Here is a 57,671-nt window from a genome sequence, read left to right as displayed (position 1 = left end):
GTGATTTCCGAAATCAACGTGACGCCGCTCGTTGACGTCATGCTGGTGCTTTTGATCATCTTCATGGTCGCGGCACCGATGATGACCGTCGGTGTGCCGATCGACCTGCCGGAAACGCAGGCCAAGGCGCTGAATTCCGAGACGCAGCCCATCACCATTTCCGTCAAGAATGACGGCGAGGTGTTCCTGCAGGAAACACCGATCCCGGCCGCGGAGATCGCCGCCAAACTCGAGGCGATCGCCACCACCGGCTATAACGAACGTATCTTCGTGCGCGGCGACGCGACCGCGCCTTACGGCGTCATCGCCGACGTCATGGCCCGTATCCAGGGCGCAGGCTTCAAGAATATCGGCCTCGTGACGCAGCAGAAGAAGGACCAATAGCGCGCAAAATGAAGGCCAGTGTCATCACATCTGCTGTTTTGCACGGCCTGGTGCTCACCTGGGCGATGGTGTCGCTCGGTGCCCCGGAATCCTTCAAGGTAGAGGATTTCGAGGCGATGCCGGTCGATCTCGTGCCGGTGGAATCCATCACCCAGATGCAGCAAGGCGACAAGAAGGCTCCGAAGAAGGAGACTTCCGCGCCGGTGCCGACAACGCGGCCGCCGATCCCGCAGCCCGCCGAAAATGCCGGCGACAACAATGTCGACCTGAAGACGCCTCCGGTCCCGAACGCCAAGCCGAGCAACACCGAAGCGGCGGCGGCGAATTCGAGCGAAAAGCCACTGCCGACGATCGATCCCAAGCCGAACGACGTCAAGGAAGTCAACAAGGAAGAGACCGAGGTCGAGCAGCCGAAGGAGGTTGCGTCGATTCCGCCGCCGAAGCCGGTCGAGGTAACGCCGCCGAAGCCGGAGGAGAAGCCGCCGGAAGAGCAGGCCAAGCCGGAGGAGCCGCCGAAGCCGGACGCCGAGGCGCTGCCGGACAAGGTACCGACACCGGTCGTTAAGCCGCAGGTAAAGCCGCCGGAGCCCCAAAAAGCTGTCGAGAAGCCGCCTGAGAAGCCTGCGGACGAACCCAAGGCTGCCGAAAAACCGACGGACAAGAAGAAGGCCGACAAGAAGCAGGAAGTGGCGAAATCGGCCTCGACGATGAAGAGCGATTTCAATGCCGATGAGATTTCGGCTCTGCTGAACAAGACCGATCCTTCCGCCGGTGGCGCCAAGCGCTCGACGCAGGAGGCCTCGCTGGGGAACAAGAAGAGCAACAGCGGAACCAAACTCAGCCAGAGCGAGGAGGATGCTGTAAAGGGCCAGATTTCCAGCAACTGGAGTGTTGTTTCAGGGCTAGCAGGTGCTAGCGAAGTGCAGCTTAAGGTTCGTTTTCAACTCGATCAAGCTGGGAATGTGGTTGGCGATCCAGAGGTCATTGCGACAGGTGGGCCGGATTCGACACGTCAAGCTCTTAAGAGCAGCGTTTATCGCGCTGTCATGAAATCATCTCCTCTCAAGAACTTGCCGGCAGATAAGTATGAAGGCGAGAACGGCTGGAACGAAATGCTTCTTACCTTCGACGCAAGCGATTTTGGAATCTAGATGCTGAGCTTATGCCATTTTTGCGCGCAATTATCCATGCGGCCCCTTACACGATGTTTCCAAAAGACAAATACGATGCCTGGAAGGAAGTCATTTTGAACTTCGACGCCAGCCAACTGAACCTATAAAGTGCTGAAAGGCTTGTTTGATATGGTCAAGTGTTCCCTCATCCGCGCTCTGATGGTCATTGCAGGCCTGATTGGGGTCGCAGCCTTTACGACGCCGGCGAACGCTCTTGTCGAGCTCAATATCAACAAGGGTAATATCCAGCCGCTGCCGATCGCGGTGACGGACTTCCTGCAAGGTGATATGGGCGCGCAGGTCTCGCAGGTCATTGCTGCCGACCTGCAGCGATCCGGTCTGTTTGCACCGATAAATAAGACGGCCTTCATCGAGAAGATCTCCAATCCGGACGCTGCACCGCGCTTCGAAGACTGGAAGGTCATCAATGCYCAGGCTTTGGTGACTGGCCGCGTTACCCAGGAGGCTGATGGCCGCCTTCGCGCCGAATTCCGCCTCTGGGATACCTTTGCCGGACAGCAGATGTCTGGTCAGCAATTCTATACGCAGCCGGAGAACTGGCGGCGCGTCGCGCATATCATCGCCGATGCGATCTACAAGCAGATCACCGGCGAAGAGGGCTATTTCGATACCCGTGTCGTCTTCGTCTCCGAATCCGGCACCAAGCAGCAGCGCAAGCGCCAGCTGGCGATCATGGATCAGGACGGCTTTAACGTACGCATGCTGACCGATGGCAGCGATCTCGTGCTGACGCCGCGCTTCTCTCCGAGCCGGCAGGAAGTCACCTACATGTCCTTTGCCAACCAGCAGCCGCGGGTCTATCTGCTGCAGCTCGAAACCGGGCAGCGCGAGGTCGTCGGCAATTTTCCTGGAATGACCTTCTCGCCGCGCTTCTCGCCGGATGGTCAGAAGGTGATCATGAGCCTGCAGCAGGATGCCAATTCCAACATCTATACGATGGACCTGCGCTCGCGCACGACGACCCGGTTGACCTCGACGGCGGCGATCGACACGTCGCCCTCCTATTCGCCTGACGGCGCACGCGTCAGTTTCGAAAGCGACCGCGGCGGAAAGCCGCAGATCTACGTGATGAACGCCGATGGCTCGGGCCAGACCCGTATTTCCTTCGGCGACGGCTCCTATTCGACGCCGGTCTGGTCGCCGCGCGGCGATCTCATCGCCTTCACCAAACAGGCCGGCGGCAAGTTCTCGATCGGTGTGATGAAGCCGGATGGTTCGGGCGAGCGCATCCTGACGACCGGCTTCCACAATGAGGGCCCGACCTGGGCGCCGAACGGCCGCGTCCTGATGTTCTTCCGCCAGGCGGCGGGGTCGGGCGGTCCGCAGCTCTATTCGATCGATCTGACCGGTTACAACGAACAGCTCGTGAAGACGCCGACCTATGGCTCCGACCCGGCCTGGTCGCCGCTTATGGAGTAGGCGATGCGCTGCTGCCTTCTTGTCGCCCCAAAGTCATGGAACCGAGCGACCAAGGGACAAAGTAGCAAATCGTTAACCATAATCTTTGAGGGGCGGTTAACCGAGTGCGGTTACTGTCCGGAAACCCTGATGAAATCGCAAGGAGACCGGCCATGAGCCGAATTCATACCCCGGCAATGAGCCGCATGCAGAATTTCGCCCGCAACCCCGTCATGATCGCGCTTCTCGCCGGTCTCGCGCTCGCAAGCTGCGCCAAGAAGCCGCCGAACAGCGCCGGCGATCTCGGCCTCGGCACCGGTGCTGGCGGCGCTGCAACGCCGGGCTCGGCCCAGGACTTCACGGTCAATGTCGGCGACCGCATCTTCTTTGACACCGACTCCTCGTCGATCCGCGCCGATGCCTCGCAGACGCTCGACCGTCAGGCCCAGTGGCTCGGCCGTTACCCGAATTACCAGATCACCGTCGAAGGCCATGCCGACGAACGCGGCACGCGCGAATACAACCTCGCGCTCGGCGCCCGCCGTGCCGCTGCTGCCAAGGACTATCTCGCTTCGCGCGGCGTCCCGGCGCAGCGCCTGAAGACGATCTCCTACGGCAAGGAACGTCCGGTCGCCGTCTGCGACGATATTTCCTGCTGGTCGCAGAACCGCCGCGCGGTTACCGTGCTTGGCGGCGCCGGCATGTAATTGCCGAGCAACATTCGCTTTTTCGAAAGGCGGTCCCGCGTGGGGCCGCCTTTTCTTTTTGACCACACTTTGGCCAGACTCCGTTGCTTTTTGAAAGCAATTGGAAAAATCTCCTGTTCGTGCCATCGAGGTGCGAAGAATCACTGGGACAGGACGATACATATGAAGAAACTTGTCGTGGCAGGCATGCTGTGCCTCGCGGCTGTGACCGGAAGCGAACGGGCGGCCTATTCCGCCTCGTTCTTCGGGCTACATCTCGGCGGCCGATCCGCGGAAAACCAGGCGGCGCCGCCTGTTGTCAAGGTGCAGAGCGGCGACGCGGAGGTCCGCGTGCAGCAGCTCGAAGAGCAGCTGCGGCAGTTGAACGGCCGGATCGAGGAGATGAGCTTTCAGCTTCTGCAGATGCAGGAGACGATCCGCAAGCAGCAGGAAGACAATGAATTCCGCTTCCAGCAGCTCGAAAAGACGGGTGCCGGCGGTGCCGCCAAGGCACCTGTCAAGAAGAGCGAGACCGATGCCGCTCCAGCAGCCTCCGGCGGTGACGATATTGCCAAGGTGATCCAAGCACCGCAGGGAGCCGAAACGGCTCCCTCCACCAGCGTGCCGGAGAATAGCGGTCTCGGCCAACCACCGAAGGAGCTCGGCTCGATCGATTTCGATCAGAACGGCAATCCGATCGGCGGAAGCGTTGACGAAAATGCCACCATCGGTTCCGGTCCGATTCCCGCTGCCAACAGCAAAACGCCGCAGCAGACCGCCTCGCTCGGTAGCGAGGCCGACCAGTACAAGGCCGCTTATGGCCACGTGCTGTCCGGTGATTACAGCACGGCCGAACAGGAATTCACGCAGTACATCACCCACTACCCGAGCAGCGCGCGGGCGGCGGACGCCAATTTCTGGCTCGGCGAAGCACTCTATTCGCAGGGCAAGTACAATGAGGCGGCCAAGACCTTCCTCAATGCGCACCAGAAATACGGTACATCGGAAAAGGCGCCGGAAATGCTGCTGAAGCTCGGCATGTCGCTTGCCGCCCTCGACAATACCGAGACGGCCTGCGCGACGCTGCGCGAAGTCTCGAAGCGTTATCCGAAGGCCTCGCGCGCCGTCATAAGCAAGGTTGCGAGCGAACAGAAGCGCCTCGCCTGCTAAGGGCTTCCGGAATGTCTCCGGAAACCGCACCGCCTCAACAGGCGATCCTCCAGTTTCTTTTGTCGCTTCAAAGCCCTGCGCGCATTCTCGTCGCGATATCAGGCGGCAGCGATTCCACCGGCCTGCTTCTTCTCCTCGATGAAGCCGTGAAGGCCGCACCCCATCTCAAGATGTCCCTTTGCGCTGCGACCGTCGATCATGCGTTGCGCGCCGGCTCGGCAGACGAGGCGCGTGAAGTCGCAGCCCTCTGCACATCACTCGGCATTCCCCACACCAACATGATCTGGGAGGGCGACAAGCCGAAAACCGGCATCATGGCGGCTGCCCGCGAGGCACGCTATGGCCTGCTGGCAACCGCCGCCGAAAGTTTCGAAGCCGATCTCATCGTCACTGGCCATACGTTCGACGACCAGCGCGAAACACTGCAGATGCGTGGGATGCGAACGGAGCAGATTTCGACCGGCATTGCGGATGCGGTGCTCTTCAACCGGCGCTTCTGGATTTTACGGCCGCTTCTCTTTTCCAGCCGGGCAGATATCCGCGCTTTCCTCAAAGAGCGGGGCGTGCCGTGGATCGATGATCCGAGCAACGAAGATGTGACCTACGAGCGCGTGCGGACACGCCGGAAGCTTTCGGCCGATGCAGGTGCGGAGAGGAATATCCGCGCGGCTTGGGAAGCGCGGCTGGCTCTTTCGGCTAGGGGAGCAGAATGGCTGGATCGTCATTTCACGCTTCACGGCGGTCTGCTCGGACAGGTGACGCCTGACGGGCTGCGGCAGGATCGGGCAGTCCTCGATTATGCACTCGGCCGTCTGACAGCCGTTTTCGGTGGGCAGCCGTTTGCGCCGGGGAGGGCGCATATGGCGCATATCCTTGCATCTGCCACCGGCAGTGAACCGGGACGGATGACCGTTGGCAGGGTGGTGTTCGATCTCAGGCGTGACGGGCYTTATTTGGGGCGCGAGAGCCGGGGGATATTGCCGCTGGTGTTGCAGCCGGGAGAGGCCGGGGTTTGGGATGGAAGGTTTTATGCGCGCAATGGGTCGGCCGCATCAATTGAGATCCAGGCGCCCAAGGACTCGGGCGCGCAAGACACTTCACGCTTTATTGAGTCAATCACCGCGCAGACGCGCGGTGGCTGGATTCCTGTGACCAGCACAGGAATGAGGGAGTGTATGCAGCGCCTTCCCAAGGGCGCTTGGAAGCGCGCCGTCGCCTCCGCGCCGGTTTTATCTGCCGAAGGAAACCTTTTATCTGAGGAATCCGCCCGCATGGTCGAACTGACACCCTATTTCGCACCCTTCGACCGCTTTTTGACACGATTTGACTTCATCTTCGCCAATAGGCTTTCGGCCGTTTTCGCGACGGCGCCCTATGCGAGGCTGCCTTTAAGAAGTATTGACGGAAAAACCATCTGACCTGGGGTGTCGCCTTGGCAATCGCGCGGCGCAACCCTATGTTAGAAACGAATAAGACGGTCGCCATGAGGCGGCTGTTCCATGCTGGGGAGTTCAATGAACCCTAACTTACGTAATTTCGCCTTGTGGGCGATCATCGCGCTTCTGCTGATCGCCCTTTTCAGTATGTTCCAGACGGCGCCGGCACAGACGGGCTCCCGCGAAATCCCTTATTCGCAGTTTCTGCGTGAGGTCGATGCGGGCCGCGTGAAGGACGTCGTGGTCACGGGCAACCGTCTCTCCGGAAGCTATGTTGAAAATGGCACCGCCTTCCAGACCTATTCGCCTGTGATCGACGACAGTCTGCTCGATCGCCTGCAGTCGAAGAATGTCCTGGTTTCCGCCCGTCCTGAAACGGATGGCTCTTCGGGTTTCCTCAGCTATCTCGGCACACTTTTGCCGATGCTTCTGATTCTCGGCGTCTGGCTGTTCTTCATGCGGCAGATGCAAGGCGGCTCACGCGGCGCGATGGGCTTCGGCAAGTCCAAAGCCAAGCTTCTGACTGAAGCGCATGGCCGCGTGACTTTCGAAGACGTCGCCGGTGTCGACGAGGCCAAGCAGGATCTCGAGGAAATCGTCGAATTCCTGCGTGATCCGCAGAAGTTCCAGCGTCTCGGCGGCAAGATTCCGCGCGGCGTGCTGCTCGTCGGTCCTCCGGGTACCGGCAAGACGCTGCTCGCCCGCTCGGTCGCCGGCGAAGCCAATGTGCCCTTCTTCACCATTTCGGGCTCCGATTTCGTCGAAATGTTCGTCGGCGTCGGTGCAAGCCGCGTGCGCGATATGTTCGAGCAGGCCAAGAAGAATGCGCCCTGCATCATCTTCATCGACGAAATCGATGCTGTCGGCCGCCATCGCGGCGCCGGTCTCGGCGGCGGTAATGACGAACGCGAGCAGACGCTGAACCAGCTGCTGGTCGAAATGGACGGCTTCGAGGCGAATGAGGGCGTGATCCTGATCGCTGCGACCAACCGCCCCGACGTGCTCGATCCGGCGCTGCTGCGTCCCGGCCGTTTCGACCGTCAGGTCGTGGTGCCGAACCCCGACATCGTCGGCCGCGAGCGTATTCTCAAGGTGCATGCCCGCAACGTTCCGCTGGCGCCGAATGTCGATCTCAAGATCCTCGCCCGCGGTACGCCCGGTTTTTCCGGCGCCGACCTGATGAACCTCGTCAACGAAGCCGCCCTCATGGCCGCCCGCCGCAACAAGCGCGTCGTCACCATGCAGGAATTCGAGGACGCCAAGGACAAGATCATGATGGGCGCCGAGCGCCGTTCCTCGGCGATGACCGAGGCGGAAAAGAAGCTCACCGCTTACCATGAGGCCGGACACGCCATGACCGCGCTCAATGTCGCCGTCGCCGATCCGCTGCACAAGGCGACTATCATTCCGCGCGGCCGTGCGCTCGGCATGGTCATGCAGCTTCCCGAGGGCGACCGCTACTCGATGAGCTACAAGTGGATGGTCTCACGCCTCTGCATCATGATGGGCGGCCGCGTTGCCGAAGAGCTCACCTTCGGCAAGGAGAACATTACCTCCGGTGCCTCCTCCGACATCGAGCAGGCCACGAAGCTTGCCCGCGCCATGGTCACGCAGTGGGGCTTTTCCGATCAGCTCGGTCAGGTCGCCTATGGCGAGAACCAGCAGGAAGTCTTCCTCGGCCACTCGGTTTCGCAGTCGAAGAATGTTTCCGAAGCAACCGCGCAGAAGATCGACAATGAAGTGCGCCGCCTGATCGACGAAGCCTATACGCAGGCCCGCACGATCCTGACGGAAAAGYACGACGAATTCGTCGTGCTTGCCGAAGGTCTGCTCGAGTACGAGACGCTGACCGGCGAAGAGATCAAGGCGCTGATCCGCGGCGAAAAGCCTTCCCGCGATCTCGGCGATGATTCGCCGCCGAGCCGCGGCTCGGCTGTTCCGAAGGCCGGCGCACGGCCTGCCACGAAGGGCGACGAGCCCGAAGGCGGCCTCGAACCGCAGCCGCATTGAACAGCGGCACTGCCTTGAACAAGGCCGGATTTCCGACGTCGGAGATCCGGCCTTTTCCATTGGTAACGGGATATAATCATTTTTCTTGCTAATTTACGTGCTGATCGCCGCATTTTGTGGCATTCCGCTGAATTGAGGCAAGCATGAATCACGCTCCTGGATTGACGACATTCCACTGAAGCCGGATTTGCTTGGAACGGTGCGCTGCCTTGAATGGCGCGCGGAAAGCACAGGAGTGCAGATGAAAAGACGCTATTTCGGTACGGACGGCATTCGCGGCCAATCCAACGTCTTCCCGATGACGCCGGATCTCGCCATGCGGGTCGGCATTGCCGCCGGTACGATCTTCCGTCGCGGCAACCATCGCCACCGCGTCGTCATCGGCAAGGATACGCGCCTTTCCGGTTATATGCTGGAGAATGCCATGGTCGCGGGCTTCACGGCCGCGGGCCTCGATGCCTTTATTCTCGGCCCGATCCCGACACCAGCTGTTGCCATGCTGACGCGCTCGCTGCGCGCCGATCTCGGCGTGATGATCTCGGCGTCGCACAATCCTTACGAGGATAACGGCATCAAGCTCTTTGGTCCCGATGGCTACAAGCTTTCGGACGACATTGAGGCCGAGATCGAGGATCTGCTCGAAAAGGACCTGAATGCGCAGCTTGCCAAATCCGACGATATCGGCCGCGCCAAGCGCGTCGACGGCGTGCATGACCGCTATATCGAACATGCCAAGCGCACGCTGCCGCGCGACGTGACACTGCAAGGCCTGAGGATCGCGATCGATTGCGCCAATGGCGCCGCCTACAAGGTGGCACCGGCCGTGCTCTGGGAACTCGGCGCCGAGGTGGTCACCATCGGTAACGAGCCGAACGGCACCAACATCAATCTCAATTGCGGCTCCACTAGCCCCGTCGCGCTGCAGAAGAAGGTCGACGAGGTACGCGCCGATATCGGCATCGCGCTCGATGGCGACGCGGACCGCGTCATCATCGTCGACGAAAACGGTTCGATCGTCGACGGCGACCAACTGATGGCCGTCATCGCCGAGAGCTGGGCCGAGAGCCAGCAGCTGCGCGGCAACGGCATCGTCGCCACCGTGATGTCCAATCTCGGCCTCGAGCGCTTTCTCGATGAGCGCGGCATGGCGCTTGCCCGCACGCGGGTCGGCGACCGCTACGTCGTCGAGCATATGCGCCAGCATAATTACAATGTCGGCGGCGAGCAGTCGGGCCATATCGTGCTTTCGGATTACGGCACGACCGGCGACGGTCTCGTCGCGGCCCTGCAAATCCTGGCCGCGGTCAAACGCACCGGACGGACCGTCAGCGAGGTCTGCCGTCGCTTCGAGCCGGTGCCGCAGCTCCTGCGCAATGTCCGCATCAGCGGCGGCAAGCCGCTGGAGGATATCCAGGTGCAGAAGGCGATCGCCGATGCCGAAGCCGAGCTTGCCAGGAACGGCCGCCTCGTCATCCGCCCCTCGGGCACCGAGCCGCTGATCCGCGTCATGGCCGAAGGCGACGACCGCGCCCAGATCGAGCGCATCGTCAACGAGCTGATCGGCACGATCTCGAATGTCCGGACTGCCGCCTGATTTTTTCGGGACGAAATGTCAAAAGCCGGTACGCAAGTGCCGGCTTTTTCGTTATTGGCGCMTTCGGTTCGAAGATCCACTCCGGATCGACTTCCCGCCGGAACCGTTTCCGCGCCCTTCCGAAGACAACATGTCAGTGACTTGCCAGCTTGGCTTCCGGTAGGGAGCAAGCCTCGCAGCCGCGGCATGTCGGGGCGCAGTGGGCACTGAGACGGCATCCACGGAAATTTGCCGATGTCTTGGTGACGGCGCTGTCAACCTCCACATGCGGATGCTACACGGCGGCGTTTGCATTCAAAGGAAATATTATGAAAAAATTGGTGCGCCTGCTGCTGACGATCGCTCTCGCATTCGTCGTCTTTACCGGTTTCCGCTGGTATCGCTACATCACCAACACCGACAGCCCTTACGACGAAATTGGCATCACGCTCAACAATGCCATGCCAGGCCCGATTAATGCCTGGGGCTGTGCCAAGCTCAAAACGAACTTTGGCACCTCCTTGCCGCCATACGGCTGCGCCGCCGAAAACGCGACACAATGGAAGTAACGACAGGATTCGCCGAGTGGAGCCGACCGACTTGATGGCGAAGGAAACCAACTTAGCGATTTGGCGGGGCGGGGTTCTTGGCGTTGCGGCTGGCAATCTTCGGCAAGTCCGGAGCTGCCAGCCTTTGGCCGAGTTTCACCATATCGAGGAACTTGCCCGCCAATCTGTCTCTTAACGTTTCTTCTCATTTATAGTTAAGCAGCTTTTAACGTTTCCAATTCATTATCCATACGAAGCGTACCAGATTGGCGGCGATTCAGCCTGCCGACGCAACGGGATTTTGGAGTGGGATCCATGAAAAGAAGCTTGTCCGGCATCTTCGCCGCATTGTTGATCGCGACAAATGCCTATTCCGCGGACCTGGCCCCTGCCGAGCCTATCCCGGAGCAGCCGCCTGAGGTGACGGTCACCGAAGCGACCGGCTGGTACCTGCGCGGCGATGTCGGTTATGCCTTCACCGATCTGCGCGGCGCCCGCTATTTCCAGGGCAGCAACGCCACGGAGGTCGATTTCGACGACGCCGATCTGGATGATACATGGACTGTCGGCGGTGGTGTCGGTTACCAGATCAACAGCTATCTGCGCACCGATCTGACTTTCGACTATCTCACCCAGGCGGATTTCAAGGGCTCGACGGTCGGGCAGTGCGGCTTTCCGCTGGTGGACTGCACCTCGAGCGACCGCTCTTCGCTGACAGCCTATACGCTGCTCGCCAACGCCTATGTCGATCTCGGCACCTACGGCTACGTCACGCCTTATGTCGGCGCCGGTATCGGCGGTTCCTACGTAAAGTGGAAGAACCTCAGCAACGTCGCCTGCGCCGATGACGGCAGCTTCTGCGACGACGAGGTCACCCACGGCGGCAAGGGTAACTGGCGCTTCACCTACGCCCTCATGGCCGGCGCTTCGATCGACGTGACCTGCAACATCAAAGCCGATGTCGGCTACCGTTACCTGCATATCGATGGCGGCAACATGTTCGGCTATGCCGACAATGGCGGCCCGGGCCGCGACAAGGGTCTGAGCGCCCACGAAGCTCGCGTCGGCGCCCGCTATCTCTTCGGCGGCTGCGCTCAGGCAAGCTACGAACCGCCGCCGGAAATCCCGCTGCAGCAGCCTGTCTACAAGTAAGTCCGATCCCCTAACATCTGAAAGCCGCCCCGACCGGGCGGCTTTTTCGTATTGCGGCCGTCCCGCCCTGCGTCAAAATATGTTCCGCCCGCGACACTTCGATCTTGACTATGACGCGCCGGATCCATACACACGGCGGCGGGACACCCTTCCCCAACGAAGGGCTTTCTATCTGAGAGGATAGCATCATGGCGAAGACCGCAAAGCCGGACATCCGTCCGCACAATACCCATTTTTCTTCTGGCCCCTGCTCGAAGCGCCCCGGTTGGTCGCTCGAAGCCCTTTCCGACGCGGCCCTTGGCCGTTCGCACCGCGCGAAGGTCGGCAAGGCCAAGCTCAAGCAGGCCATCGACCTTACCCGTGAAATTCTCGAAGTGCCGGCGGATTACCGCATCGGCATTGTCCCGGCGTCCGACACCGGCGCCGTCGAAATGGCGCTCTGGTCGCTGCTCGGCGAACGCGGCGTCGATATGCTCGCCTGGGAAAGCTTCGGCGCCGGCTGGGTCACCGATGTCGTCAAGCAACTGAAGCTCAAGGATGTGCGCAAGCTCGAAGCCGGTTACGGCGAGCTTCCCGATCTCTCCGCCGTCGATTTCGACCGCGACGTCGTCTTCACCTGGAACGGCACCACCTCGGGCGTGCGCGTGCCGAATGCCGATTTCATCCCGGCCGACCGCAAGGGCCTGACGATCTGCGACGCCACCTCGGCGGCTTTCGCGCAGGCGCTCGATTTCGCCAAGCTCGACGTCGTCACCTTCTCCTGGCAGAAGGTTCTGGGCGGCGAGGGTGCACACGGCGTCATCATTCTTTCGCCTCGCGCCGTCGAGCGTCTGGTCACCTACACGCCGGCCTGGCCGCTGCCGAAGATCTTCCGCATGACCTCGGGCGGCAAGCTGACGGAAGGCATCTTCCAGGGTGAGACGATCAACACCCCGTCGATGCTCTGCGTCGAAGACTATATCGATGCGCTTGTCTGGGCGAAGCAGGTCGGCGGCCTCAAGGGGCTGATCGCGCGTGCCGATGCCAATGCCAAGGTCATCCACGATTTCGTCGCGGCAAACGACTGGATCGCCAATCTCGCCGTCAAGGTGGAAACGGCCTCCAACACCTCCGTCTGCCTGAAGATCGTCGACAAGGACATTGCAGCCCTTGACGACGACGGCCAGGCGAATTTCGCCAAGGGCCTGGTCGGTCTCCTGGAAAAGGAAGGTGTCGCGTATGACGTCGGCCACTACCGCGACGCGCCATCGGGCCTGCGCATCTGGGCCGGCGCCACGATCGAGGCATCCGACATGCAGAAGCTGATGCCCTGGCTTTCCTGGGCCTTCGAAACACAGAAGGCGCAGCTCGCTCAGGCCGCCGCCTGAGGTCATCGCATTCGGCTCCGCCAAAGGGCGGAGTAGCATTCCTGATTCATTCATCGCTGAACACATTTGAAGGAGGCCCTCATGGCACCTCGCGTTCTCGTATCCGACGAATTGTCGGAAACCGCCGTCCAGATTTTTCGCGACCGCGGCGTCGAAGTCGATTTCGAACCGCAGCTCGGCAAGGACAAAGACCGTCTGCTCGAGGTCATCGGCAAGTATGATGGCCTGGCCATCCGCTCCGCCACCAAGGTGACGGAAAAGATCATCGAGGGGGCGACGAACCTCAAGGTGGTCGGCCGTGCCGGCATCGGCGTCGACAATGTCGATATCCCGGCCGCCTCGCGCCGGGGCATCATCGTGATGAACACGCCCTTCGGCAACTCGATCACGACGGCCGAACACGCGATCGCGCTGATGTTCGCCGTCGCCCGCCAGCTTCCGGCAGCCGATACCTCGACGCAGGCCGGCAAGTGGGAGAAGTCGAAGTTCATGGGCGTCGAGATCACCGGCAAGACGCTCGGCGTCATCGGCGCCGGCAATATCGGCTCGATCGTCTGCGCCCGGGCCATCGGCCTCAAAATGCACGTCGTCGCCTACGATCCGTTCCTCTCCAAGGAGCGCGCCGAGGAGATGGGCGTCACCAAGGTCGAACTCGAAGAGCTTTTCGCCCGGGCCGATTTCATCACGCTGCATGTGCCGATGACCGACAAGACGCGCGGCATCCTCAACAAGGAAGCGCTGGCAAAGACCAAGCCCGGCGTGCGCATCATCAACTGCGCCCGCGGCGGCCTGGTCGATGAGGCAGCGCTTGCCGAAGCGATCAAGTCGGGCCATATTGCGGGTGCCGCCTTCGACGTGTTCGAGGTCGAGCCCGCCAAGGAAAGCCCGCTCTTCGGCCTGCCGAACGTCGTCTGCACGCCGCATCTCGGCGCCTCGACGACTGAGGCGCAGGAGAACGTCGCTTTGCAGGTGGCCGAACAGATGGCGGATTACCTCGTCAATGGTGCGGTCTCCAACGCCATCAACATGCCGTCGATCACGGCGGAGGAAGCGCCGATCCTGAAGCCCTTCATCCGTCTTGCCGACGTTCTCGGCGCCTTCGTCGGCCAGGTCACCGAAGAGCCGATCAAGGAAATCGAAATCCTCTATGACGGCATCACCGCCAACATGAACACGCGGGCACTGACGAGCGCCGTGCTCGCCGGCCTCATCCGCCCGCAGGTCGCCGACGTCAACATGGTTTCGGCACCGATCATGATCAAGGAAAAGGGCATCGTGCTTTCCGAGGTCAAGCGCGACAAGACAGGCGTCTTCGACGGCTATATCAAGCTGACGGTGACCACCGAAAGCATGACACGCTCGGTCGCCGGCACGGTGTTTTCGGACGGCAAGCCGCGCTTCATCCAGATCAAGGGTATCAACCTCGATGCCGATGTCGGCTCGCACATGATCTACATCACCAATACCGACGTTCCCGGCATGATCGGCTTCATCGGCACGACGCTTGGTGCCGCCGGCGTCAACATCGCCAACTTCCAGCTCGGCCGTGACAAGCAGGGTGGTGACGCCATCGCGCTGCTCTATGTCGACGGCAAGGTTGATGACGCGGTGCTTGCTGAGTTGACCGCCCACCAGGCGGTACGCCAGGCAAAGCCGCTGACCTTCAATATCGACTGAGTTTTTCCTCCCGAGGACATGAAAAACCCGGCGCTGGAAACGGCGCCGKGTTTTTTCGTGTCAGGAACCGATGAATCTTAAATCGCGTCGCGCTTTAAATCTTTATTTGATGCATGTCGTGGTCCCAAAACCGCTGCACACTTTTGGGCGACACATGCCTCAGTGGTGCCGGCGTTTCCGGCGGAGGATTTTGCCGAAACGGGCGACATCGTCTTCAGCCTTGGTGCGGTGAAGGAAGGCGAGCCTACTGCCGTCGAGGCCCTGAAAGAATTCATCCCAGGAAATCTCTTCCGGTTCCGAGGAAAAATCGACGCGGACGGTTTCGCTGTCCGGTGCGTTCTTGATGCGGGCGGGATGGCCGCCGCGCGCCTCGATCCAATGTCTGATTCTGCTGTAATCCGTCGTCGTGCCGAACCTGCCCATGAAACCCTCCTCAGCAATTCGAATGCGACATCGATCACCCCGCAACACACGATCGACGGAATTGTTCCATGGCGCCCAAATTATTTTATCGAGGGCCGAGATCGTGATGGCAGACCACCGCTTTGCACATTCTGAAGGCGGAAGCCTAAAGTTTAACCCTGAGTATGATTCTGATTTTATTTAACTTTTCTCGGTATACCCTGGCATCGGCATCAACGGCACGCGAATTTTCATGGCCCCCTTGCAGAAGACCGAGCAGATCGAAGCATTAAACGACGACTTCCGGTCGTTGTTTGCAACGCATCCCTCGCCGATGTGGGTCTATGATCCGACATCGCTGCGCTTTCTCATCGTCAACGAGGCGGCGGCGGCACTTTACGGCTACGGTGCGGACGAATACCGGCGCATGACGGTTCTGGATATCCGCCCTGAGCATGAGCGGGAGCGGATGATCGACGCCGTCAGCGGCCGCACCGACATGGAAAAGGCGGAGCGCTGGATTCACCTCAAGGCGAGCGGCGAGACCTTCGAAGTGCTGACTTATGGCCGAGAAGTGCGTTTCGAGGGCCGGGCCGCAATCCTGGCGATCGTGCAGGACCGCAGCGAGGTCAACGCCGCCAAACGCCAGATCAGCGATACGCGCTCGCTTCTCGACAGCATCGTCGACAACCTGCCGGTCGGCGTCTTCGTCAAGGACATGGAAGCGGACGGGCTTTACGTTCTCTTCAACGAGGCCTGCGGCGACATCGTCGGCATGAGGGCGGAGCACGTGGTCGGCCGAACCGACCGGGCGCTGTTTCCCACCGGCCAGACAGACGCCTTCCGCGAGCAGGATCGCCGGGCCTTCGAAGCGAATACGGCGATCAGCTTCGAGGAGACCATGCTGCGCGCCGACGGTGCGCCGCGCCTCCTGCGCACCGTCAAGCGCGCCCTGCCGACGCCTGAGGGCCATGCGCCGCGTTATCTGCTCGGTATCTCGCAGGACGTGACGGAGGAGCGCACCGTCGAGGCAAAGCTTGCCCATCTCGCCATGCACGATTCGCTCACCGGCCTGCCGAACCGGGCGGCATTTTCCATGCATATCAACCAGCGGGCGGTCGAAGCTGCCGCCGACGGTCCGATCGCGCTGCTTTATATCGACGTCGATCACTTCAAGCATATCAACGACAGCAAGGGACACGCCGCCGGCGACGCGCTGCTTTGCCAGGTGTCGGAGCGGCTGCTTCAACTGGCGGAGGAGGGCGATCTTGTCGCCCGTCTTGGCGGCGACGAATTCGCCGTCGTGCTGGAGCTCGACGAGCCGGGGCGGGCCGTGCGTTTTGCGCAGCGGCTGCTCAAGGCGCTGAGCCGTGCCTTCGATCTCGACGGCGTCCGGGAGCATGTTACCTGCAGCGTCGGCATCGCCTTGGCGCCCGACCATGCCGGCGACGCGGATGTGCTGATGCGGCACGCGGATCTGGCGCTCTATGCCGCCAAGGAGAGCGGGCGCTCGACCTATCGTTTCTACGAGACGGAGATGCGGCTTGCCGCCGAGCGCCGGCACGTGATGACCGCCGAACTGTGGGAAGCGCTGGAGAAGCGCCAGTTCGAGCTGCATTACCAGCCGATCGTGCAGCTCGACAATGACGGCATCGGCGGCTTCGAGGCGCTGATCCGCTGGCGCCATCCCAAGCGTGGGCTGGTGGCGCCGATGGAATTCATTCCGCTCGCCGAGGAAACCGGCCTCATCGTTCCGATCGGCGACTGGGTGATCGGGGAAGCCTGTCGTGCGGCCGCCAGGTGGCCCGCCCATCTGAGGATCGCCGTCAATCTCTCCGTCACCCAGTTTCGGCATGCAAGCCTGCTTTCGACCGTGGTCGCGGCGCTCAACGAGACGGGCCTCAATGCCGACCGGCTTGAAATCGAGGTCACCGAATCCGTATTCCTGACCGATGCCGACCAAAGTCTGCCGCGGCTGCGCGCGCTGAAGGCGCTTGGCGTCCGCATCGCCATTGACGATTTCGGCACCGGTTATTCGTCGCTGAGCTATCTCAGGTCCTTCCCCTTCGACAAGATCAAGCTCGACCGCAGCTTTGTCTCGGGCATCGAAACGGATGCGGGCAATCTCGCCATCGTGCGCGCCGTCGTCGGCATCGGCTCCGGCTTCAATGCGACGACGCTGGCCGAAGGGATCGAGACGGAAGAGCAGTTGCAGAAGCTGCGCGCCGAAGGTTTCAGTGAGGTGCAGGGCTATCTGCTCGGCCGGCCCATGCCGCAGCACGAGGCGGAGGCGCTGATCCACGGCCGCGCTCTCAAGGCCGCTTTGTCACGCAGATAGAAGCGCTTAAGCGACAGCTGGGAGTGGCGTCCGGGGAAATGCATGTCGCCGGATGCCATCAAGCATTCGTCATTTTGAGAACGGCGGCAGAAGCCGCATAATTCCCGTGGGCTGGAAAGGAGGATGTTTATGAAACGCTTTTCATTCTCGATAATCGGGCTGGCGCTCGTGACCGCCATTATCGCCAATCCGGGCATCGCATTCGCCTGCAACAAGCTGATCGGCACCTGAGCCGCACCCCCCGCTTCCAAGGCGCGGCTTTGGCTGCGCCTTCTCTTCATGCGGGAATGCGAAATATCGGTGCCCGAAGGCTGCCCCTTGCGCCCAAGGACAATCCTTTCTATATCGGTGCCTCATCGAGAGACGGCGGCCGATCCCGCCGGAGATCAGCAATCCGCCGCAATTGCAGCGCAAGGGCGGATCGTGACCCAAGCAGAATGGCACCATCGTTGAACACACTGGATTTTGACAAGAAGCCGGAAGAGACCCGTGTCGTCGTTGCCATGTCGGGCGGCGTCGATTCATCCGTCGTCGCCGGCCTTCTCAAACAGCAGGGTTACGATGTGCTCGGCATTACGCTGCAGCTTTACGATCATGGCGCCGCCGTTCACCGCGCCGGTTCCTGCTGCGCCGGCCAGGATATCGACGATGCGCGCCGCGTCTGCGAAACGCTCGGCATCCCGCATTACGTGCTCGACTACGAAAAGCGCTTCCGCGAGACGGTGATCAATCCCTTCGCCGAGAGCTATGTGGCGGGCGAAACGCCGATCCCCTGCGTGTCCTGCAACCAGACCGTCAAGTTTGCCGATCTGCTGGCGACCGCCAAGGAGCTTGGCGCCGATGCGCTGGCGACCGGTCACTATATCCGCTCGGGACTGAACCCTTCGCCGGAGAATCCGGGCCGCCGCGCGCTTTTTCGTCCGGCTGATGCCGATCGCGACCAAAGCTATTTTCTCTTCGCCACGACGCAGGAACAGATCGATTATCTTCGCTTTCCCCTGGGCGGCCTGCCGAAGGCCGAGACCCGCAGGCTTGCTGAAGAGATGGGCCTCGTCGTTGCCAAGAAGGCCGACAGCCAGGACATCTGCTTCGTGCCGCAGGGCAAATATTCCGACGTCATCACCAAGCTGAAGCCGAATGCGGCGCTTGCCGGCGAGATCGTCCATCTCGATGGCCGCGTGCTTGGAACCCATGAGGGTATCCTGCACTTCACCATCGGCCAGCGCCGCGGCATCGGCATCGCTACCGGCGAGCCGCTCTACGTCGTCTTTCTCGACGCCCGTTCGCGCCGCGTCATCGTCGGACCGAAGGAGGCGCTGGAAACGCACCGCGTCTACCTGCGCGACATCAACTGGCTGGGTGACGAGACGCTTGCGGAAGCCGCATCCGGCAAGGGCTTTGCCTGCTACGCCAAGGTCCGCTCGACGAGGGCGCCGGCGCCCGCCGTGCTGCATGTCGATGCAACAGGCACCTATGTCGACCTGACGGTGGGCGAGGCGGGCATTGCGCCTGGCCAGGCCTGCGCGCTTTATTCGGCGCCCGGCGACAACGCCCGCGTCTTCGGCGGCGGTTTCATCGAGCGCTCAGAGCGCGAGCCTTCGGCGGAAGCCTGCCTGAAGGCCCTTTTGGCCGGCCCCGTCGCCGCCTGAAACCCATCGGAAACGGGAGGCGGCAAAGCCCACCGTTTTTCTCGATCATGCGCTTGACACAAAGCCGAAGCGCACCTTATAAGCCGCTCATCCCACGAACCGGCATCGCTTCGCGAGCGGGTATCGTTGACCAGTGGCGGAGTAGCTCAGTAGGTCAGAGCAGAGGAATCATAATCCTTGTGTCGGGGGTTCAAATCCCTCCTCCGCTACCATCTCCTCATTGCAGAATTAGCGATTTTTGCAGCTCGATTTTGAGGCGGTTCCGTCGGCCGTGGTCGCAGCGCCAAAGGTGGCGCGGCGAGGGGATTTCCGCGAACGCCGAAGACAGGCCTATCTGTAGAGCGTCAAAAGCAATAGAGGCATCTTCGTCGCCCAAAAATGGGATGCGACTGCGATAATAATAGCCCATACGGCAAGCGAGAACATGACCGCCGCTAACCTGATCCCGACTGGCTGCATCATTTCCTCCATCCCAGCATAACCGTGCCTCCTCGCACGATCCTATGCTAGCAAGACGCAACCCGGTCAGCTATCGCAAGATATTGGTATCAGATAGCTGCAGCAGAGCGCGCTCGGCGAAGGTGCAAAGATTTCGGCGATACGACGCCCTTTCCCCCTTCGTCAAACGATGAAATGAAAGTTGTCGTATTGCGCGCCGTAATAATCCGGGCCGCTCGTTTCGGTGATGACGGGCTCAGTGTCGAGCACGAGATAGTCGATTTCGCCGTAGGCGCTGAGATCGATCACTTGCGGGTCATGAATGCTGTCGGCGGTGACGTTGACCGTGACCAAGAATACGGTGTCGCCGTTTAGACGACCTTCGATCGTCAGAACGTTGTCATAGTCCGATGTGCCGTTTGCGACACTGAATTGCTCGATCTGAAAGTGGCCGCCATCGGCGGCTTGGATGGGTGTCCAGAACACGCCTCCTCCCAGATAGTGGTTGCCATCCGCTTCCTCCCGCACAGTCGCGTCGTCGCCATCGTGCCAGGCACCCCAATCGAAGCCTTTGTAGCCCGTCGGGAAGTCGTGGTTGCCGACGTCCTCGAAATTCACGAAGACGTCGCCGTGCTCCGGCAAGTCGACCGCGATATTGAGCAAGCCGAAATCGGTGGCGCCTTTGCCATCCGAGATCTTGAAATTGAACTGGTCGACGAGTTGGTCTCCCGGGCCGAGCGCTGATACCACCGGGTTGGCGTGATCGAGCTCATAGGTGTAATTGCCGTTGGAATAGACGGTCAGCGTGCCGTATTTTCCTTCGACTGTGGTGGTCGTGGCAGGCCCGTTCGGATCGGCCGGTTGCGGAATTCGCTGTCCATTGACGAAGTTGAGACGCACCTGATCTCCGTCGGCATCCGTGGAACTGRTATTGTCCAGGATGTTGCCGTCGATCGGGTTGTCGATGTTGAAAATAGGCTGGTATACGTCACCTGCGACCGGCTTGTGGTTTGCCATTTCTATCCCCCCGTTTGATATTCTATTCGACTATGCAACCCTATCGGGTATCTGGCAACCGAAATTGATGGAGCGTCAGAGCAATTCCGCCCGTCAACGCCACAAATTCCGGTCGATTACAGCTCAACTATTCAAGTAAAGAGAGCGGCATAAACGTCGATCCCTGTTTTATGAACCAGGATTTACGTCTTGTCTTACGTTGCTGCAGCTTCATCGATCATGGTGTTTCTCGCCTTTTCAGGCGATCCATCAATTCGGCCAGCGGAAAACTTTCAAGCAGGATAATAATGACGGGTCAATCATGACGTCGTCATGACGATATACTGCATGAATTGCTCGGCGCACCAAGAGCAATCTTGAAGGCGAAAGGGGGCAATCAGCAGAGCCTGAGCTTCTGCCGACCATCCCATCAATGCAGGCCGCCGACCCCAAGCAGGCTCTCGACAGCCTCGTGATCCCCGGTGAGATTTTCCGGCGTTCCGGTCCAGGCCAGTCTGCCGCGTTCGAGAATGACGACCTGATCGGCGAAATCGAGCGCGCTCTGGATGCGCTGCTCGACCAGCAGGATGGTCATGTCTCCCGTCTTGGCGAGGTCGGCGAAGGCCGCCATCAGTTCCTCGCAGATAACGGGCGCAAGGCCCTCCAGTGGTTCGTCAAGCAGCAGGACGGAGGGGCGACCGAGAATGGTGCGAGCCGTGGAGAGCATCTGCTGCTCGCCGCCGGAAAGCTGGCTGCCGAGGTTGCGGCGGCGCTCCTTCAGGCGCGGGAACATCGTATAGGCTTCCTCCAGCGCCGTTTTCGGTCGCGCCTTCAAGCCGACGAAAAGGTTTTCTTCAACCGTCAGCGTTGGGAAGACGCAGCGTGCCTGCGGCACATATCCGAGACCTTTATGCGCGCGTGCAGCACTCGGTACCGTCGTGACATCCGAATCGCCGAGACGGATGCTGCCCTCGTATCGCCTGGTCTGCCCGGCAAGCGTTGCCAAAAGCGTGGTCTTGCCCATGCCGTTGCGGCCGAGCACGGCAAGCCGGGCACCTGCCGGCACGGAGAAGGAAATGCCTTCGAGCACTCTCGTCGGCCCATATCCGGCCGACAGATTCTCGACCTCAAGCGATATGGCTGGCATTGGCATAGCTCCCAAGATAGGCCTCGCGCACGCGCGCATCCTTGGTGACGTCTTCAGGCAGGCCGTCGAAGATGATCGCGCCTGCGGCAAGCACGATGACACGTCTGGCAAAACGGAAGACGAGATCCATGTCGTGTTCAATCATCAGCACGGCGAGATCGGCGGGCAGATCGGCCAGCGCCTGCTCGATACGGCCGGTATCGCTTTGCGGCACACCGGCTGCGGGTTCGTCGAGCAACAGCACTTTCGGCTTCAGCGCTAGCGCCACGGCGATCTCCAGAAGCCGCTGCTGGCCATAGGCGATTTCGCTGACCTTGCGATGCATCAGCAAAGCCAGCCCGAGTTTTCCAAGGAGATCGTCGACCTCGGCCATGACGTCAGGCATGCGCAGGAAATTGCCGAACATGTGCCCGGTCTTTCCATCGCGCTGAAGGACGGCAAGTCCCACATGTTCGGCCGGCGTCATGTCCTGGAAGAGCCGTGTCACCTGAAAGGAGCGGACAAGACCGCGTCTGACCCTGCCGATCGCATCGACCTTCGTCACCAGCTCGCCGCCGAGGCGAACCTCGCCGGAATCGGGCGGCAGATTGCCGGTCACGAGGTTGACGAAGGTGGTTTTGCCGGCGCCGTTCGGGCCGATCAGCGCGATGCGATCGCCAGGTGACATGATGAGCGAGACATTATTGGTGACGGCAAGGCCGCCGAAGGCTTTCTTGAGATTGGCGACTTCGAAGACCGGGCTCATGAGCGTTGCTCCCTGCGGCGACCGATGAAGGTCGCTGCTGTGCCATAGAGACCTTTCGGCGCAAAGAGCACGACGGCGATCAGCAGCGCGCCGACCATGGTCAGCCAATGGAAGGGATTGGCGGCGGAGACATAGTCCTCGAAGAGCATGAAGATGACAGTGCCGGAAAGCGCCCCGAAGAGAGAACCAGTGCCGCCGAGCACCAGCATAACCAGCGCTTCGGCCGACTGCGTAAAAGACAGGCTGTCGAGGCCGACGACCTGTGTCGAGATAGCATTCAAGGCGCCGCCGACACCGGCAACGGCGCCGGAGATCGCGTACATCCTGATCAGAGCTGCCTTCGGCGAAGCGCCCATGGCGCGGATGCGCAGCGGATCCTGCTTGATGGCGCGACAGAGCATGCCGAAGGGCGAGCGGACCAGAAACCGTAACAGCACGAAGACGATCAGCAGCAGCGCCATTCCGAAGAAGAAGGCGGTGTGACCGTAGAGATCGAATTCGAAGAGGCCGAAGACCGGGTCCGGCGCGATGCTGGAAAGTCCATCGCTGCCGCCTGTCCAAGACGAGGCCTTGTTGGCGAATTCATGGAAGAGGTTGATCAGCGCAATCGACAGAACCAGCTGCGGCAGCCCATGCGCACGCAGGATGATGGCGCCGCAGAGCAGCCCGGCAACCGTGCCGCCGGCAATGCCGGCAAGCATCATCAGCAGTGGATCATTGATGCCGTAATGCGCCGAGAGGATCCCGGCGGCATAGGCGCCGGAGCCGAAAAGTGCTGCATGGCCAAGCGTTGCGACGCCGCAATAACCGGTCACGAGATCGAGCGACAGGACGAGCAGCGCGATCGTGATCATCCGGGTCAGAAGGGCGAGATTATCGGGGAAGGCGAAATAGCCGATGGCGGCAATGGCTATGATGACGGCTATTCCGATAAGATCGCGGCTGATGAACCCGCGACGATGCTGGAGAGGTCCGTTTTCGTCGTTCATGACAAGCGCCATCTTATTTCACCCTTCCGGCAAGGCCGCGGGGGAAGACGCAGATGATTGCGATCACGGCGAGATAGAAGAAGAATTCGCCGAATTCCGGCATCAGATACCGTCCTGTCGTATCGATCGCGCCCAGCAGCAGGCAGGCGATCAGCGCGCCCGGAATGGAACCCGCGCCGCCGACGGAGACGACGACCAGGAAGGTGACCATGTAGCGCAGCGCATAATAGGGCTCGACAGGCAGGAGTTCGGCGCCGACCACGCCGCCGAAGGCCGCAAGCCCGACGGCGACGGCAAAGCTCACCGCGTAGATGATGTCGGTGCGCACGCCAAGTGCAGCAGCCATCGCCGCATCATCCACAGAGGCGCGCAGCTTGACGCCGAAGCTGGTCCTGTCGACCGCGAACCAGAGGGCGAGCGCCACGGCCAGGCCGCAGAGGATGACGAAAAGCCGGTGAACGGGAATGGTGCGAAAGCCGAGATCGGCCGATCCTTGCAGCGCAGCGGGCAGCGGTATGGTCTTCAGCGTCGGCCCCATCAGGTAATTGGCGATGCCGATGATGCAGAAGGTGAGGCCGATCGTCATCAGCACCTGGGTCAGTTCCGGAGCGCCATAGATCCGGCGGTAGAGAAAACGCTCGATCGGAATGGCGACGACGATCGTGATGACAACGGCAGCAATGACCGCTGCAGCATAACCGAGGCCGAGGTCGCGGGCGACATAGGAGGCGATGTAGCCGCCAATCATCGCGAAGGCGCCATGGGCCAGGTTGACGACACGCATCAGCCCCATGGTCACCGAAAGGCCGATCGATATCACGAACAGCACCATGCCATAGGCAAAGGCGTCGACGGCTATGCTGAAGACTGTCTGCATGGAAATACCTTGCTTCGATGCGGCGGGCTCGGCCTGATCGCAGGCCAAGCCCGTCACCTGTCTTGACGCTCGATGTTACTTGACAGCCGCCAGGCCCGGATCGCCCTGCTTCTCGAAGGTCTGGACTTCCTTGTTGATGTAGGTCCCGTCATCGGCCTTGACGACTTCGCGCAGATAGATGTTCTGCGTGATGTGACGGCTTTCCGGATCGATCGAAACCGGGCCGCGCGGGCTCGTCCAGGCAAGGCCCTTGACCGCATCGACGGCCTTCTCAGCATCCTGCTTGCCGCCCGTCGCCTCGATCATCTTGTAGATGACATACATGCCGTCATAGGCGCTGACTGAGGGGAAGGAGAGTTCGGCCTTGTTGCCGATTGCTTTGGTCGCCGCCTCGACGAAAGCCTTATTCTCGGGAGAATCGTGCGACACGGCGTAGTGGAAGGTCGTCTGGATGCCGAGTGCCGCATCGCCGAGCGCCGGCAGATCGGATTCCTGGGTCAGATCGCCCGGCGCGAAGAACTTGATGCCGGCAGCCTTCAGGCCATTGTCGTTATAAGCCTTGACGAAGCCGAGCGTCGTCGGACCTGACGGCAGGAAGGCGAACACGCCCTCAGCGCCGGAATCCTTGATGCGCTGCATGATCGGGCTGAAGTCGTTGGTCGCAAGCGGCATGCGGATCGCCTCGACCACCTGGCCGCCGGCCTTTTCGAAGCCGGCCTTGAAGGCGTTCTCGGCGTCGATGCCGGGGCCGTAATCGCTGACGACCGAAATCACCTTCTTGACGCCGGCGTCGAAGGCGACCTTGGCGATCGGGGTCGATGTCTGCCAGGTGGTAAACGAGGTGCGGACGACGAGCGGGCTCTTGGTCACGATCGCCGAAGTGGCGGCGTTCATGATGACCATCGGCACGTTGCCCTGTTTCAGGATCGGCGTCACGGCCATGGCATCGGGCGTGAAATAGAAGCCGGCCAGATACTGGACCTTTTCCTTGACGATCAGTTCCTGCGCCAGCGCCTTGGATTGGGCGGGATCTGCCTGCGGCACGTCGCGATAGACGATTTCCACCGTATCGCTGCCGACCGTGTTGCCGTTGACCGCCATATAGGCGTCGATGCCGGCCTTGAAGTTTTTGCCTTGGAGCGCGAACGGACCGGAGAATGGACCGATGACCCCGACTTTGATGGTGTCGGCATAGGCGCTCGTGCCCACGACGACTGCCGCAATGGCGGCCAGAAATAGCTTCTTCATTCTCTCTCTCCCTTTTTTGGCGCACTCCAGCGCCGTATTCGTTAGCTGCTGGAAATTTAGCGCTAACCTGTCATGCGAAATGGTGATGTAAAATGAAATAAATACCGTAATCCATAACTGTGCAATTATGATTGTGGCTCGAAGAGCAGAACTATCGGCGGCCCGTTCTACGGTCGAATTTTGGTCCGTGGCCCCCACCTCAGACACTTCTATTAGAATGGCAGTCCCACATAATTCTCCGCAAGCACCGTCGAGGCGGYGCGGGAATGGGTGAGATAGTCGAGCTCCGCCTCCTGGATCTTCTGGTCAAAATCCCCGGTATCCGGAAAACGATGCATCATCGTCGTCATCCACCAGGAAAACCGCACGGCTTTCCACACGCGGGCGAGCGCCTTCTGCGAATAGGCGTCGATGCCACTATTCGAGCCTTCGCGGTAATGCTCTATCAGCCCGGAGAAAAGATAATGAACGTCGCTGGCCGCAAGGTTCAATCCCTTGGCGCCGGTCGGGGGGACGATATGGGCGGCGTCGCCGACCAGGAAAAGCTGGCCGAAACGCATCGGTTCGGCGACGAAGGAGCGTAGCGGCGCGATCGATTTCTCGAAGGACGGCGCGGTCGCCAAAGCCTCGGCGTGGTGCACCGGCAGACGCCGTCTCAGTTCGTCCCAGAAGCGATCGTCGCTCCAGTCCTCGATCTTCTCGTCGAGCGCGCATTGGATGTAGTAGCGGCTGCGGGTCGCCGAGCGCATCGAACAGAGCGCAAAGCCCCTTGGATGGTTGGCGTAGATCAGCTCATGGCTGACAGGCGCCACGTCGGCAAGGACCCCCAGCCAGCCAAAGGGATAGACCTTCTCGAAACTCCTGATCGCCCGTTCCGGGACGGCCTTGCGGCTGACGCCGTGAAACCCGTCGCAGCCGGCGATGAAGTCGCAATCGATGCGCTTGGCAACACCGTCTTTCAGATAGGTGACGAAGGGAGAGTGGCCGTCGAAATCATGCGGCGCGACATCGACGGCATCGTAGATCGATAGGGAGCCGCTCGCTTCACGCCGCTCCATGAGATCGCGCGTCACTTCGGTCTGCCCATAAACCGTGACGCGCCTGCCGCCGGTCAATTCGTGAAGGTCGATGCGATGGTCGCGTCCATCAAAGGCCAGCGAGAAGCCGTCATGCGGTAAGCCTTCGGTATGCAGCCTCGCGCCTGATTTGGCCTGATCCAGCAGCCCGACGGTGCCTTCCTCCAGAACGCCGGCACGAACCCGGCCGAGGATATAATCCTTGTTCACACGATCGAGAATGACGTTGTCGATGCCGGCTTCGGTCAGAAGCTGGCCGAGCAGCAGGCCGGATGGTCCAGAACCGATGATGGCGACCTGAGTGCGCAAATACTTCCTCCCTGCATTTTTGCGTTTTGTCAGATTCTGCCGTGTCGCGCTTGCCGCAGCAATGGACATCCCGACCTAAAAATTGCACTAATCGAACATTGATGCGGGAGGAGCCTCCGAAGAACCCCATGAGCAGACATATCCCCACCTATGAACTCTACGGCGAAAAGACCGGGCGAGAACCGGATTTTTGGGTGCATTGCGAAACTATTCGCTCCCGCAGCAGCTTGCATCACTGGGAGATTCGCCCGCATCGTCACGAGAGTTTCTTTCAGATATTGTACATCGAAGGCGGTTCGGGCGATGCGATCTTCGGCGAAAAGAGCTATGCCATCCGTCCGCCGGGCATCATCACCGTGCCGCCCGGGATCAATCATGGCTTTCGTTTTTCACGCGATATCGACGGCCTGGTGATCACTCTGTTGAGGTCCCATCTCAGCCATCCGCCCGGCGACCGAAGCCAGCTCGGCGAATGGCTGGCGACGCCGCATCTTACGCCGCTCGATCCTGATAATGCCGAGGCAGTCTATGTCATGCAGACGTTGAGGCGGCTGGGCGACGAATTCGAAAACCGCCGCAGCGGCCGCAACGAGGCGTTGGCCGCCTATGTCGCCTTGGCGTTGCGGCTGACGGCGAGGATTTCCCATGAGGGGAATACGCACGAGCTTCCGCCAAACGAGAACGAGCGGCGGATGGAAATGCTGAGCGAGCTCATTCAGCAACATTTTCGATCACACAAGCCCGCCTCTTTCTACGCCAGAGAGCTTGGGCTTTCCCCGACGCATCTCACCCGTATCGTCCGGGCGATGACCGGCAACACTCCCCATGAATTGATCGCCGGCAAACTCGTTGAAGAGGCGAAACGTCAGCTTGTTTTTACGCTGGGCAGCGTTCAGGAGATCGGATTTCGGCTTGGCTTTGCCGACCCCGCCTATTTCTCGCGCTTCTTCTTTAAATATACCGGAGAAACGCCCCGGGTCTGGCGCGTGAAGGAGAAGGTTCGGCTTGAAGATGTATAGCCACCCGCAAGGTTGCCCGGTGCCTTACCAGGCTTCGACGCCCTCTTCCGTGTTGCGGGCGCGTCCGCCGGCGCGGGTCTCGTATGCGTCTCGTTCCTCAGCTGATTTGACGGCATCGTCCGAGCCATCGCGCTGGGCTTCGGGCGTCATGTAGAAGGCGAGCGCCTTTTCCAGCCGGGCGGCGGTAAGCGTGGCAGCGAAACTTTTCATGTCGTTTCCTCGGTCGACGGCCTTGAAGCTTGCCGTAGATGCATAGCCTACGATGCGGCCTTCAAGGAACAGTGCGCCGATGGTTTTCACCAACTTTAGACGTTGCTTGACGACTGCTCCCGCCGGATGCACTCCGCCGACCAGTTCCGTGCGATTCTGTTTGGTTTTCGCTTCACGCCATCGGCCACGTCCAGTCCCGCACCTCCGGCATGTCCTCACCATATTCGCGGACATAGTCGTGATGCTCCGCAAGCTTGCCGCGGAACGCGGCGAGCGCTTCGCCTGCTTTTTCCTTCAGGCTGGGTACACGCTCGATCGCTTCGATGGCGAGGTGGAAGCGGTCAAGTTCGTTGAGGACGGTCATGTCGAAGGGGGTCGTCGTCGTGCCTTCCTCGATGAAGCCGCGGACGTGGATGTTGCGGTGGTTGGTGCGTTTATAGGTCAGGCGGTGGATGAGATAGGGATAGCCGTGATAGGCGAAGATCACAGGCTTGTCGGCGGTGAAGATCGCGTCGAAGGCCTCGTCGGTCAGGCCATGCGGATGCTGATCCCTGGATTGCAGTGCCAGGAGATCGACGACGTTGACCGTGCGGATCCTCAGTTCCGGAATGGCCTTGCGCAGCAGATCGACGGCGGCAAGCGTCTCCATGGTCGGCACATCGCCGACGCAGGCCATGACGAGATCAGGCAGGATGGTATCGTCCTCGTTGCTTGCCCAGTGCCAGATGCCGATGCCGGCCTCGCAATGTTTCACCGCCTCGTTCATCGATAGCCATTGCGGCTCCGGCTGCTTGCCGGCGACGATGACATTGATGCGGTCATAGGTGCGCAGGCAATGATCGCCGACCCAGAGCAGGGTGTTGGCATCCGGCGGCAGGTAGATGCGGACGATATCGGCCTTCTTGTTGGCGACGAGATCAACGAAGCCGGGATCCTGATGGCTGAAGCCGTTGTGGTCCTGTCGCCAGACATGCGAGGTCAGCAGATAATTCAGCGACGAGATCGGCTTTCGCCATGCAAGCTCGCGCGTCACCTTCAGCCACTTGGCGTGCTGGTTGAACATGGAATCGATGATGTGGATGAAGGCCTCGTAGCAGGAGAAAAGACCGTGCCGGCCAGTCAAGAGGTAGCCTTCCAGCCAGCCCTGGCAAAGATGTTCGCTCAGCACCTCCATGACACGTCCATCCCGGGACAAGTGGACGTCGTAGGGTTCGATACTCTCCATCCAGACACGGTCGGTGACTTCGAAGACGCTACCGAGGCGGTTCGATTCGGTCTCGTCGGGGCCGAAGATACGGAAGTTGGCCGCCTCCGCGTTGCGCTTCATCGTGTCGCGGAGGTAATGGCCGAGGATTTCCGTCGACTGCACCATGGCGCTGCCGCGCTTGCCGATATCGACCGCATAATCGCGGATATCGGGAACATCGAGCTCCCTGCGCAGCAAGCCGCCATTGGCGTGCGGATTGGCGCCCATGCGGCGTTCGCCAACAGGGGCGAGTGCCCGCAACTCGGGTTTCAGCCGGCCGTCGGTACTGAACAGGTCTTCGGGATCATAGCCGCGCATCCAGTCCTCGAGGATCTTGCGATGGCTTTCATCCTCGCGGCAATTGGAGACCGGCACCTGGTGGGCGCGCCAGAAGCCTTCGACCTTCTTGCCATCGACTTCCTTCGGGCCGGTCCAGCCTTTCGGGCTGCGCAGCACAATCATCGGCCAGCGCGGGCAGAAATCGGGCGCCTTGCCGAGGCGAGCCTCGTTCTGGATCTCACGGATGCGGTCGAAGACCTGGTCGAAGGTCGCGGCCATCTGCTGGTGCATGTCGTGCGGTTCATGACCGTCGACGAAGAAGGGTTCATAGCCGTAGCCTTCGAAGAGGTGATACAGGTCCTCGTCACTGGTGCGGCCGAGAATGGTCGGGTTGGCGATCTTGTAGCCGTTCAGATGCAGGATCGGCAGCACGGCGCCGTCGCGTGCGGGGTTCAGGAACTTGTTGGAATGCCAGCTTGCGGCGAGCGGCCCGGTTTCGGCCTCGCCATCGCCGATGACGCAGGCGACGATCAGATCGGGATTGTCGAAGGCGGCGCCATAGGCATGGACGAGGGCATAGCCGAGTTCGCCGCCCTCGTGGATCGAGCCCGGCGTTTCCGGCGCCGCGTGGCTCGGAATGCCGCCTGGAAAGGAGAACTGCCGGAAGAGCTTGCGCATGCCCTCTGCGTCTTCAGAAATATCGGGATAGATTTCGCTGTAGACGCCTTCGAGATAGGTGTTGGCGACCATGCCCGGCCCGCCGTGGCCGGGGCCGCACATGTAGATAATGTCGAGGTCGCGGGCGCGGATCAGCCGGTTCAGATGCGCATAGATGAAGTTGAGGCCGGGCGTTGTGCCCCAGTGGCCGAGCAAACGGGGCTTGATGTGCTCCGGTTGCAGCGGTTCGCGCAGCCGCGGATTGGCAAGAAGGTAGATCTGGCCGACCGAGAGATAATTGGCGGCGCGCCAGTAGCGGTCGATCAGGGTGAGTTCGGCGTCAGTCAAGGCGGCGGGCGAGACATGCTTTTCCATGGGTTTCTCTCGTTCGAGACTTGTTCAACGTCAATTCTACCGGCTGGCGCCGGCGTGTTGTTGATCTGGATCAGCCACCGCGAAGAATAGACAGCGCCTCGTCGGCGATGACCTGCTCCTCGTCGGTGGCGATGACGTGAGCGGCGATGCGACTTTTCCTCGTGCTGATCGTGAAATCATTGGCGGCATTGGCTTTTTCGTCGATGGCAAGGCCAAGCCAGGACGATCGCTTGGCTACGCCGGCACGGATCTCCGACTGATGCTCGCCGATGCCGGCGGTGAAGACGAGCGTGTCGAGACCGTTCAGCGTCGCTGCCATGCGACCGATCTCGCCGGCAATGCGCAGCGTGAAGAGGTCGATCGCCTGGCGGGCCTGCGGCCGATCGTCCTTCAAGAGGTCGCGCGTATCGGCGCTGATGCCTGAGACGCCGAGCAGGCCGGAGCGATGATAAAGCAGGTCCTCGATCTCCTCGAAGGATTGTCTCCTCTCACCGGCCAGATGCAGGATGACGCCGGGATCGAGCCAGCCGGTGCGCGTCGCCATCGGGATGCCGTCGAGCGTCGAAAAACCCATGCTGCAATCGCGGCTGACGCCTTCATCCAGCGCGCAGAGGCTGGCGCCGCTGCCGAGATGGGCGACGACCACCTTTGCCGCGTGCGGCGCCTTGCGGCGAAGCTCGCCGGCGATGAACTTGTAGGAAAGTCCGTGGAAACCATAGCGCTTGATGCCTTCGTCATGCAGCGCGCGGGGAATGGCGAAGCGGCGAACGAGATCGTCCTGCGTGGCGTGGAAGGCGGTGTCGAAGGAGGCCGTCTGGACAAGATGCGGCTTCAGATGCCGGAGCGCGCGGATGAAGCGCAGCGCCTGCGGCTGGTGCAGGGGCGCAAGCGAGGTCAGCGCATCGACCGCATCGATCGCGGCGTCATTAAGGGCGACGGCACTGGTGAAGCGGTCGCCGCCATGGACGACGCGGTGGCCGGCGGCGCGCACGGCGGCGACATCGAAATGCCCGGCGAGAAGGGAAAAGGTCTCGTCGATGACGCCATGCAGGTCTTCCGTCGTCTCCGCCTTCAGCGGCGTCTCGAATGTCTGTGGCCCCGCTGTCAGGCTGAGAGACAGCGGCTCGGCGCGGAAATCGATTACACCCTTGCCGATGCGCCGCGCCGCATCGCCGTCCATCGCGAAGATGCCGATCTTCACCGTCGAGGAACCGGCGTTGAAAGTCAGGAGAAGGTCGGTCGATGGCATGTCTCAAAGACTCCGCACGGTTGTGGTCACGACCGAACTTAGCGTCGAGGCTTCCGGCGGAAAGAAATTATTCGCCCGCTGCTCGTTTTTTGTCGAAGCGCGCACGACCGTCTTGGGCCGGCCGCGATCGACATACGGCATGTTTCACGAATGCGCCGGGACGAGCACATGACGGGTAAGATCGTGCGGCGTCAGTGTCTTACGGGCGGGTCAGCCATGGCGTCATGAGAGCTTCACGCGGCGGAATTATTAACAAAAGGCAAATTTGCAAACGGAACAAGGAACTATGCCATGGCCGATATTGCCCCCAGCCAGGTTCATAGCGACGCTTCCCACCCGCTCCACAGTTCGAATTCGGCCGGCAAGTGGTTCTTGCCGCTGTTCGGGCTCGTTCTGGTTTGCGGCCTTGGATATGTCGCCTATGCACTCGCCCGCGACCTGACGACCGCAGTTGCCGTTCCCTGGATTCTGCTGGGCCTTGCGCTGCTCATCGCGCTCGGCTTCGAGTTCGTCAACGGTTTCCATGATACGGCCAATGCCGTCGCCACCGTGATCTACACCCGTTCCATGCCGGCGGAATTTGCCGTCATCTGGTCCGGCTTCTTCAACTTCCTCGGCGTGCTGACTTCGAGCGGCGCCGTCGCCTTCGGCATCCTGGCGCTGCTGCCGGTGGAATTGATCCTCCAGGTCGGCTCCGGCTCCGGCCTTGCCATGGTCTTTGCGCTGCTGATCGCGGCGATCTTCTGGAACCTCGGAACCTGGTATCTCGGTCTGCCGTCGTCGAGTTCGCATACGCTGGTCGGCTCGATCATCGGCGTCGGCCTTGCCAACCAGTTCCTGGCGCCGGCAGGCACAGCGACCAGCGGCGTCGACTGGTCGCAGGCGACCAATATCGGACTATCACTTTTGATCTCGCCGCTGATCGGCTTCGGCCTTTCGGCCGTTCTTCTGCTCGTCATGAAGGTTCTGGTGCGCAACAAGGCGCTCTATGACGAACCGAAGGGCAACCAGCCGCCGCCGCTCTGGATCCGTGCGATTCTGATCTTTACCTGCACCGGCGTCAGCTTCGCCCACGGTTCCAACGATGGCCAGAAGGGCATGGGCCTCATCATGCTCATCCTGATCGGCCTGGTGCCGACGGCCTTCGCGCTGAACCRCACGCCCGATGTCAATTATCTCGAAGCCTACAAGTCGGCATCGGTCCAGGTGGAAGCCGCACTCGGCAAATACGTGAAGCCTGGCGTGACCGTTGCGGACTACAAGGCCGAGGTCAGCAACGCCGTCAAGAACAAGACCTGGACGGATGCGACGACGCCGGCCCTGCAGCAATATATCCACCAGACCAGCGCCGAAGTCGCCGCCTTCCCGACGCTCGAAGCGGTGCCGACCAATCTCGTCGGCAACGTCCGCAACGACATCTACCTGATCGGCGAGGCGCTGAAGCTGATCGACAAGCAGAAGTTGCTGCCGATGGATGCCGGCGACCTCAGCGCAGTGACGAACTATCACAAGGCGGTCGACAACGCGACGAAGTTCATCCCGCTCTGGGTGAAAGTGGCGGTCGCGATCGCGCTCGGCCTCGGCACGATGGTGGGCTGGAAGCGCATCGTCGTCACCGTCGGCGAAAAGATCGGCAAGACGCATCTGACCTATGGTCAGGGTGCGGCAGCCGAAGTCGTGGCGATGGTCACCATCGCTTCGGCCGATCATCTCGGCCTGCCGGTCTCGACCACGCATGTTCTGTCGTCAGGCGTTGCCGGCACCATGGCGGCGAACGGGTCCGGCCTGCAATGGTCGACCGTGCGCAATATGCTGATGGCCTGGGTGCTGACGTTGCCGGCCTCGATCGCGATCGCCTTCGTGCTCTTCGTGATCCTGCGCCAGGCTTTTTAGAGCAAATTCCCGGCAAAGCGCGAAGCGGTTTGCCGGGAATTACGTCAAAACAAAAGGTTAGAGCGCTCCGTCAGGCCGTGAAGGCCAGACGGGTCTTGCGATCGCTGATGAAGATGCCCGCCTCGGCGGCCGGCATCGCCTTGCCGAAAAGATAGCCCTGGCCGATGTCGCAGCCGAGTTGCAGCAGGAAGGCGAGCTGGCCGTGCTCTTCAACGCCTTCGGCTGTCGTCTTGATGTTGAGGCTCCTGCCAAGGCCGAGCATGGCGCGGACGATCTTTTCCTGCCGCTCGTCGTCGCGATAGGTGGCGATGAAGCTTTTGTCGATCTTGATCTTGTCGAAACGATAGCGGGCGAGCTGGGCGAGGCTCGAATAGCCCGTGCCGAAATCGTCGAGTGCGATCTGGATGCCGGCAGCATGCAGTTCGTCGAGAATGGCTGCGGCGACGGCGGGATCCTGGATCAGCGCATTTTCGGTGATCTCCACTTCCAGGCGCTGCGGCGGCAGCCGGCTTGCGGAGAGGACCTTGAGGATGCGGGAGGTCAGCAATCTGTCTTCCATCTGCACCGGCGAGACGTTGAAGGACAACATCACATGCTCCGGCCAGGTCAGCGCGTCGCAGCACGCCTGGGCAAGAAGATCCTCGAACAATGCGGTGATCATGCCGTTCTCCTCGGCGATGCCGATGAAGACCGGCGGCGGGATGTTGACGCCGTCGTCGCCGATCCAGCGTGCTAAGGCCTCGAAGCCACAGAGCTGGCYGGTCTTCAGATCGATCAGCGGCTGATAGAAGGGTTTGATCTCCTTGCTGGAGATTGCGGCGCGCAGCCTGGTTTCCAGCGAGGCGCGTTCCGTTACCTTGTTCTGCATCGAGGCTTCGAAAACGAAATAGTGGTTGGGTCCACGTGATTTCGCCTCGTACATGGCGAGATCGGCACGGTGGGCGGCATCTTCCAGCGGTTCGGTTCCCTCGGCCCAGCGGTCGTAACCAACGCTGGCGCCGACTTCGACGGCAAAGCCATCGATATGGATGGGCCGGGTGACGGCCTGGATCAGCAGCTTGGCAAAACGCTCCTCACGCTGTGCGGTCAGGGCGAAGGCGACGATGATGAATTCGTCGCCGCCGAAGCGATAGACGCAGTCGGCATTGCCGAGCGCGCAGATGCGTTTGGCAACCTCGATCAACAGGATATCGCCGCCCTTATGGCCGACAAGATCATTGACCTTCTTGAAGCCGTCGAGGTCGACGGAGAAGATGGTGACGTTGCGGTCCCACTCCTCGATCTCGGCCTCGTCGTCCTTGATCGGCCGTGAGAGGATCTTGCGCTCGAAGGCGTAGCGGTTCGGCAGCTTGGTGAGATGGTCGTGGGTTGCGGTCCAATCGGCTTTGGCCTGGGCGGCCGCGCGCAGTTCCATTTCCTTACGCAGGTCGGCGATGCGCAGCACCGAATAGATGAAGCTCATGGCGCCGGCGATGCCGAGCGCCAGAACGAGCTTGTCGGCGCCATACTCGCCGAAACCGGTCATGAAGGCGACCAGGCTGTCGTCGAGCTGTAGCAGCGTGCCGAGAAGCCAGAGGGTCACTCCGGACACCACGATCGACAGGCATTGCCGTCCGGCCCTGCTTTGGAAAAACACCGGCATTATGCCTTCTCCATCTCCACCTTCGCGGAAATATCACGAAAGTCTGAAATGTTTGTTGAAACCAGAAGGCGAATTATCAGAGGCGGCAGCCTGTTGCTGTGCCGCAGAGAGACCCGACAGGCTTGTGAGGAAGCAGGGCGTCTCTATAAGCGCGATCCCCTTCATGGTTCGGGAGACTGGCTCATGCGGGAAAAGAACGAAGGCGAGCGTGCTAATGCATCGCTCGCCCTTTCTCGTGCTTCAGGCGGTGACGATCAGCAGCGGAACGCTGACGATGAGACCGACCAGAACCGTGACTGTGGCGACACGCATGAAACGCAGGCGTCGTGTGCGCTCGCCACTCCAATCATATGTCATTCTTCCATCTCCTTGGGACAAGGAAGTAGTTCCCGCAAAGCCGGGTTCAACAGAGATGACGCGATTTGCTTGTGCAAAGCTGGATAAGATCAGCAGTCTCTAATGCTGGAAGCGCAGAGACCAGCGCTGTCCGTTGCTGGTCATGCGGATGACGGAAAGCGGCTCGACGTCGCTCAGCCAGAAGGAGGAGAGTGGCGCCTGAAGCACATGCACGATCGCTGCGCGGATGACGGCCGCATGGCTGATTGCAATGATGTGGCCGTCGAGTACGGTCTGTCCATCCATCCAGCCGGCGATGCGCGTGCGCAGATCAAGAAGGCTCTCGCCGCCATGCGGGGCCGCTTCCGGATCGCTCATCCACCCTATGAGGTTCTCCGGCTCTTCGGTCCCGATCGCCGCGATCGACCTGCCGGCCCAGCGACCATGGTCGCAGTCGCAAAGCGCCTGATCTATCCGGGCTTCGAGGCGCAGCGCATCAGCAGTCTGACGGGCGCGCAAGGCGGGGCTCGTGGCAATTCGATCGGCGCGGGGCGGGGCGATCATCCTGCCGGCCTCCTCCACTGCCTTGTCCTCCAGCGGTTCGTCGAGCGGGAACAGGCCCTTGCGGCTTGCTGCCGTCGCGCCGTGGCAGATCCAGGTGAGGCGCGTATTCACAGTCGTTCTTGTCTCCCGGAATGCGGCGACAGCGTCCTTCGCCGGCTTGTGAAGTTTCGTTGACAGTCTCTTCGGCGTGCAGATATAACCGTGCTGTTGCGGGTTTGGAAGCCGGTGTAAGTCCGGCGCGGTCGCGCCACTGTGACCAGCGTGTCGAAAGCTCTTCGCGCTGGAAGTCAGACCCTACTGCACAAGCACTCTTTCGACTGAACGCGTCATTCCCGGAGGAATACATGTCTGACACCACTTTCGCGCCCGTTGCCGTACCGGCGCCGATCCCCGTAGGCGAGATCCTGCCCTGGGCGATCTTCGGCGGCCTGCTGATGCTCATCGTCCTCTATTTCGTCGGCACCGAGGAAGGCGCGATGGCGCTGTTCAACGGCATGTATGTGCACGAATTCGTGCATGACGGCCGCCATCTCCTCGGCTTTCCCTGCCACTAAGGGAGTTCCTGACATGGTTGGAAACCTTCTGCTTCGCGGCATGCTCGCGGGCCTGATTGCTGGTATCCTCGTTTTCGCTTTCGCCCATACTTTCGGCGAGCCGCTGGTCGATGCGGCGATCGCCTTCGAGGAGGCAAGCGCCCAGACGGCCGGCGAGGCTGCCGAACCCGAAATCGTCAGCCGCGCCACACAGGCCGGTCTTGGCCTTTTCACCGGCGTCATGGCCTACAGCGTCGCCGTCGGCGGGCTCTTCGCGCTCGCCTTCGCTTTCGTGCAAGGCCGCTTCAGCAGCCTTTCGCCGCGTGGCACCTCGGCCGTCATCGCCATTGCCGCCTTCGTGGCGGTTGTTCTCGTTCCCGGTATCAAATATCCGGCCAACCCGCCGGCGGTCGGCAATCCCGACACGATCGGTGCCAGGACCGAGCTGTTCTTCCTGATGATCGTCGTCTCGCTTGCGGCGCTCATTGCCGCAATGGCGCTGTCGCGCCGCCTTTCCGAGCGTTTCGGTCTCTGGAACGGCGCGATCATCGCCGGCATCGTCTATCTCGTCTTCATCGGCGTCGTGCTCTATCTGCTGCCGCCGATCAACGAGGTGCCGGAGAACTTCTCGGCGATGGTACTTTGGCGTTTCCGCACGACCTCACTCGGCATGCATGTGATCCTCTGGGCAACGCTCGGCCTCGCCTTCGGGGCGCTGGCGGAAAAGCGACTTGCGGTCAGGGGTGGACAACGCAGCCGGCCGGCCACGGCATTTCACTGAGGGCATCGAAGGGCGCCGCTTTGCCGGCGCCCTTAAGTTTTCGAGCAAGCATGAAAATCGGCAAAACCATACCACTCCTGTCGGCGGCATTTGCCGCGGCTGCCTTTTTTTGTGTGGTTGCCGGAAGCGTTTTTGCTCATAGCCGCAGCGATGGCGGCAGCCATGCGGGCCTGGATATCCCAGAAATTTCCCATGGCGAGATGGCAGTCATGTCTGACTATCGCAGTGGGATTATCGACCTTGCATCCCGTGCAGTCGATACGAACGAGTCGTTCCGCCGCATGCTGAACTATGCTGAGATCCAGTATTCCTACTGTCTGTGGGGCCGGATGCCGGGCAGCGTGACGGATGAGGAGAGCCCGTTCAACGAATGCGCCCATGCCTATCTGGCGGCGACAAAGGCCGTCTTGCTTTCGATGCGCGAGATGCCGCGGGAGAGGGCTGCTGCAGGCGAAATCATTTCCGCTGTCGATGCCGACATGGTGCGGCGCGGTCTTGCGCTTATCACCTGCCGGTTCAGCGGCGAGGCCTTCAACACAGCCGATATCGTCAAGCCGCGCTGGAGCGGGATCCCATTCCATGTCGCCAGCATGGCGTCTCTGACGGGGCTCGCCTCTTTGTTCGGCCTCGGTGTGTTTGTACTTCGCCGCTTCTCTCAACCGAAGGCTCAATCGTCGGAATAGCGCTGCTCGCGCCACGGATCGCCGTACATGTGGTAGCCGTTCTTTTCCCAGAAGCCTGCCTGGTCGGCTGATATCAGCTCGATGCGGCGCAGCCATTTGGCGCTTTTCCAGAAATAGAGATGTGGCACGACGAGCCGCATCGGGCCGCCGTGCTCCGGCGTCAGCGGCAGGCCTTCCCAGGCGGTGGCGAGGATCGCATCCTCGGCGGCGAAATCGGAAAGCGGCAGGTTGGTGGTATAGCCGTCATAACTCGTCAGCATGACGTAAGCTGCTTCCGGCTTGGGCATGATGAGGTCGAGCAGATCGCGCGTCGAAACGCCCTTCCATTTGTTGTCGTAGCGCGACCACGTGGTGACGCAGTGGATATCGCTGACCCTGGTGCTCTGCTCGATCGCCTGGAAGGCGGCCCAGGTGAGGGTGAGCGTCGTTTCGACGAGGCCGCGCACGTCGAGCCGCCATGTATCGGTCGAAACGACGGGCTGCTGGCCGAGATCGAGCACCGGCCAGTTCTTGACGAGGTGCTGGCCGGGCGGCAGGCGCTCAGCTTCGGGACGGCTGATGCGGCCGGTGAGGAACTTACCTTCGGTCGCCCAACGGCGTTTGGAGGTAGTGAGCTTGCTGTCGGTGGGCGCCTGATCGTCGCTCATGAGCGGGGTCTCCTTGCGATGCGGCAATAGGACATCCGCCTTTGGCGGGTGTCAAGTTTCGGCGACCCCTTGGAAATCCCTGCCGGCCTCACTAAACTCGGTGCCATGGGGCATGCCTCGCTGGGGAGTGGAGGCAGAAAGGGGAGGAGCCGGTTCTGTCTTCGAGATATCGTGCGATAGCGGCGTTGCTGGTCGCGCCGCTGATCATCTTCGCCTTCTTCACCTATGGGAGCGCGATTGCTACGCGCGCCTATATGGAGGAAGCCTCGGCGCAGGCGGGAACGGCGCTGCGTCTTGCCGTTTCGGCACTCAGCGGCCATCTCAACCGCTACGAGGCGCTACCGGCGTTGATCGCCGATCACGACGACATCAAGGAGCTGGTGAGCGCGCCCGAGGATGAGGCGCTGCGCGCTGCGGCCAATCTTTATCTCAAGGCGATCAACGGGCTGCTGAAATCCTCCGACATCTATGTGGTCAAGCCGGATGGAGAGACGATCGCGGCCAGCAATTACGACGGACCCGCAAGTTTTGTCGGCCAGAATTTCAGCTACCGGCCCTATTTCCAGGATGCGATCGAAGGCCGGCAGGCGCGGTTCTACGCGCTCGGCACAACCTCGCTGAAGCGCGGCTATTATTTTGCCGCACCGATCCGGACCGGCGCGGATATTCGCGGCGTCATCGTCTTCAAGGTCGATATCGACACGATCGAATCCTCCTGGGGTGGCGGCGAATATAAGATCTTCGTCTCCGATCCCGAGGGCATCATCTTCATGTCGGGAAGCCCGGAATGGCTTTACGGCGCCATCCTGCCGCTGACGGCCGATCGCATCGCCCGCACCGAGGCGTCGCGGCGCTATGCCAATGCCAGGCTGACGGCGCTGCCAGTGACGCGACATCACTTCGAGCAGCATGAGCTGATGACGCTGGCCGGCGAGCGCGGCTCGAGCGAATATCTGGTGCTCTCGCATTACATGCCGGCCGAGGATTGGACGGTGAACGTGCTGATGGAAACGAGTTCCATCCGCACCCAGGCGCGCACGGCGCTTGCGGCCGTCTTTCTCATCCTGTGCATCGCTGGGCTTACGGTGGCGGTTCTGCGCCAGCGGCGGACGCGGCTCGCCGAGCGCATGCAGATGYAGGCCGAGGCGCGCAACGAGCTGGAACGACGTGTCGAGGAGCGCACGGCCGATCTTGCCCGCGTCAACAGCCGTATCGAAGAGGAGATCGCCGAGCGGCGGCTGACCGAGCAGCAGCTGCGCCAAACCCAGGCCGACCTGATCCAGGCCGGAAAACTCGCCGGTCTCGGACAGATGTCGGCTGCTCTTTCGCACGAGTTCAACCAGCCGCTCGCCGCGGCCAAGACCTATACGGACAGTGCCTCGGTGCTCATCGACCGTGGGCGGACGGAAGAGGCGCGGGACAATATCCGGCGTATCGGCGGGCTGATCGACCGGATGGCGTCGATCAGCCGGCACCTGCGCAACTTCGCCCGCAAACCGAACGAGAAGCTCGGTCCCGTTTCCCTCGATGAGGCGATGCGCGACACGCTCGAGATCATCGCCTGGCGGTTGAAGGCGGCAGATGCCGAACTGCTGCTCGATCTTGGGCCGCGTCCGCCGGTGGTGCGCGCCGGCTCGGTGCGTCTGCAGCAGGTGCTGGTCAACGTGATCTCGAATGCGGCCGATGCGGTGGAAGGGCTGGATGACCGGCGCATCGAGGTTTCGGCCTTCGAGGAGGCCGGCAAGGTGGTGCTGACGGTGCGGGACCATGGGCCGGGCGTGCCAGCCGCAATCGCCGAGCGCATCTTCGACCCGTTCTTCACGACGAAGGGTGTCGGCAAGGGCCTCGGTCTCGGGCTTTCGATATCCTATAACATCATCAAGGATTTCGGCGGCAGCCTCACTGCAGCCAATCATCCCGAAGGGGGCGCGATGTTCCGCATCGAGCTGCGATCGGCGGCAGGGCTGATACCGGAGGCGGCGGAATGAACGATGCGAAGATCCTGTTGGTCGACGACGAGGAGGAACTGCGCCGCTCGACGGCGCAGGCGCTGGAGCTCTCCGGCTTCAGCGTTGAGACCTTTTCGAACGGCGATCATGTGCTGGAGCTGATCGGCTACAGTTTTCCCGGCGTCGTCGTCAGCGATATCCGCATGCCCGGCATGGACGGCATGACGCTGATGCAGAAGATCCGGGAGATCGACCCGGAGGTGCCTGTCATTCTCGTCACCGGCCACGGCGACGTGCAGCTAGCGGTGAGGGCGATGCGCGAAGGCGCTTATGATTTCATCGAGAAGCCGTTCACGCCCGAAATGCTCGCCGGCGTCATCCGCCGGGCGATGGAACGGCGCGGCCTCGTGCTCGAAAACCGGCTGCTGAAGGCGGTCGCCGGCAAGCGCGACGATATCGAGGCGCGGCTGCCGGGGCGCACGCAGGTGATGGTGGATTTGCGCTACCGCATCCGAGCGATCGGGGCGAGCGATGCCGATACGCTTATCGTCGGGGAAACGGGAGCCGGCAAGGAAGTGGTGGCGCGGGCGCTCCACGACATCAGCGCCCGGGCGAGCCGGCCGTTCATCGCGATCAATTGCGCCGCACTGCCGGCAAACCTGATCGAGAGCGAACTCTTCGGCCATGAGGTGGGCGCCTTTCCGGGCGCGGTAAGGCCGCGCTATGGAAAGTTCGAACACGGGCGCGGCGGCACGATCCTGCTCGACGAGATCGGCTCCATGCCGTTCGACCTGCAGGCGAAGTTCCTGCGGGTGCTGCAGGAGCGGGTGATCTCCAGGCTCGGATCGAACGAGGTGGTGGCGCTCGACGTGCGCTTCATCGCGACAAGCAAGGTCGATCTGGAGGCGGAGGTGGCGGCGGGGCACTTCCGCGCCGACCTCTTCTATCGGCTGAATGTCGCGACGCTGCATGTGCCGTCGCTGTCGCAGCGGCGGGCAGATGTTCCGCTGCTCTTCCTGCAACTGGTGCGGGAGGCGGCGGCCCGCTACGGCCGCGACGAGATGGCCGTGCCGCCGGAAGTGATTTCCGACATCGCTCAGCGCGACTGGCCCGGCAATGCGCGTGAATTGAGGAATGCCGCAGACCGTCTGGTCCTTGGTCTCGACAATGGCGGGCGCCAATCCGAGGAGGCGACCGGACTTGCTGAGCGTGTCGCTGAATTCGAACGAGGGGTTATTGCCAGCGCTCTGGTGGCTCATGGCGGCAGCCTCAGGCCGGTCTATGAGTCGCTCGGCATTTCCCGGAAGACACTCTACGAAAAGATGCAGAAATACGGTCTCGACAAGCGGATGCTGACCACCGAAAGTTAGCCCCCTTTTTAAAGGCGCATGCATTCCAACCACATTTTACAGCTTGACATGCAACCATTTGGTTGCCTATAAGGGGCGAAATAGGCAACCAAATGGTTCCGTATAAAGACATGGATGATGATGCGGTTTTCCGGGCTCTGGCGGATGCGAGCCGGCGGCAGTTGCTAGATCGGCTGTATGCAAGGAACGGCCAGACTCTGGCAGAGCTCTGCGAGGGGCTTACGATGACGCGCCAGGCCGTGGCCAAACATATTGGGATCCTGGAGGAGGCGAGCCTCGTTTCGTCGCAGCGCCAGGGCCGGGAGAAACTGCACTTCATCAATCCTGTGCCGATCAACGAGATCGCGCAACGATGGATCAACAAATTCGAGCGGCAGCAACTGAATGCGCTCGCCGATCTGAAGCAGACTCTCGAAGGCAAGGGCGGCCACTAGATCAGCGGCCTGGCCATCGGGGAGTACCCAGAGCATGATGCCGAAAAGTGCAAGCGGTTTTCGGACGACATCATGCTCTAGCTATCTAGTTGAGAACAGGATTCAGATTTTAGGCCGGGTCGGCCTAAAATCATCCTGTTCTGGTCCTGGCGAAAAGGGAGTATCATCATGGCTGGCAGCACATATAACTATGTCACCTTTATCCGCACAACGCCGGAGCAGCTCTGGGCGGCGCTGACGACGGCCGAGTTCATGAAGAAATTCTGGCTCGGCGCCCATTTCGAGACCGAGTGGAGGGCAGGCGCTGCCTGGAAGCTTCTGTTCGAGGACGGATCAGTCGCGGATACCGGCGAGATCCTGGAATGCGATCCGCCGAAACGGCTCGTATTGAAGTGGCGAAACGAGTTCATGCCGGAGCTGAAGGCCGAGGGCTATTCGCAATGCGTGATGGAGATCGAGGCGGTCAACGATACGGCCACCAAGCTGACGGTGACCCATTCCATCGCAGTCGAGAATTCCAAGCTTATCAACGCCGTTTCCGGCGGCTGGCCACGCATTCTCTCCAACCTCAAGTCGCTCATCGAGACCGGCGAAGTGGTGCTGCCTCCCAAAAAATAAGGCAGACGTCATAGCGCGATGGGTGGATTTCCACCCACCGCATTGGCCGTTTGTTTCCAAATCGACCCATGCTGCATCGCACTGTCGCAAAATCGTCTTTCGAAAGCGGTTGCAATGATTGCGGGTCGATTTTTCCCGGCGGCAAATAGGTGATCCGAACCGGCGCGGAGGATGTGTCGGCGGGCTCGCTTATTTCATCAGGGAGGAAACGATGAAAATTCTGAAGGCCATGCTCGGCCTGACCGCGGCTGCCGCGGTCTCTCTTCTCGCCGGCGCCGCTTCGGCGCAGACCTATCCCGAGCGTACCATCACCATGGTCGTGCCCTTTGCGGCCGGCGGCCCGACCGACACCGTCGCGCGCCTGGTCGCCGAATCCATGTCGAAGGATCTCGGCCAGCAGATCGTCGTCGAAAATGTCGGCGGTGCCGGCGGCACGCTCGGTGCTGGCCGCGTGGCGAGTGCCGATCCCGACGGTTACACCATCCTGCTGCACCATATTGGCATGGCGACCAGCGCTACGCTCTACCGCAAGCTCGCCTACGACACGCTCGGCGCCTTCGACTATGTCGGCCTCGTCACCGAGGTGCCGATGACCATCGTTGCCCGTAAGGACATGGAGCCGGCCGACCTCAAGGGGCTGATCGACTACATCAAGGCGAACAAGGACAAGGTGACGGTCGCCAATGCCGGCATCGGTGCGGCCTCGCATCTCTGCGGCATGATGTTCATGAGCGCCATCCAGACGCCGCTCACGACCGTTCCCTACAAGGGCACCGGCCCTGCCATGACCGATCTGCTCGGCGGTCAGGTCGATGTCATGTGCGATCAGACGACCAACACGACGAAGCAGATTCAGGGCGGCACGATCAAGGCCTATGCCGTGACCTCGCCCAAGCGGCTCGACGTGATGAAGGATATTCCGACAGCCGTCGAAGCCGGGCTGCCGGGTTTTGAAGTCGGCATCTGGCACGGCATCTATACGCCGAAGGGCACGCCGGCTGAGATCAACGAACGTCTGTCGAAGTCGCTGCAGGTCGCGCTGAAGGATCCGAATGTCGGCGCCCGCTTCGCCGAGCTCGGCACGGCGCCATCCTCCGATGCCGATGCGACGCCGGCTGCGCTGAAGGCCAAGCTCGAAAGCGAGATCGCCCGCTGGAAGCCGATCATCGAGGCCGCCGGCGAGTATGCCGACTGAGGATCATGTCCTCGTCCAGGACATGCCGGATGAGCCCCCCACCCAAACCCACTCCCCGTGCACGGGGAGAGGGAACATGCGTCATTCAACGGCGGTGGAGGCGAAGGGTTTGCGGCATATCCCCTTCTCCCCGCGTGCGGGGGTCCGAAGGACGGGTCGAGACCCGTGGCTCGACCCCGGTTAGTGCCGGCAGGCGGATGAGGGGCTACTTTCTTTGTGACCGCGTCACATCAACCATCTCCAACCCCAGGAGACACCATGAAGTCCATCAGTTTCGATACCACCAATGCGATCTGCGGCGCGCTTTTCGTCGCAACCGGTGCTTTCTTCGCCATCCAGTCGCTGGGGCTCGACCTCGGTACGGCAGTGCGCATGGGGCCTGGTTATTTTCCGTTGGCGCTTGCCGGTGTGCTCGTGCTTCTCGGCGCGATCATCTTCATTCAGGCACTCCGCGTCGAGGGCGAGCCTATCGACCCGTTTGCCTGGCGCGGCATGCTCTTCATCCTGCCGGCACCGGTGTTCTTCGGGCTGACGGTGCGCGGTCTCGGATTTGCACCGTCACTGTTCCTCACCGCCTTCATCGCCTGCTTCGCATCGCAAAAGATGAACGTGTTCTTCGCGATCATCCTCTCGCTGCTGCTGACGATCTTTTCGGTCGCGGTCTTCAGCTACGGGCTCGGCCTGCCGTTCGAGCGCTTCGGCCCCTGGGTCCGGTTCTAGGAGGCGATGATGGATCTTTTCAGCAATCTCGCGCTCGGCTTTGCAACAGCCGGCACTCCGGAAAACCTGTTCTTCTGCCTGATCGGCGTGCTGCTCGGCACGCTGATTGGCGTGCTGCCCGGCATCGGCGCCACGGCGACGATCGCCATGCTGCTGCCGATCACCTTCCAGCTCGAACCAGTCTCCTCGCTGATCATGCTCGCCGGCATCTATTACGGCGCGCAGTATGGCGGTTCGACGACGGCGATCCTCATCAACATGCCGGGCGAATCCTCCTCGGCCGTCACCGCGATCGACGGCTACCAGATGGCCCGCAAGGGCAGGGCGGGGGCAGCACTTGCGATCGCGGCCCTCGGCTCGTTCTTCGCTGGCACCGTGTCGACCTTCCTCGTCGCGATCTTCGCGCCGCCGCTCACCGCAATTGCGCTGCAATTCGGCTCGGCAGAATATTTCTCGCTGATGGTCGTCGGTCTCGTTTCCTCGATCGCTCTCGCGCACGGCTCTGTCGTCAAGGCGCTGGCGATGGTGGCGCTCGGGCTGCTACTCGGCCTCGTCGGCACCGACATCTATACCGGCACGCCGCGCTTCACGCTCGGCATCCGCGAATATGCCGACGGGCTGAACTTCGTGGCGCTCGCCGTCGGCGTCTTCGGGGTTGCCGAAATCCTTCGCAACCTCGAGGGCGAGTCGACACGCACGGTGCTGATGGCCAAGGTGTCCGGCCTCCTGCCGTCCCGCCAGGAATTCAAGGAGATKATCGCACCCGTCATTCGCGGCACGGCGATTGGCTCGGCGCTCGGCATCCTGCCGGGTGGCGGTGCAATCCTTGCCTCCTTCGCCTCCTATACGGTGGAAAAGCGAATGTCGAAGACGCCGGAGGAATTCGGCAAGGGTGCCGTTGCCGGTGTCGCAGGACCGGAATCGGCAAACAATGCCGGTGCGCAGACCTCGTTCATTCCGCTCTTGACGCTCGGCATTCCGGCCAATCCCGTCATGGCGCTGATGATCGGTGCGATGATCATCCAGGGCATCGTGCCCGGTCCGAACGTCGCCACCGAGCAGCCGGCGCTGTTCTGGGGCATCATCGCCTCGATGTGGATCGGCAACCTGATGCTCGTCATCCTCAATCTGCCGCTGATCGGGCTCTGGGTGAAACTGCTGACCGTGCCTTACTACGTGCTCTTCCCCGTCATCATGGCCTTCTGCTCGATCGGGGTCTACAGCGTCAACGCCAATGTCTACGACCTCTATGCCGTCGCCTTCTTCGGGCTCATCGGCTATGTGTTGGCGAAGCTTCGCTGCGAGCCGGCGCCGCTCCTGCTCGGCTTCGTGCTCGGGCCGCTGCTCGAGGAGAACCTGCGTCGCGCCATGATCCTGTCGCGCGGCGATCCCACCACCTTCGTCACGCGACCGATCAGCGCCATTCTCCTGGCGATTGCGGCCGCGGTCCTCATCGTCGTCTTCCTGCCTAGCGTCAAGAAGAAGCGCGAGGAGGTGTTCGTCGAGGAAGCCTGAGGGGTTGAACTTGTGGGCCGTTTGATGAACAACGGATGATCTGACGCGGGCGCCGGTTGGGCGCCCGTTTCGCTTGACAGGATATCCAGGCCCATGAGCATTGCCCGATGAGCATCCCCGCCCGGATCAAGGACGATCTGCCTTTTCTCACCTCCCTGCGCCGCGATCTGCACGCCCATCCCGAACTCGGTTTCGAGGAGGAACGCACCGGCAGCATCGTCGCGACCCTTATCGAAGAGGCCGGTATTGCGGTGCATCGCGGTCTTGGCGGCACCGGCGTGGTCGGCACGCTGCAGATCGGCAACGGCACACGCAGGATCGGGCTCCGCGCCGACATGGATGCGCTTGCCATGCCTGAGATGGCGGAGCGGCCTTATAAATCGACAGTGTCAGGCAAGATGCATGCCTGCGGTCATGACGGGCATACGGCGATGCTCCTCGGCGCCGCGCGGCATCTGGCGGCGACACGGAATTTTTCCGGCACGGTGCATTTCATCTTCCAGCCGGCCGAAGAAGGGCGAGGCGGGGCAAGGCGCATGGTCGAGGACGGGCTGTTTCAACTTTTTCCCTGCGATGCCGTCTATGGGCTGCACAACATGCCTGGGCTTGCGGTCGATGAGATCGCCGTGGTCGAGGGGCCGCAGCTTGCCTCCTCCGACAGCTGGCGGATTATCTTCCGCGGGACCGGCACGCACGGCGCCAAGCCGCATCTTGGCCGCGATCCGATCACGGCCGCCGGCACCTTCCTGTCATCGCTGCAGACGATTGTCGGACGGGTGGTCGATCCGCTGCAACCGGCGGTCGTCAGCGCCTGTTTCCTGCAGGCGGGCGACCCAAAGGCGCTGAACGTCATTCCTGATATCGTCGAGATTGGCGGGACGGCGCGGGCCTATTCGCCTGAGGTGCGCGATCAGCTCGAGACCGAGATCGGACGCTTGGCGCATGGCACGGCGGCCATGTACGGCATTGCCGTGGACTATGCATTCGAGCGGCGAATTCCGCCTGTCGTCAACGATGCGGATGCGACGGCGCGGGCGCTTGGTGCGGCTGGTGCGGTCTTTAATGAGAAGGTGCGGACAAGCTTTCCGCCATCGACGGCGGGAGACGATTTCGCCTTCTTCGCGCAGAATGCGCCGGGCTGCTATGTCTGGCTCGGCAACGGTCCGGCGGTGGACGGGGCGCTGCACCATAATACGGCTTATGATTTCAACGATGAAGCGCTTGGATATGGGGCGGCTTACTGGGTTGCGTTGGTCGAGCGGGAATTGAAGGTCTAGATGGAGTTTGAGGTGGCGGGGACGCACGCCCTTTGTATATGGTCTGTGCGCCTCGGCTTACATAATCTCCAGCACCGGACTCTCAAGCACTTTCCCCGTCACCACATCGGCAATTCCCCGATCCGTCTGGTGCGGGCCGGCATTGCAGGCGAGCGTTGCGCCGAAGCAGGCCTTGAAGACCAAATAGGGCGGCTTCCACTTGACGATCTTTTCCATTGCACTGCGGATGCTGACGAAGGCCAAGGCGGTGTCCTTCAGCGATGCATCCGTCACCAGACCGGAGAGCGGCAGCGGCAGCATCGCTTCGATCCGGCCGTCCCTGGCGACCGCCATGCCGCCACCAGCTGATATGACGGCGTTGGCGGCGAGCGCCATGTCGCCCGCATTGCCGCCGAAGACGGTGAGGTTGTGGCTGTCATGCGAAACGGTGGTGCAGAAGGCGCCGCGCCATTCACCCCAGCCGGTGAGGAAACCGATGCGCGGGGTACCGTCGGTTTTGCCGTGGCGATGGGTGACTGAGATCATGGCACTGCCGGCCGGCGGCACGACGAACCCGTCCCTGACCGCCGTTTCGGCCTCGCCCCATTGCGTGAAGCGCGGGCGGTCGATGGTGGCGACGCGGACGCGCTCGCCCCGCGCCGGAATGCGGAAATCATTCTCGGTCAGCGGCGGCAGCTTCACCGAATTGACAAGCGGCGCCGTATCAATCTGCTTGACGGCCACCTGCATGCTGCCGTTGCGGGCGACGAGGCGGCCGCCTGATATCACCAGCCGCGCGCGGAATTCCGTGAGGTCGTCGAAGAGCACGATGTCGGCGCGGCGGCCGGCGGCGACAAGGCCGAGATCGGGACGCTGCAGACGTTGTGCGGCATTGAAGGTCGCGGCACGGATGGCCCATTCCGGCTTCATGCCGTAGCGTACCAGGCGCCTGATGACGTCGTCGAGGCCGCCGCCTTCCTGGAGTTCGTCGGGAAAGACGTCGTCGGTGCAGAGCGTGACGGTGGGAGGCAGGTGGCCGAGACCGTTCAGCACCTCGACGAACTCCTTCAGCAGATGGTCGTGAGAGCCGCGCAGCTCGATCGTCAGGCCGGCGGAAAGCTTGGCGAGGAGATCGGTGCCGGAGGTAAGTTCGTGGTCGGAGGTGATGCCCGATGCAATGAAGGCGTTGAGATCGGCGCCTTCGAGGCCGCGGGCATGGCCGCAAACGAGCTTGCCGGCGGCAAGGCCGGCATTGACGATGGCCGTCATGCGCGGATCGCCGTCGATGATGCCGCGCATGTTCATGACTTCGGCGACGCCGCCGACGGCGGGGGAGCGCAGCATCTCGGCGACGACGGTAGCATCGAAATCGGCGCCGGCAAGTTCCAGGCCTGGCGCGGAAGGCACGCAGGAGGGCGCGAGCAGGATCACGCGCAGTGGCAGGCCGCGCGCCGCCTCGATCGCCCAGCGCACGCCGTCGAGCCCATGGACGTTGCCGAATTCATGCGGATCCCAGACGATCGTAGTCACGCCGCGCGGCAAGACGGCGCTCGCATATTCGGCCGGCGTCACCATCGAACTTTCGACATGCATGTGCGTGTCGATCAGGCCGGGCGTCAGGATGCAGCCCGCCGCATCGATGGTCTCGACGGCATCCGTTCGGCTTGCCGGGGCATGGACGCTGGCGATGAGGGTGCCGACGAGGCCGATATCGGCTTTCCGGATCAGGCCTGTCACCGCATCGAGCAGCCTGCCACCGGTGATTAGCATGTCGAAAGGGGCGTCGCCGCGCGCCGCAGTGACGGCGCGGGCGCGCAAGGCGGGATCATTGAGATCGGCGGGTTCCTGACGAGGGGTGGCGGTCATTTGCGGGCCTCGTTGACCAACGCGGCGAGAATGATGACACGCGCCATGTCGGCATCGATGTCGGCGGCGAATTGGGCATTGAAGGTTGCATGCGTGGCGCGGGTCTCGACGACGGTGCGGCCTCGGGTGAGGGCACCCTGCAGCTCGACGTCGATGCGGGCGGGACGGAAGCTGACGATATCTGGAGCGACGAAGGCGACGGCGGCAGAGGGGTCGTATATCGCCATGGCCGGGCGGCCGCGGCTGGTGCCGATGCGGATATAACCCGAGAACATATCGGCGATCAGCTCGGCATTGGCGCCGCCGGCATGGCGTATCGGTTCGGCGTCTTCGGGCCTTGCCAGCACCTTGCGGCAGAGGTCGAGATCAACCATGCGCAGCGGCAGGCCATGGGCGATGACGATCGACAGGGCTTCCGGATCGGCGAGCGCGTTGAATTCGGCGGAGGCCGTATGGTTGCCGCTGGTGACGCCACCGCCCATCCAGACGAGTTCGGTGATGCGGGCGGCAAGATCGGGCCGGGCAAGCGCCACGGCGGCGATGTTGGTGAGAGGCCCGAGCGCCAGGATGCGGTGCTGGCCCTGGCGCTCCAGCCAACGGCAGAGTGCTGCGAAGGCATCGCTGTCTGCAAGGGCAGCCGCCTGCGGCAGGGTCCTGCCGATGGTCGGGATGCCGGTTTCGCCAAGGATCGCCTGCGCGGTTTCAAGCTGGCCGAGAACGGGCATGGCGCGACCGGTGTGGATCGGGAACTTCCAGCCGAAGGCACTGGCAGCGCCGGCGGCATTTATTCTCACCTGCGGCAGCGGCGTGTTGCCGAAGAGCAGCGATAGGCCGTCGATCTCGAGTTCAGACTGTACCACCACCAGAATGGCGGCGATGTCGTCAAAGCCCATGTCTGTGTCGATCCATACGCCCATGATTTCACCCGAACCGTTTGAGGTTTGCCGCGTCGGCAACCGGCAGATCGAAGGCGAGCACGGTATCGAGGAGAAGTGCTGACGAAGCAATGAGAGCCTTTTTCATCTTATATGTTCTCCATCTCTGAGGTTTTTGGTGCCGGCTTCGCAGGCCCGGATGATTGGCGGACGATCAGCTGCATAGCGACGCGTTCGATCTGCGCGGTCACGAGCCTGCCCTTGCGGATGCTGCTTGTTCTTATGCTATCCACGAGCGCCGACACGGCAATCCCGGCAATCTTATCCATGTCCATCCGGACCGTCGTCAGCGCCGGCGTGACAACAGGCGACCAGATGAGGTCGTCGAAGCCGGTGACGCTGACATCTGCGGGAATGTTGATGCCAGCCTGCTGCAACTCCGTCAGTGCCCGCAACGCCTGCAGGTCGGAGAGGGCGGCAAAGGCGGTGAAACCCTGCCTGACTTTTTCGGCGAGACCGAGTGGGCAGTCACTGCCGTTCTCCTGCTCCAGCCTGTCGATCCACAGGGTTTCCGAATGCATGCCCGGGCGCATGCCGGAGCGAATGCCGCCGGCGCGGTCATTCTGGACGTTGGATTCCTGATTGTTGCCGATGATGAGGATACGGCGATGGCCGAGGCCTGCGAGATGGCCGGCGATTTCGTGGCCGCCCTGCCAATGGTCGGCGGCTACGGTGTTGCCAGGCGTCGAGGGAGTGTCGATGACGGCGACCGGACAGGCCGCGGCCGAAATGCGGGTGGCGCGGCGGGGAATGATGACCATGCCGTCGACGCCGCGCTCGACCAGCCGATTGATCGCCTCGGTCTGGGCGGCGACATCGCCGCGGGAATCGGCGATCAGCACGCCGTAACCGGCGGCGGAGGCAGCGAATTCGATCGCCTGCGCGATCTTCGGGAACAGCGGATTGGCGATATCGGGCAGCACCAGGCCGAGAACGCCGCTGCGGCCGGTCCGCAACGCCCGGCCGGCCTGGCTCGGCACGTAACCCAGCTCGGCTGCATGCTCGCGAATTCTTTCGACCAATGGGCCGGAGACCCGGCCTTTGCCGGAAAGCGCATTGGAGACCGTGGCGACGGAGACGCCGAGCGACGTCGCTATCCTGCTGAGGTTCGGTCCCGGGCGCGATGCTGTCATAATTGACGATCACTCTGATTAATCGTTTAACCAGATTGATAGCTTAGCTTTTTCCGCGTGTCGAATCTGAATTCATCTTATGCGCAATTATTCGGTTACGGCATGCGACAGGCAAGAAAAAGCCCCGCGAGACGATCGCGAGGCTTTGTATTCCTCAGGTCGATTGCAGCAGCTGTCAGCCCTTGACAGTCACAACCTTCGCCGCCGGTGCGGTCGTCTTGCCGCCGGGGGCGAAGCCACCGCCGACTGCGATGTTCAGCGAGACATAATCCTTGGCCATCTGTTGGACGGATGCGGCAAGGCTTGCCTGGGCCAGCGAAACCTGGCGCTGCGCGTCGAGAACGTCGAGCAGCGAGGAGGCGCCGTCCTTGTAGGATGCAGTCGAAAGTTCCAGCGTTTCCTGCGTGGTCTTCACCTGGGCCTGAAGCGCCGCGACCGTTTGTGCGTCACGCCGGACGGCCGAAAGCGCATTCTCGACCTGCTCGACCGCGGTCAGCACCGTCGACTTCCAGTTGAGATAGGCGGTCGCAGCATCGGACTGTGCCGACTTGACGTTGGCGCGAAGGCGGCCACCATCGAAGATCGGCAGGTTGAGCGTCGGGCCGAAGGACCAGGGCGTCAGGCCGCCATGGATGCCACGCTGGTTGATGTAGGACGGCGAGATCGAGCCGCTAAGCGAGATGCTCGGATAAAGCTGCGCCTGGGCAACGCCGATATTGGCCGTTGCGGCGGCAAGATCACGTTCCGCCACGCGGATGTCCGGACGATTGCGGATCAGGTCGGCCGGGATGCCGGAGGTGATGCCGCCGCGGAATACCGGCTGACCGGAGCCCTTCAGCAATTCATCGACAAGAGCCGAAGCCGGCAGGCCGAGCAGCGTGGCGATGTGATGGGCTGATATGCGGATATTGGTTTCGAGGCCGGGAATTTCGGCGAGCGTCGACTGCACCAGGCCTTCGGCCTGAACGACGTCAAGACGCGAGGCGGCGCCAGCTTCAAGCTGGAACTTGGTCAGTTCGTAGGTTTCTTGGCGAGACTTTAGGTTGGCCTTCGAAAGCGCCAGGCGCTGCTGAAAGAAGCGAACGTCGATATAGCTCGAGACAAGGTCCTGTATGAGGGTCAGCCTGGCAACGTCAGCCGATGCGTAAGCGGAATCGAGCGAGGCAAGCGCGCTCTCCGTATTGCGCTTGTAGAGCCCGAAGAGATCGAGCAGCCAGCTCAGCTGGACGTCGCCGGCACTGGTGTTGCGCGTGTCGAGCTGCGTGCGCAGCTCGCCCTTCTGGCCGCTGACCGTCTGCGAGGCGCCGACCGTCAGGCTCGGCAGGCCGCCGGCGCCGGCGGTGGTGACGTTTGCGGAAGCTGCATTGATTCTTTCGATCGCCTGCTGAACTGTCAGGTTCTGATCGAGGCCGGCCTTGACGTAGCCGTTCAGTCTTGAATCCTTGAAGGCGGTCCACCATGCTGCAGTAGCAACATCGCCATCGCTCTTGGTTCCACCCTCTCCGAATTTGGCGGGCAGCGGCATCTCAGGAGGAACATGATCTGGGCCCACAACGCAGCCCGACAACAATAACAATAATGCCGGTGTGGCAAAACGAAGAGATACCATTCATTTCATCCTGTACTCGAGCAAGTCAATTCTTGTCCGAAGCTTCATGCTTCACTATCGGCCGCCGCGCTTCGTTCTACCAAAAACACCATTCCGAAGCAGTCGGGCGCAATGTAGCAACGCGAACTGCATTATCACAGTGCATTTATATCACAGTCCTGCCGCATTTTTGCCGCGTGTGGCAAAGATGCGTCGAATGACGACGAAAAACGACGGCACGAAGAAAATTCCGAGCATCGTCGCCGCCAGCATGCCGCCGAGAACGCCAATCCCGATGGCATTCTGTGCCGCCGAGCCCGCGCCTGTGGCGATTGCCAGCGGCACGACGCCGAGAATGAAGGCAAGCGAGGTCATGATGATCGGCCGCAGCCGCAATCTCGCTGCTTCCAATGTCGCCTCGTAGAGCCCCATGCCGCTTTCCATACGATCCTTGGCGAATTCGACGATCAGAATGGCGTTTTTCGCCGCCAGCCCGATGGTGGTGAGCAGGCCGACCTTGAAATAGACGTCGTTCGCCTGGCCGAACAGAGTTGCCGCCGTCAGCGCTCCGAGGATGCCGACGGGCACCGCCATGATCACCGAGAAGGGGATCGACCAGCTTTCGTAAAGCGCCGCCAGGCAAAGGAAGACGACGAGAACCGAGATCGCGTAGAGCATCGGCGCCTGCGAACCGGAAAGCCGCTCCTGATAGGAGATGCCCTGCCAGGCGACCGTATAACCGCCGCCGAGTTCATTGGTCAGTGCTTCCATTTCGTTCATCGCATCGCCGGAGGATACTCCGGGAGCGGATGCGCCGTCGAGCGGAATGGCGCTGACGGCATTGAAGCGGGCAAGCGAAGGCGCGCCCTTCACCCACTCCGTCCGGGTAAAGGCGGAGAAAGGCACCATTTCGCCGTCATTGTTGCGGGCATACCAGTGGTTGAGATCGCTCGGCTGCATGCGGAAGGGCGCATCGCCCTCGACATAGACCGGCTTGATCTCGCCGTTCAGCGTGAAGTCGTTGACGTCCCGGCCGGTGAAGATGATCGACAGCATCGAATTGACCGAGGCGATGTCGACGCCCATGGCGCCAATCTTCTCCTGATCGAGCACGATGCGCATCTGCGGCTCGACTTCCTTGTTGCTGCTGCGCAGCGCCACGATCTTGCCTGACGTGTTGCCCATCTGGACCAGCCGCTTGGAGGCGGCCGTCAGGGCATCGTTGCCATGGCCGCCGGTGTCGACGAGATACATCGAGAAGCCGCTCGAGACGCCAAGCCCCTGGATCGCCGGCGGCAGCAGCGCGAAGACCTGCGCCTCGCGGATCGCAAAGAAGCTGCGCAGCGCACGGTTGACAACCGATTGGGCGCTCAGCGTCGGATCGGTGCGCTGTGCGAATTCCTTGAGCTTGGTGAAGACGATGGCGCTGTTCTGGCCGGAACCGCTGAAACCGAAGCCGAGCGCGCCGAAGACGGAATCGACGGCATCCTTCTCGTTTTCACGATAATATTTCTCGACCTTCTCGACGACCGCCTGGGTCTGCTGCGTGGTCGAGCCCGGCGGTGTGGTGACGATGGTCAGCAGCACGCCCTGGTCTTCCTGCGGCAAGAAGGAGCTCGGTAGACGGGTGAAGAGATAAGCGCAGCCGGCGCCGACCAGAAGGAAGACCAGCATGACGCGGATCGGTCGCTTCAGCAGATAGCCGATGGCGCTGATATAGCCGTTGGTCGAGCGCGTGAAGTTGCGGTTGAACCAGTCGCCGACGCGGTGCTTCCTGTGTTCGCCGACCGGCTTCAGCATTGTGGCGCAAAGTGCAGGCGTCAGCACGAGGGCGACGAGCGCCGACAGCAGCATGGCTGAGACGATGGTGATTGAGAACTGCCGATAGATGATGCCGGTCGAACCGCCGAAGAAGGCCATCGGAATGAAGACGGCGGTGAGGACGAGCGCGATGCCGACAATGGCGCCGGTGATCTCGCCCATCGATTTTTCCGTTGCTTCGAGCGGCGAAAGCTTTTCTTCGGACATGATGCGTTCGACGTTTTCGACGACGACGATGGCGTCGTCGACGAGAAGGCCGATCGCCAGCACCATGGCGAACATCGTCAAGGTATTGATCGAGTAGCCGGTGACCGCCAGCACCCCGAAGGTGCCGAGCAGCACCACGGGAACGGCAATCGTCGGGATCAGCGTCGCACGAAGATTCTGCAGGAAGACGAGCAGCACCACGAAGACGAGCACGATCGCTTCGATCAGCGTGTGGACAACTTTCTCGATCGACAGTTCCACGAAGGGTGTCGTGTCATAGGGATAGGTGATCTCCACGCCCGCCGGCAGGCCACGGCCGATAACCTCAAGCGCGGAGCGCACGCGGGCGGCGGTATCGATGGCGTTGGCGCCGATCGCAAGGTTGACGGCAAAACCGGTTGACGGCTGGCCGTTGTACCGAGAACTGCCGCCGTAGCTTTCCTGACCGATCTCGATGCGCGAGACGTCGCTCAAGCGCACCGTCGCGCCGTCCTTTTCGACCTTCAGGATGATATGTTCGAAATCGGCGACAGTGGTCAGCTGGCTTTGGGCGGTGATGGTGACGTTGATCTGCTGGCCGGGGATCGTCGGCTGAGCACCGAGCGAACCGACGGAGACCTGGGTGTTCTGGGCTTGGATGGCAGACGTCACGTCGCTCGGCGTCAACTGGTATTTCAGCAGCTTGAACGGATCGAGCCAGACGCGCATGGCGTATCCCGAACCGAAGACATTGATGCTGCCGACGCCTTCCAGGCGCTGGATCTGATCCTCGATCGAGGTCGACATGATATTGCCGAGGTCGACAGAATTGCGCTTGCCGTCGGTCGAAACGAGCGAGCCGACCAGAAGGATGCTCGAGGTCGAGCGGGTGACGCTGATGCCGGCATCGATGACGTCGCTTGGAAGCTGCGACTGAACCAGCTGCAGCTTGTTCTGCACCTGCACCTGGGCGATATCGGGGTCGGCGCTCGTCCCGAAAGTGAGCTGGATGCTGGCCGAACCCGTCGATGAGGTCGAGGTCATGTAGGTGAGGTCGTCGAGGCCGGTCATGCCGTCTTCGATGATCGTGGTCACCGATTTCTCGACAGTCTCGGCGCTGGCGCCGCGATAGGTGGCGTTGATACGAACCGTCGTCGGGGCGATGTCGGGATATTGCGAGATCGACAGCGTGAAGATCGCCAGCAGGCCGGCGAGCATGATGGTGATCGCAATGACCCAGGCGAAAATCGGACGTCGGATGAAAAACTTGGCCATCGGTTGTTCCTGTGCGGCTGAGACGGTGACGATGCGAGGCTGCAGCGATTATTATTTCGCTGCGGGCTTCTGCGCGTCACCGGCCGCGGGCTGCTCGGCAGGCACGACCACGCCGTTGTCGTTGATCTTCATCGGGACCGGCTTCACCGGCATGCCGGAGGTGATCGATTGCAGGCCGCTCACGATCAGCTGATCGCCGTCCTTGATGCCTTCGGTCACGAGCCAGGAATTGTTGGAGGGCGAGCTGTTCTCGAAGGCGCGGGTTTCGACCTTGCCGTCGGCGGAAACGAACTGTGCCGTCAGCCGGCCGTTGGCGTCACGGCTCGTCGCCAGCTGCGGCAGCGCATAACCGGCCTCGGCGCCGAGCTCGACGGTTGCGCGGACATACATTCCGGGCAGCACGATACGGTCAGGATTGGGAAAGAGCACGCGGATGATGAAGGTGCCTGTGGTCTCACTGACCACCTGCTTCGACATGTCGAGCTTGCCCTGCTGGTTGTATTCCTTGCCGTTTTCGAGGATCAGATGGAAGACGACATTGGCTTCGCCCTTGATGTCGCCGGCGGCCATCGCATCGCGCAGCTTCAAGAGGTTGGTGCTCGATTCCGTCAGCGAGATGTAGATCGGATCGAGCTGGCGGATCGTCGTCAGCGCCGTCGTCTGGTTGGCAGAGACGACGTTGCCGACATTGACGGCCGTCTGGTCGATGATGCCATCGAAAGGGGCGACGATCCTGGTGTGGTCGAGGTCGATCTGTGCGGCGGCGAGTGCGGCCTTCGCCGACTCGACTTCGGCCTTGGCCTGAAGCAGCGTCGTCTTGGCCGTTTCGAATTCGATCTGGGTGGCCTGAAGCAGCGTCGTCTTGGCCGTTTCGAATTCGATCTGGGT

The 57,671-nt window shown here is 61.6% G+C and carries 48 protein-coding genes and 1 tRNA gene (1 of these 49 running past the window's edge); 28 read left to right on the top strand and 21 right to left on the bottom strand.

The genetic code is table 11. The annotated features are described in order from the left end of the window. The 12 genes from tolR to serA form a co-directional block, all read left to right on the top strand. Nucleotides 1-384 carry the 3' portion of a protein TolR gene (gene tolR / locus AC1ECN_RS00245; RefSeq protein WP_003542730.1) on the top strand. Its footprint begins 72 nt before the window's first position, so 384 of the gene's 456 nt are visible here — the last part of the coding sequence; its start codon lies off the left edge, out of view; it ends in the stop codon at nucleotides 382-384. Between the two features lie 8 nt (nucleotides 385-392). Beyond that, entirely contained in the window at nucleotides 393-1,535 is a 1,143-nt protein-coding gene (locus AC1ECN_RS00240) for a hypothetical protein (protein ID WP_018068995.1), read from the top strand. Nucleotides 1,536-1,685: 150 nt separating this feature from the next. After that, nucleotides 1,686-2,996, top strand: coding sequence for a Tol-Pal system beta propeller repeat protein TolB (tolB, locus tag AC1ECN_RS00235; RefSeq protein WP_018068994.1), 1,311 nt, complete (start codon nucleotides 1,686-1,688; stop codon nucleotides 2,994-2,996). 152 nt (nucleotides 2,997-3,148) lie between these two features. Next, a complete protein-coding gene (pal, locus tag AC1ECN_RS00230; protein ID WP_024323075.1) occupies nucleotides 3,149-3,682 on the top strand; it encodes a peptidoglycan-associated lipoprotein Pal in 534 nt (177 codons plus the stop codon). A 162-nt stretch (nucleotides 3,683-3,844) separates the two neighbouring features. Continuing rightward, a complete protein-coding gene (gene ybgF / locus AC1ECN_RS00225) occupies nucleotides 3,845-4,831 on the top strand; it encodes a tol-pal system protein YbgF (protein WP_018068992.1) in 987 nt (328 codons plus the stop codon). Nucleotides 4,832-4,842: 11 nt separating this feature from the next. Then, nucleotides 4,843-6,249 (top strand): tRNA lysidine(34) synthetase TilS, encoded by a 1,407-nt coding sequence (gene tilS / locus AC1ECN_RS00220; RefSeq protein WP_477951818.1) that lies wholly within the window; start codon nucleotides 4,843-4,845, stop codon nucleotides 6,247-6,249. Between the two features lie 96 nt (nucleotides 6,250-6,345). Further along, nucleotides 6,346-8,277, top strand: coding sequence for an ATP-dependent zinc metalloprotease FtsH (ftsH, locus tag AC1ECN_RS00215; RefSeq protein ID WP_477951816.1), 1,932 nt, complete (start codon nucleotides 6,346-6,348; stop codon nucleotides 8,275-8,277). Between the two features lie 241 nt (nucleotides 8,278-8,518). Beyond that, the gene (glmM, locus tag AC1ECN_RS00210; RefSeq protein WP_018068990.1) at nucleotides 8,519-9,871 is read left to right on the top strand and encodes a phosphoglucosamine mutase; all 1,353 of its coding nucleotides are present in this window, start codon (nucleotides 8,519-8,521) and stop codon (nucleotides 9,869-9,871) included. 308 nt (nucleotides 9,872-10,179) lie between these two features. Further along, on the top strand, nucleotides 10,180-10,419 hold the full coding sequence (locus AC1ECN_RS00205; protein WP_024323077.1) for a hypothetical protein: 240 nt from the start codon (nucleotides 10,180-10,182) through the stop codon (nucleotides 10,417-10,419). A gap of 294 nt (nucleotides 10,420-10,713) precedes the next feature. Further along, nucleotides 10,714-11,550, top strand: coding sequence for an outer membrane protein (locus AC1ECN_RS00200; RefSeq protein WP_029768252.1), 837 nt, complete (start codon nucleotides 10,714-10,716; stop codon nucleotides 11,548-11,550). A 188-nt stretch (nucleotides 11,551-11,738) separates the two neighbouring features. Then, nucleotides 11,739-12,917, top strand: a complete 1,179-nt coding sequence (locus AC1ECN_RS00195) for a phosphoserine transaminase (RefSeq protein ID WP_018068986.1) — start codon at nucleotides 11,739-11,741, stop codon at nucleotides 12,915-12,917. Nucleotides 12,918-12,998: 81 nt separating this feature from the next. Then, the gene (gene serA / locus AC1ECN_RS00190) at nucleotides 12,999-14,594 is read left to right on the top strand and encodes a phosphoglycerate dehydrogenase (protein WP_018068985.1); all 1,596 of its coding nucleotides are present in this window, start codon (nucleotides 12,999-13,001) and stop codon (nucleotides 14,592-14,594) included. Between the two features lie 159 nt (nucleotides 14,595-14,753). Here the strand turns inward: serA and AC1ECN_RS00185 are convergent, their stop codons facing one another. After that, the gene (locus AC1ECN_RS00185; RefSeq protein WP_018068984.1) at nucleotides 14,754-15,017 is read right to left on the bottom strand and encodes a hypothetical protein; all 264 of its coding nucleotides are present in this window, start codon (nucleotides 15,015-15,017) and stop codon (nucleotides 14,754-14,756) included. A gap of 232 nt (nucleotides 15,018-15,249) precedes the next feature. On the opposite strand from AC1ECN_RS00185, the gene AC1ECN_RS00180 reads away from it, so the two are divergent. The 3 genes from AC1ECN_RS00180 to AC1ECN_RS00170 all read left to right on the top strand — a co-directional run bounded on the left by AC1ECN_RS00180 (nucleotide 15,250) and on the right by AC1ECN_RS00170 (nucleotide 19,195). Beyond that, nucleotides 15,250-17,334 (top strand): putative bifunctional diguanylate cyclase/phosphodiesterase, encoded by a 2,085-nt coding sequence (locus AC1ECN_RS00180; protein WP_026170659.1) that lies wholly within the window; start codon nucleotides 15,250-15,252, stop codon nucleotides 17,332-17,334. Between the two features lie 449 nt (nucleotides 17,335-17,783). Then, nucleotides 17,784-18,983 carry a tRNA 2-thiouridine(34) synthase MnmA gene (gene mnmA, locus AC1ECN_RS00175; protein ID WP_130656166.1) on the top strand — a complete coding sequence of 400 codons (1,200 nt, stop codon included), beginning with the start codon at nucleotides 17,784-17,786 and terminating at the stop codon, nucleotides 18,981-18,983. A gap of 135 nt (nucleotides 18,984-19,118) precedes the next feature. Further along, a tRNA-Met gene (locus AC1ECN_RS00170) sits at nucleotides 19,119-19,195 on the top strand. A 409-nt stretch (nucleotides 19,196-19,604) separates the two neighbouring features. Here the strand turns inward: AC1ECN_RS00170 and AC1ECN_RS00165 are convergent. The 7 genes from AC1ECN_RS00165 to pobA all read right to left on the bottom strand — a co-directional run bounded on the left by AC1ECN_RS00165 (nucleotide 19,605) and on the right by pobA (nucleotide 26,808). After that, nucleotides 19,605-20,438 (bottom strand): VCBS domain-containing protein, encoded by an 834-nt coding sequence (locus tag AC1ECN_RS00165; protein WP_477951812.1) that lies wholly within the window; start codon nucleotides 20,436-20,438, stop codon nucleotides 19,605-19,607. A gap of 409 nt (nucleotides 20,439-20,847) precedes the next feature. Then, nucleotides 20,848-21,564, bottom strand: coding sequence for an ABC transporter ATP-binding protein (locus tag AC1ECN_RS00160; protein WP_018068980.1), 717 nt, complete (start codon nucleotides 21,562-21,564; stop codon nucleotides 20,848-20,850). Continuing rightward, complete coding sequence (locus AC1ECN_RS00155; RefSeq protein ID WP_018068979.1) at nucleotides 21,545-22,309, bottom strand: ABC transporter ATP-binding protein; 765 nt, start codon at nucleotides 22,307-22,309, stop codon at nucleotides 21,545-21,547. Before AC1ECN_RS00155 ends, AC1ECN_RS00160 begins: the two co-directional genes overlap by 20 nt. Next, nucleotides 22,306-23,310 (bottom strand): branched-chain amino acid ABC transporter permease, encoded by a 1,005-nt coding sequence (locus AC1ECN_RS00150; RefSeq protein ID WP_130656164.1) that lies wholly within the window; start codon nucleotides 23,308-23,310, stop codon nucleotides 22,306-22,308. The genes AC1ECN_RS00155 and AC1ECN_RS00150 overlap by 4 nt, the downstream gene beginning before the upstream one ends. Nucleotide 23,311: 1 nt before the next feature. Beyond that, nucleotides 23,312-24,175, bottom strand: a complete 864-nt coding sequence (locus AC1ECN_RS00145) for a branched-chain amino acid ABC transporter permease (protein ID WP_026236651.1) — start codon at nucleotides 24,173-24,175, stop codon at nucleotides 23,312-23,314. Nucleotides 24,176-24,250: 75 nt separating this feature from the next. After that, nucleotides 24,251-25,423 carry an ABC transporter substrate-binding protein gene (locus AC1ECN_RS00140; RefSeq protein ID WP_018068976.1) on the bottom strand — a complete coding sequence of 391 codons (1,173 nt, stop codon included), beginning with the start codon at nucleotides 25,421-25,423 and terminating at the stop codon, nucleotides 24,251-24,253. Nucleotides 25,424-25,635: 212 nt separating this feature from the next. Then, nucleotides 25,636-26,808 (bottom strand): 4-hydroxybenzoate 3-monooxygenase, encoded by a 1,173-nt coding sequence (gene pobA, locus AC1ECN_RS00135; RefSeq protein WP_477951809.1) that lies wholly within the window; start codon nucleotides 26,806-26,808, stop codon nucleotides 25,636-25,638. 128 nt (nucleotides 26,809-26,936) lie between these two features. On the opposite strand from pobA, the gene AC1ECN_RS00130 reads away from it, so the two are divergent. Beyond that, nucleotides 26,937-27,827 carry a helix-turn-helix domain-containing protein gene (locus tag AC1ECN_RS00130; protein WP_075225410.1) on the top strand — a complete coding sequence of 297 codons (891 nt, stop codon included), beginning with the start codon at nucleotides 26,937-26,939 and terminating at the stop codon, nucleotides 27,825-27,827. Between the two features lie 24 nt (nucleotides 27,828-27,851). Here the strand turns inward: AC1ECN_RS00130 and AC1ECN_RS00125 are convergent, their stop codons facing one another. From AC1ECN_RS00125 to AC1ECN_RS00115, 3 genes are all read right to left on the bottom strand, one after another. Further along, nucleotides 27,852-28,130, bottom strand: coding sequence for a hypothetical protein (locus AC1ECN_RS00125; protein ID WP_018068973.1), 279 nt, complete (start codon nucleotides 28,128-28,130; stop codon nucleotides 27,852-27,854). Between the two features lie 79 nt (nucleotides 28,131-28,209). Beyond that, nucleotides 28,210-30,594 carry a phosphoketolase family protein gene (locus AC1ECN_RS00120; protein ID WP_130673066.1) on the bottom strand — a complete coding sequence of 795 codons (2,385 nt, stop codon included), beginning with the start codon at nucleotides 30,592-30,594 and terminating at the stop codon, nucleotides 28,210-28,212. 70 nt (nucleotides 30,595-30,664) lie between these two features. Then, nucleotides 30,665-31,843, bottom strand: a complete 1,179-nt coding sequence (locus AC1ECN_RS00115; protein WP_018068971.1) for an acetate/propionate family kinase — start codon at nucleotides 31,841-31,843, stop codon at nucleotides 30,665-30,667. A gap of 291 nt (nucleotides 31,844-32,134) precedes the next feature. On the opposite strand from AC1ECN_RS00115, the gene AC1ECN_RS00110 reads away from it, so the two are divergent. Next, on the top strand, nucleotides 32,135-33,736 hold the full coding sequence (locus AC1ECN_RS00110; RefSeq protein ID WP_477951806.1) for an inorganic phosphate transporter: 1,602 nt from the start codon (nucleotides 32,135-32,137) through the stop codon (nucleotides 33,734-33,736). 70 nt (nucleotides 33,737-33,806) lie between these two features. Here AC1ECN_RS00110 and AC1ECN_RS00105 read toward each other — a convergent pair whose 3' ends face one another. Then, entirely contained in the window at nucleotides 33,807-35,378 is a 1,572-nt protein-coding gene (locus AC1ECN_RS00105; protein ID WP_477951805.1) for a putative bifunctional diguanylate cyclase/phosphodiesterase, read from the bottom strand. Between the two features lie 456 nt (nucleotides 35,379-35,834). After that, nucleotides 35,835-36,389, bottom strand: a complete 555-nt coding sequence (locus tag AC1ECN_RS00100) for a histidine phosphatase family protein (RefSeq protein ID WP_130673063.1) — start codon at nucleotides 36,387-36,389, stop codon at nucleotides 35,835-35,837. A gap of 233 nt (nucleotides 36,390-36,622) precedes the next feature. Here AC1ECN_RS00100 and AC1ECN_RS00095 point away from each other — a divergent pair, with 233 nt between their 5' ends. Together AC1ECN_RS00095 and AC1ECN_RS00090 are read left to right on the top strand one after the other, a co-directional pair. Beyond that, nucleotides 36,623-36,832 (top strand): CbtB domain-containing protein, encoded by a 210-nt coding sequence (locus AC1ECN_RS00095; protein WP_003542661.1) that lies wholly within the window; start codon nucleotides 36,623-36,625, stop codon nucleotides 36,830-36,832. A gap of 13 nt (nucleotides 36,833-36,845) precedes the next feature. Further along, nucleotides 36,846-37,592: a CbtA family protein gene (locus tag AC1ECN_RS00090; protein ID WP_130673062.1), complete on the top strand. Its 747-nt coding sequence runs from the start codon at nucleotides 36,846-36,848 to the stop codon at nucleotides 37,590-37,592. 32 nt (nucleotides 37,593-37,624) lie between these two features. Here AC1ECN_RS00090 and AC1ECN_RS00085 read toward each other — a convergent pair whose 3' ends face one another. Then, a complete protein-coding gene (locus AC1ECN_RS00085) occupies nucleotides 37,625-37,756 on the bottom strand; it encodes a hypothetical protein (RefSeq protein WP_281024342.1) in 132 nt (43 codons plus the stop codon). Between AC1ECN_RS00085 and AC1ECN_RS00080 the strand changes: the two genes are divergently transcribed. Next, nucleotides 37,706-38,275, top strand: coding sequence for a hypothetical protein (locus tag AC1ECN_RS00080; RefSeq protein WP_245488699.1), 570 nt, complete (start codon nucleotides 37,706-37,708; stop codon nucleotides 38,273-38,275). The two genes, AC1ECN_RS00085 and AC1ECN_RS00080, sit on opposite strands and share 51 nt — an antisense overlap. Here AC1ECN_RS00080 and AC1ECN_RS00075 read toward each other — a convergent pair. Continuing rightward, nucleotides 38,260-38,922: a sulfite oxidase-like oxidoreductase gene (locus AC1ECN_RS00075; RefSeq protein ID WP_130673060.1), complete on the bottom strand. Its 663-nt coding sequence runs from the start codon at nucleotides 38,920-38,922 to the stop codon at nucleotides 38,260-38,262. The genes AC1ECN_RS00080 and AC1ECN_RS00075 overlap by 16 nt on opposite strands. Nucleotides 38,923-39,107: 185 nt before the next feature. Here AC1ECN_RS00075 and AC1ECN_RS00070 point away from each other — a divergent pair, with 185 nt between their 5' ends. The 8 genes from AC1ECN_RS00070 to AC1ECN_RS00035 all read left to right on the top strand — a co-directional run bounded on the left by AC1ECN_RS00070 (nucleotide 39,108) and on the right by AC1ECN_RS00035 (nucleotide 48,000). Beyond that, nucleotides 39,108-40,910: a sensor histidine kinase gene (locus tag AC1ECN_RS00070; RefSeq protein ID WP_477951801.1), complete on the top strand. Its 1,803-nt coding sequence runs from the start codon at nucleotides 39,108-39,110 to the stop codon at nucleotides 40,908-40,910. Next, a complete protein-coding gene (locus AC1ECN_RS00065; protein ID WP_024323092.1) occupies nucleotides 40,907-42,241 on the top strand; it encodes a sigma-54-dependent transcriptional regulator in 1,335 nt (444 codons plus the stop codon). The genes AC1ECN_RS00070 and AC1ECN_RS00065 overlap by 4 nt, the downstream gene beginning before the upstream one ends. 110 nt (nucleotides 42,242-42,351) lie before the next feature. Beyond that, nucleotides 42,352-42,675, top strand: coding sequence for an ArsR/SmtB family transcription factor (locus AC1ECN_RS00060; RefSeq protein WP_018068961.1), 324 nt, complete (start codon nucleotides 42,352-42,354; stop codon nucleotides 42,673-42,675). A gap of 168 nt (nucleotides 42,676-42,843) precedes the next feature. Further along, nucleotides 42,844-43,293 (top strand): SRPBCC family protein, encoded by a 450-nt coding sequence (locus tag AC1ECN_RS00055; protein ID WP_018068960.1) that lies wholly within the window; start codon nucleotides 42,844-42,846, stop codon nucleotides 43,291-43,293. 211 nt (nucleotides 43,294-43,504) lie between these two features. Then, nucleotides 43,505-44,488: a tripartite tricarboxylate transporter substrate-binding protein gene (locus AC1ECN_RS00050; RefSeq protein ID WP_018068959.1), complete on the top strand. Its 984-nt coding sequence runs from the start codon at nucleotides 43,505-43,507 to the stop codon at nucleotides 44,486-44,488. 258 nt (nucleotides 44,489-44,746) lie between these two features. Next, nucleotides 44,747-45,208: a tripartite tricarboxylate transporter TctB family protein gene (locus AC1ECN_RS00045; protein WP_018068958.1), complete on the top strand. Its 462-nt coding sequence runs from the start codon at nucleotides 44,747-44,749 to the stop codon at nucleotides 45,206-45,208. A gap of 9 nt (nucleotides 45,209-45,217) precedes the next feature. After that, on the top strand, nucleotides 45,218-46,723 hold the full coding sequence (locus tag AC1ECN_RS00040) for a tripartite tricarboxylate transporter permease (protein ID WP_477951798.1): 1,506 nt from the start codon (nucleotides 45,218-45,220) through the stop codon (nucleotides 46,721-46,723). Between the two features lie 107 nt (nucleotides 46,724-46,830). Next, nucleotides 46,831-48,000 carry a M20 aminoacylase family protein gene (locus tag AC1ECN_RS00035; protein WP_130673059.1) on the top strand — a complete coding sequence of 390 codons (1,170 nt, stop codon included), beginning with the start codon at nucleotides 46,831-46,833 and terminating at the stop codon, nucleotides 47,998-48,000. Between the two features lie 57 nt (nucleotides 48,001-48,057). Here AC1ECN_RS00035 and AC1ECN_RS00030 read toward each other — a convergent pair whose 3' ends face one another. The 6 genes from AC1ECN_RS00030 to AC1ECN_RS00005 form a co-directional block, all read right to left on the bottom strand. Beyond that, nucleotides 48,058-49,845 (bottom strand): adenine deaminase, encoded by a 1,788-nt coding sequence (locus AC1ECN_RS00030; RefSeq protein ID WP_130673058.1) that lies wholly within the window; start codon nucleotides 49,843-49,845, stop codon nucleotides 48,058-48,060. Continuing rightward, a complete protein-coding gene (locus AC1ECN_RS00025) occupies nucleotides 49,842-50,762 on the bottom strand; it encodes a nucleoside hydrolase (protein WP_024323095.1) in 921 nt (306 codons plus the stop codon). The genes AC1ECN_RS00030 and AC1ECN_RS00025 overlap by 4 nt, the downstream gene beginning before the upstream one ends. Nucleotides 50,763-50,869: 107 nt before the next feature. Further along, nucleotides 50,870-51,913 (bottom strand): LacI family DNA-binding transcriptional regulator, encoded by a 1,044-nt coding sequence (locus tag AC1ECN_RS00020; protein ID WP_018068952.1) that lies wholly within the window; start codon nucleotides 51,911-51,913, stop codon nucleotides 50,870-50,872. Between the two features lie 175 nt (nucleotides 51,914-52,088). Next, nucleotides 52,089-53,522, bottom strand: coding sequence for an efflux transporter outer membrane subunit (locus tag AC1ECN_RS00015; RefSeq protein ID WP_018068951.1), 1,434 nt, complete (start codon nucleotides 53,520-53,522; stop codon nucleotides 52,089-52,091). A gap of 150 nt (nucleotides 53,523-53,672) precedes the next feature. Then, nucleotides 53,673-56,783, bottom strand: a complete 3,111-nt coding sequence (locus AC1ECN_RS00010; protein WP_024323096.1) for an efflux RND transporter permease subunit — start codon at nucleotides 56,781-56,783, stop codon at nucleotides 53,673-53,675. 51 nt (nucleotides 56,784-56,834) lie between these two features. Continuing rightward, on the bottom strand, nucleotides 56,835-57,671 hold an 837-nt coding region (locus AC1ECN_RS00005), incomplete at its 5' end, for an efflux RND transporter periplasmic adaptor subunit (protein ID WP_477951794.1).

The sequence above is a fragment of the Rhizobium sp. 01N447_2 genome (assembly GCF_056399245.1).
This window is presented reverse-complemented; position numbering and strand designations above follow the sequence as displayed.

Coding starts and splice junctions, on each gene's coding strand:
- AC1ECN_RS00240 (WP_018068995.1), top strand. CDS start 393: ATGAAGGCCAGTGTCATCACATCTGCTGTTTTGCACGGCCTGGTGCTC.
- pal (WP_024323075.1), top strand. CDS start 3,149: ATGAGCCGAATTCATACCCCGGCAATGAGCCGCATGCAGAATTTCGCC.
- ybgF (WP_018068992.1), top strand. CDS start 3,845: ATGAAGAAACTTGTCGTGGCAGGCATGCTGTGCCTCGCGGCTGTGACC.
- glmM (WP_018068990.1), top strand. CDS start 8,519: ATGAAAAGACGCTATTTCGGTACGGACGGCATTCGCGGCCAATCCAAC.
- AC1ECN_RS00205 (WP_024323077.1), top strand. CDS start 10,180: ATGAAAAAATTGGTGCGCCTGCTGCTGACGATCGCTCTCGCATTCGTC.
- AC1ECN_RS00200 (WP_029768252.1), top strand. CDS start 10,714: ATGAAAAGAAGCTTGTCCGGCATCTTCGCCGCATTGTTGATCGCGACA.
- AC1ECN_RS00195 (WP_018068986.1), top strand. CDS start 11,739: ATGGCGAAGACCGCAAAGCCGGACATCCGTCCGCACAATACCCATTTT.
- serA (WP_018068985.1), top strand. CDS start 12,999: ATGGCACCTCGCGTTCTCGTATCCGACGAATTGTCGGAAACCGCCGTC.
- AC1ECN_RS00185 (WP_018068984.1), bottom strand. CDS start 15,017: ATGGGCAGGTTCGGCACGACGACGGATTACAGCAGAATCAGACATTGG.
- AC1ECN_RS00180 (WP_026170659.1), top strand. CDS start 15,250: ATGGCCCCCTTGCAGAAGACCGAGCAGATCGAAGCATTAAACGACGAC.
- AC1ECN_RS00160 (WP_018068980.1), bottom strand. CDS start 21,564: ATGCCAGCCATATCGCTTGAGGTCGAGAATCTGTCGGCCGGATATGGG.
- AC1ECN_RS00155 (WP_018068979.1), bottom strand. CDS start 22,309: ATGAGCCCGGTCTTCGAAGTCGCCAATCTCAAGAAAGCCTTCGGCGGC.
- AC1ECN_RS00150 (WP_130656164.1), bottom strand. CDS start 23,310: ATGGCGCTTGTCATGAACGACGAAAACGGACCTCTCCAGCATCGTCGC.
- AC1ECN_RS00145 (WP_026236651.1), bottom strand. CDS start 24,175: ATGCAGACAGTCTTCAGCATAGCCGTCGACGCCTTTGCCTATGGCATG.
- AC1ECN_RS00140 (WP_018068976.1), bottom strand. CDS start 25,423: ATGAAGAAGCTATTTCTGGCCGCCATTGCGGCAGTCGTCGTGGGCACG.
- AC1ECN_RS00130 (WP_075225410.1), top strand. CDS start 26,937: ATGAGCAGACATATCCCCACCTATGAACTCTACGGCGAAAAGACCGGG.
- AC1ECN_RS00120 (WP_130673066.1), bottom strand. CDS start 30,594: ATGGAAAAGCATGTCTCGCCCGCCGCCTTGACTGACGCCGAACTCACC.
- AC1ECN_RS00115 (WP_018068971.1), bottom strand. CDS start 31,843: ATGCCATCGACCGACCTTCTCCTGACTTTCAACGCCGGTTCCTCGACG.
- AC1ECN_RS00095 (WP_003542661.1), top strand. CDS start 36,623: ATGTCTGACACCACTTTCGCGCCCGTTGCCGTACCGGCGCCGATCCCC.
- AC1ECN_RS00090 (WP_130673062.1), top strand. CDS start 36,846: ATGGTTGGAAACCTTCTGCTTCGCGGCATGCTCGCGGGCCTGATTGCT.
- AC1ECN_RS00085 (WP_281024342.1), bottom strand. CDS start 37,756: ATGGCTGCCGCCATCGCTGCGGCTATGAGCAAAAACGCTTCCGGCAAC.
- AC1ECN_RS00075 (WP_130673060.1), bottom strand. CDS start 38,922: ATGAGCGACGATCAGGCGCCCACCGACAGCAAGCTCACTACCTCCAAA.
- AC1ECN_RS00065 (WP_024323092.1), top strand. CDS start 40,907: ATGAACGATGCGAAGATCCTGTTGGTCGACGACGAGGAGGAACTGCGC.
- AC1ECN_RS00060 (WP_018068961.1), top strand. CDS start 42,352: ATGGATGATGATGCGGTTTTCCGGGCTCTGGCGGATGCGAGCCGGCGG.
- AC1ECN_RS00055 (WP_018068960.1), top strand. CDS start 42,844: ATGGCTGGCAGCACATATAACTATGTCACCTTTATCCGCACAACGCCG.
- AC1ECN_RS00050 (WP_018068959.1), top strand. CDS start 43,505: ATGAAAATTCTGAAGGCCATGCTCGGCCTGACCGCGGCTGCCGCGGTC.
- AC1ECN_RS00045 (WP_018068958.1), top strand. CDS start 44,747: ATGAAGTCCATCAGTTTCGATACCACCAATGCGATCTGCGGCGCGCTT.
- AC1ECN_RS00035 (WP_130673059.1), top strand. CDS start 46,831: ATGAGCATCCCCGCCCGGATCAAGGACGATCTGCCTTTTCTCACCTCC.
- AC1ECN_RS00030 (WP_130673058.1), bottom strand. CDS start 49,845: ATGACCGCCACCCCTCGTCAGGAACCCGCCGATCTCAATGATCCCGCC.
- AC1ECN_RS00025 (WP_024323095.1), bottom strand. CDS start 50,762: ATGGGCGTATGGATCGACACAGACATGGGCTTTGACGACATCGCCGCC.
- AC1ECN_RS00020 (WP_018068952.1), bottom strand. CDS start 51,913: ATGACAGCATCGCGCCCGGGACCGAACCTCAGCAGGATAGCGACGTCG.
- AC1ECN_RS00015 (WP_018068951.1), bottom strand. CDS start 53,522: ATGGTATCTCTTCGTTTTGCCACACCGGCATTATTGTTATTGTTGTCG.
- AC1ECN_RS00010 (WP_024323096.1), bottom strand. CDS start 56,783: ATGGCCAAGTTTTTCATCCGACGTCCGATTTTCGCCTGGGTCATTGCG.